This is a genomic window from Pseudomonas sp. A-B-19 (assembly GCF_019947515.1).
Taxonomy (GTDB): domain Bacteria; phylum Pseudomonadota; class Gammaproteobacteria; order Pseudomonadales; family Pseudomonadaceae; genus Aquipseudomonas.
The window spans coordinates 1-57,671 of record NZ_JAGYGN010000024.1 but is presented as its reverse complement, the minus strand read 5'-3'; the positions used below and the strand labels follow the sequence as shown (position 1 = coordinate 57,671).

The 57,671-nt window shown below is 59.4% G+C and carries 54 protein-coding genes and 1 tRNA gene (1 of these 55 running past the window's edge); 24 read left to right on the top strand and 31 right to left on the bottom strand.

The window, feature by feature from the left end:
- Positions 1-1,012, top strand: the 3' portion of a protein-coding gene (locus KGA81_RS22980) for a CoA transferase (protein ID WP_223548748.1). Its footprint begins 338 nt before the window's first position; only the last 1,012 of its 1,350 coding nucleotides appear in the window; its start codon lies off the left edge, out of view; it ends in the stop codon at positions 1,010-1,012.
- 130 nt (positions 1,013-1,142) lie between these two features.
- Here the strand turns inward: KGA81_RS22980 and KGA81_RS22975 are convergent, their stop codons facing one another.
- Positions 1,143-2,006 (bottom strand): DNA-3-methyladenine glycosylase family protein, encoded by an 864-nt coding sequence (locus KGA81_RS22975; RefSeq protein ID WP_223548746.1) that lies wholly within the window; start codon positions 2,004-2,006, stop codon positions 1,143-1,145.
- Positions 2,007-2,511: 505 nt separating this feature from the next.
- Here KGA81_RS22975 and arcD point away from each other — a divergent pair.
- The 12 genes from arcD (at position 2,512) to KGA81_RS22915 (ending at position 17,153) form a co-directional block, all read left to right on the top strand.
- Positions 2,512-3,939 (top strand): arginine-ornithine antiporter, encoded by a 1,428-nt coding sequence (arcD, locus tag KGA81_RS22970; protein ID WP_223548744.1) that lies wholly within the window; start codon positions 2,512-2,514, stop codon positions 3,937-3,939.
- Positions 3,940-3,972: 33 nt separating this feature from the next.
- Positions 3,973-5,229, top strand: a complete 1,257-nt coding sequence (gene arcA, locus KGA81_RS22965; RefSeq protein ID WP_223548742.1) for an arginine deiminase — start codon at positions 3,973-3,975, stop codon at positions 5,227-5,229.
- A 24-nt stretch (positions 5,230-5,253) separates the two neighbouring features.
- Positions 5,254-6,264 carry an ornithine carbamoyltransferase gene (locus KGA81_RS22960; protein WP_223548740.1) on the top strand — a complete coding sequence of 337 codons (1,011 nt, stop codon included), beginning with the start codon at positions 5,254-5,256 and terminating at the stop codon, positions 6,262-6,264.
- Between the two features lie 184 nt (positions 6,265-6,448).
- On the top strand, positions 6,449-7,378 hold the full coding sequence (gene arcC, locus KGA81_RS22955; protein WP_223548738.1) for a carbamate kinase: 930 nt from the start codon (positions 6,449-6,451) through the stop codon (positions 7,376-7,378).
- A gap of 64 nt (positions 7,379-7,442) precedes the next feature.
- On the top strand, positions 7,443-7,805 hold the full coding sequence (locus KGA81_RS22950; RefSeq protein WP_223548736.1) for a DUF5064 family protein: 363 nt from the start codon (positions 7,443-7,445) through the stop codon (positions 7,803-7,805).
- 232 nt (positions 7,806-8,037) lie between these two features.
- Entirely contained in the window at positions 8,038-9,546 is a 1,509-nt protein-coding gene (locus tag KGA81_RS22945; RefSeq protein WP_223548734.1) for a sigma-54-dependent transcriptional regulator, read from the top strand.
- Positions 9,547-9,965: 419 nt separating this feature from the next.
- The gene (gcvH, locus tag KGA81_RS22940) at positions 9,966-10,349 is read left to right on the top strand and encodes a glycine cleavage system protein GcvH (RefSeq protein ID WP_223548731.1); all 384 of its coding nucleotides are present in this window, start codon (positions 9,966-9,968) and stop codon (positions 10,347-10,349) included.
- A gap of 11 nt (positions 10,350-10,360) precedes the next feature.
- Positions 10,361-13,213, top strand: a complete 2,853-nt coding sequence (gene gcvP / locus KGA81_RS22935; protein ID WP_223548729.1) for an aminomethyl-transferring glycine dehydrogenase — start codon at positions 10,361-10,363, stop codon at positions 13,211-13,213.
- 201 nt (positions 13,214-13,414) lie between these two features.
- Entirely contained in the window at positions 13,415-14,791 is a 1,377-nt protein-coding gene (locus KGA81_RS22930; RefSeq protein ID WP_223548727.1) for an L-serine ammonia-lyase, read from the top strand.
- 36 nt (positions 14,792-14,827) lie between these two features.
- Positions 14,828-15,952 carry a glycine cleavage system aminomethyltransferase GcvT gene (gene gcvT / locus KGA81_RS22925; RefSeq protein ID WP_223548725.1) on the top strand — a complete coding sequence of 375 codons (1,125 nt, stop codon included), beginning with the start codon at positions 14,828-14,830 and terminating at the stop codon, positions 15,950-15,952.
- Between the two features lie 404 nt (positions 15,953-16,356).
- A complete protein-coding gene (locus tag KGA81_RS22920; protein WP_007931076.1) occupies positions 16,357-16,569 on the top strand; it encodes a cold-shock protein in 213 nt (70 codons plus the stop codon).
- 95 nt (positions 16,570-16,664) lie between these two features.
- The gene (locus tag KGA81_RS22915; RefSeq protein ID WP_223548723.1) at positions 16,665-17,153 is read left to right on the top strand and encodes an RDD family protein; all 489 of its coding nucleotides are present in this window, start codon (positions 16,665-16,667) and stop codon (positions 17,151-17,153) included.
- 136 nt (positions 17,154-17,289) lie between these two features.
- On the opposite strand, the gene nadA is transcribed toward KGA81_RS22915, so the two are convergent.
- The 18 genes from nadA to KGA81_RS22825 form a co-directional block, all read right to left on the bottom strand.
- Positions 17,290-18,348, bottom strand: coding sequence for a quinolinate synthase NadA (gene nadA, locus KGA81_RS22910; protein WP_223548721.1), 1,059 nt, complete (start codon positions 18,346-18,348; stop codon positions 17,290-17,292).
- Positions 18,349-18,618: 270 nt separating this feature from the next.
- Positions 18,619-18,694 (bottom strand) — tRNA-Lys (locus KGA81_RS22905).
- A gap of 63 nt (positions 18,695-18,757) precedes the next feature.
- Positions 18,758-19,450: a 7-cyano-7-deazaguanine synthase QueC gene (gene queC, locus KGA81_RS22900; protein WP_223548719.1), complete on the bottom strand. Its 693-nt coding sequence runs from the start codon at positions 19,448-19,450 to the stop codon at positions 18,758-18,760.
- Between the two features lies 1 nt (position 19,451).
- Positions 19,452-20,099 (bottom strand): 7-carboxy-7-deazaguanine synthase QueE, encoded by a 648-nt coding sequence (queE, locus tag KGA81_RS22895; protein WP_223548717.1) that lies wholly within the window; start codon positions 20,097-20,099, stop codon positions 19,452-19,454.
- Between the two features lie 166 nt (positions 20,100-20,265).
- Complete coding sequence (ybgF, locus tag KGA81_RS22890; RefSeq protein WP_223548715.1) at positions 20,266-21,105, bottom strand: tol-pal system protein YbgF; 840 nt, start codon at positions 21,103-21,105, stop codon at positions 20,266-20,268.
- 6 nt (positions 21,106-21,111) lie between these two features.
- Positions 21,112-21,609, bottom strand: coding sequence for a peptidoglycan-associated lipoprotein Pal (pal, locus tag KGA81_RS22885; RefSeq protein ID WP_003178634.1), 498 nt, complete (start codon positions 21,607-21,609; stop codon positions 21,112-21,114).
- Between the two features lie 52 nt (positions 21,610-21,661).
- Positions 21,662-22,942 (bottom strand): Tol-Pal system beta propeller repeat protein TolB, encoded by a 1,281-nt coding sequence (gene tolB / locus KGA81_RS22880; RefSeq protein WP_218427092.1) that lies wholly within the window; start codon positions 22,940-22,942, stop codon positions 21,662-21,664.
- 17 nt (positions 22,943-22,959) lie between these two features.
- The gene (tolA, locus tag KGA81_RS22875; RefSeq protein ID WP_223548713.1) at positions 22,960-24,039 is read right to left on the bottom strand and encodes a cell envelope integrity protein TolA; all 1,080 of its coding nucleotides are present in this window, start codon (positions 24,037-24,039) and stop codon (positions 22,960-22,962) included.
- Positions 24,039-24,491: a protein TolR gene (gene tolR / locus KGA81_RS22870; protein WP_162135951.1), complete on the bottom strand. Its 453-nt coding sequence runs from the start codon at positions 24,489-24,491 to the stop codon at positions 24,039-24,041. The genes tolA and tolR overlap by 1 nt, the downstream gene beginning before the upstream one ends.
- Before the next feature lie 23 nt (positions 24,492-24,514).
- Positions 24,515-25,210, bottom strand: a complete 696-nt coding sequence (gene tolQ, locus KGA81_RS22865) for a protein TolQ (RefSeq protein WP_008147369.1) — start codon at positions 25,208-25,210, stop codon at positions 24,515-24,517.
- Positions 25,200-25,667, bottom strand: coding sequence for a tol-pal system-associated acyl-CoA thioesterase (ybgC, locus tag KGA81_RS22860; protein ID WP_057713518.1), 468 nt, complete (start codon positions 25,665-25,667; stop codon positions 25,200-25,202). Before ybgC ends, tolQ begins: the two co-directional genes overlap by 11 nt.
- A gap of 127 nt (positions 25,668-25,794) precedes the next feature.
- Positions 25,795-26,856: a Holliday junction branch migration DNA helicase RuvB gene (ruvB, locus tag KGA81_RS22855; protein ID WP_223548711.1), complete on the bottom strand. Its 1,062-nt coding sequence runs from the start codon at positions 26,854-26,856 to the stop codon at positions 25,795-25,797.
- Positions 26,857-27,465, bottom strand: coding sequence for a Holliday junction branch migration protein RuvA (ruvA, locus tag KGA81_RS22850; protein WP_223548709.1), 609 nt, complete (start codon positions 27,463-27,465; stop codon positions 26,857-26,859).
- A gap of 114 nt (positions 27,466-27,579) precedes the next feature.
- A complete protein-coding gene (gene ruvC, locus KGA81_RS22845) occupies positions 27,580-28,104 on the bottom strand; it encodes a crossover junction endodeoxyribonuclease RuvC (protein ID WP_008015799.1) in 525 nt (174 codons plus the stop codon).
- 133 nt (positions 28,105-28,237) lie between these two features.
- Complete coding sequence (locus tag KGA81_RS22840) at positions 28,238-28,984, bottom strand: YebC/PmpR family DNA-binding transcriptional regulator (protein ID WP_223548707.1); 747 nt, start codon at positions 28,982-28,984, stop codon at positions 28,238-28,240.
- Between the two features lie 128 nt (positions 28,985-29,112).
- On the bottom strand, positions 29,113-30,888 hold the full coding sequence (gene aspS / locus KGA81_RS22835) for an aspartate--tRNA ligase (protein WP_223548705.1): 1,776 nt from the start codon (positions 30,886-30,888) through the stop codon (positions 29,113-29,115).
- Positions 30,889-31,006: 118 nt separating this feature from the next.
- Positions 31,007-31,228 (bottom strand): FmdB family zinc ribbon protein, encoded by a 222-nt coding sequence (locus tag KGA81_RS22830; protein ID WP_032829812.1) that lies wholly within the window; start codon positions 31,226-31,228, stop codon positions 31,007-31,009.
- A 136-nt stretch (positions 31,229-31,364) separates the two neighbouring features.
- Complete coding sequence (locus KGA81_RS22825) at positions 31,365-31,700, bottom strand: ribbon-helix-helix domain-containing protein (RefSeq protein WP_223548702.1); 336 nt, start codon at positions 31,698-31,700, stop codon at positions 31,365-31,367.
- A 598-nt stretch (positions 31,701-32,298) separates the two neighbouring features.
- Here KGA81_RS22825 and KGA81_RS30095 point away from each other — a divergent pair.
- Positions 32,299-32,901 carry a cold-shock protein gene (locus KGA81_RS30095; RefSeq protein ID WP_317850813.1) on the top strand — a complete coding sequence of 201 codons (603 nt, stop codon included), beginning with the start codon at positions 32,299-32,301 and terminating at the stop codon, positions 32,899-32,901.
- A gap of 64 nt (positions 32,902-32,965) precedes the next feature.
- Here KGA81_RS30095 and KGA81_RS22815 read toward each other — a convergent pair whose 3' ends face one another.
- Together KGA81_RS22815 and KGA81_RS22810 are read right to left on the bottom strand one after the other, a co-directional pair.
- Positions 32,966-33,172, bottom strand: a complete 207-nt coding sequence (locus KGA81_RS22815; RefSeq protein WP_223548700.1) for a SlyX family protein — start codon at positions 33,170-33,172, stop codon at positions 32,966-32,968.
- Between the two features lie 3 nt (positions 33,173-33,175).
- On the bottom strand, positions 33,176-33,601 hold the full coding sequence (locus KGA81_RS22810) for an HIT domain-containing protein (protein WP_223548828.1): 426 nt from the start codon (positions 33,599-33,601) through the stop codon (positions 33,176-33,178).
- A 910-nt stretch (positions 33,602-34,511) separates the two neighbouring features.
- Here KGA81_RS22810 and KGA81_RS22805 point away from each other — a divergent pair.
- Positions 34,512-35,840 carry an OprD family porin gene (locus KGA81_RS22805; protein ID WP_223548698.1) on the top strand — a complete coding sequence of 443 codons (1,329 nt, stop codon included), beginning with the start codon at positions 34,512-34,514 and terminating at the stop codon, positions 35,838-35,840.
- 142 nt (positions 35,841-35,982) lie between these two features.
- Here KGA81_RS22805 and KGA81_RS22800 read toward each other — a convergent pair whose 3' ends face one another.
- A complete protein-coding gene (locus KGA81_RS22800) occupies positions 35,983-36,822 on the bottom strand; it encodes a mechanosensitive ion channel family protein (RefSeq protein WP_223548694.1) in 840 nt (279 codons plus the stop codon).
- 137 nt (positions 36,823-36,959) lie between these two features.
- The gene (locus tag KGA81_RS22795) at positions 36,960-37,445 is read right to left on the bottom strand and encodes a YajQ family cyclic di-GMP-binding protein (RefSeq protein ID WP_007977344.1); all 486 of its coding nucleotides are present in this window, start codon (positions 37,443-37,445) and stop codon (positions 36,960-36,962) included.
- Between the two features lie 135 nt (positions 37,446-37,580).
- Here KGA81_RS22795 and KGA81_RS22790 point away from each other — a divergent pair, with 135 nt between their 5' ends.
- Genes KGA81_RS22790 through KGA81_RS22780 form a run of 3 tightly spaced genes read left to right on the top strand, consistent with a single transcriptional unit; the run spans position 37,581 to position 41,164 of the window.
- Positions 37,581-38,498 (top strand): putative 2-dehydropantoate 2-reductase, encoded by a 918-nt coding sequence (locus tag KGA81_RS22790; RefSeq protein ID WP_223548691.1) that lies wholly within the window; start codon positions 37,581-37,583, stop codon positions 38,496-38,498.
- Positions 38,499-38,543: 45 nt separating this feature from the next.
- Positions 38,544-40,580, top strand: coding sequence for a sensor histidine kinase (locus tag KGA81_RS22785; protein WP_223548688.1), 2,037 nt, complete (start codon positions 38,544-38,546; stop codon positions 40,578-40,580).
- Between the two features lie 2 nt (positions 40,581-40,582).
- Entirely contained in the window at positions 40,583-41,164 is a 582-nt protein-coding gene (locus KGA81_RS22780) for a cob(I)yrinic acid a,c-diamide adenosyltransferase (protein WP_223548686.1), read from the top strand.
- Positions 41,165-41,281: 117 nt separating this feature from the next.
- On the opposite strand, the gene KGA81_RS22775 is transcribed toward KGA81_RS22780, so the two are convergent.
- From KGA81_RS22775 to secA, 4 genes are all read right to left on the bottom strand, one after another.
- Positions 41,282-42,226, bottom strand: a complete 945-nt coding sequence (locus KGA81_RS22775) for a Nudix family hydrolase (RefSeq protein WP_223548684.1) — start codon at positions 42,224-42,226, stop codon at positions 41,282-41,284.
- On the bottom strand, positions 42,223-42,855 hold the full coding sequence (locus tag KGA81_RS22770; protein WP_223548681.1) for a glutathione S-transferase family protein: 633 nt from the start codon (positions 42,853-42,855) through the stop codon (positions 42,223-42,225). The genes KGA81_RS22775 and KGA81_RS22770 overlap by 4 nt, the downstream gene beginning before the upstream one ends.
- 137 nt (positions 42,856-42,992) lie before the next feature.
- Positions 42,993-44,210, bottom strand: coding sequence for a bifunctional glutamate N-acetyltransferase/amino-acid acetyltransferase ArgJ (gene argJ / locus KGA81_RS22765; protein ID WP_223548679.1), 1,218 nt, complete (start codon positions 44,208-44,210; stop codon positions 42,993-42,995).
- Between the two features lie 120 nt (positions 44,211-44,330).
- The gene (gene secA, locus KGA81_RS22760) at positions 44,331-47,066 is read right to left on the bottom strand and encodes a preprotein translocase subunit SecA (RefSeq protein ID WP_223548677.1); all 2,736 of its coding nucleotides are present in this window, start codon (positions 47,064-47,066) and stop codon (positions 44,331-44,333) included.
- 307 nt (positions 47,067-47,373) lie between these two features.
- On the opposite strand from secA, the gene KGA81_RS22755 reads away from it, so the two are divergent.
- Positions 47,374-47,829: a DUF721 domain-containing protein gene (locus KGA81_RS22755; RefSeq protein ID WP_223548675.1), complete on the top strand. Its 456-nt coding sequence runs from the start codon at positions 47,374-47,376 to the stop codon at positions 47,827-47,829.
- Positions 47,830-47,940: 111 nt separating this feature from the next.
- Here the strand turns inward: KGA81_RS22755 and KGA81_RS22750 are convergent, their stop codons facing one another.
- Entirely contained in the window at positions 47,941-49,419 is a 1,479-nt protein-coding gene (locus KGA81_RS22750; protein ID WP_223548673.1) for a helicase HerA-like domain-containing protein, read from the bottom strand.
- A 188-nt stretch (positions 49,420-49,607) separates the two neighbouring features.
- Here KGA81_RS22750 and KGA81_RS22745 point away from each other — a divergent pair, with 188 nt between their 5' ends.
- The 3 genes from KGA81_RS22745 (at position 49,608) to KGA81_RS22735 (ending at position 53,550) form a co-directional block, all read left to right on the top strand.
- Positions 49,608-51,497, top strand: a complete 1,890-nt coding sequence (locus tag KGA81_RS22745; RefSeq protein WP_223548671.1) for a methyl-accepting chemotaxis protein — start codon at positions 49,608-49,610, stop codon at positions 51,495-51,497.
- Positions 51,498-51,668: 171 nt separating this feature from the next.
- Positions 51,669-52,781: a glycosyltransferase family 4 protein gene (locus tag KGA81_RS22740; protein WP_223548669.1), complete on the top strand. Its 1,113-nt coding sequence runs from the start codon at positions 51,669-51,671 to the stop codon at positions 52,779-52,781.
- Entirely contained in the window at positions 52,774-53,550 is a 777-nt protein-coding gene (locus KGA81_RS22735) for a DUF2334 domain-containing protein (RefSeq protein ID WP_223548667.1), read from the top strand. The genes KGA81_RS22740 and KGA81_RS22735 overlap by 8 nt, the downstream gene beginning before the upstream one ends.
- Positions 53,551-53,611: 61 nt before the next feature.
- Here KGA81_RS22735 and KGA81_RS22730 read toward each other — a convergent pair whose 3' ends face one another.
- On the bottom strand, positions 53,612-53,788 hold the full coding sequence (locus KGA81_RS22730; protein ID WP_223548665.1) for a hypothetical protein: 177 nt from the start codon (positions 53,786-53,788) through the stop codon (positions 53,612-53,614).
- An 86-nt stretch (positions 53,789-53,874) separates the two neighbouring features.
- Entirely contained in the window at positions 53,875-54,723 is an 849-nt protein-coding gene (purU, locus tag KGA81_RS22725; protein ID WP_223548663.1) for a formyltetrahydrofolate deformylase, read from the bottom strand.
- Positions 54,724-55,059: 336 nt separating this feature from the next.
- On the opposite strand from purU, the gene mvaT reads away from it, so the two are divergent.
- On the top strand, positions 55,060-55,437 hold the full coding sequence (gene mvaT, locus KGA81_RS22720) for a histone-like nucleoid-structuring protein MvaT (protein ID WP_056852684.1): 378 nt from the start codon (positions 55,060-55,062) through the stop codon (positions 55,435-55,437).
- A 99-nt stretch (positions 55,438-55,536) separates the two neighbouring features.
- Here mvaT and sbcB read toward each other — a convergent pair whose 3' ends face one another.
- The gene (gene sbcB / locus KGA81_RS22715; RefSeq protein WP_223548661.1) at positions 55,537-56,967 is read right to left on the bottom strand and encodes an exodeoxyribonuclease I; all 1,431 of its coding nucleotides are present in this window, start codon (positions 56,965-56,967) and stop codon (positions 55,537-55,539) included.
- Between the two features lie 187 nt (positions 56,968-57,154).
- Between sbcB and KGA81_RS22710 the strand changes: the two genes are divergently transcribed.
- The coding region (locus KGA81_RS22710) for an RDD family protein (RefSeq protein ID WP_223548659.1) at positions 57,155-57,671 on the top strand (517 nt) is incomplete at its 3' end.

Here is a 57,671-nt window from a genome sequence, read left to right as displayed (position 1 = left end):
CGCCGCCGAAAGCGTGCTCGGTGCCTGCACCGACCGTGCAGCGATGGCTGGCCAAGTGGCCCGATGGGCGAAAAGCGAGCTGGAGCAGGCGGTGGTCGATGCCGGTGGCTGTGCCGCCGAAATGCGCACCCGGGATCAATGGCAGACCCATCCTCAAGGCCAGGCGGTAAATGCCGAACCCTTGATTCTGTTCGCCAACTACCCTGGCCAAAGCCGCAAACCGTGGACAGGTTCAGTGGCTCGCCCACTGGCCGGTATCAAGGTGCTGGACTTGACCCGAGTACTGGCCGGCCCCATCGCCAGCCGCTTTCTGGCCGGCCTTGGCGCCGACGTCTTGCGCATCGATCCGCCGACCTGGAACGAGCCGGGGGTGGTGCCGGAAGTCACCTTGGGAAAACGTTGCGCGCGCCTTGATCTGAACGACAGCTCCGACCGCGGCGTATTCGAATGCCTGCTCAAGGACGCCGACATTCTGCTTCACGGCTATCGTGCCGATGCACTGGAGCGACTTGGCCTGGGCATGAATGAGCGCCGGCAACTGAACCCGGGCCTGATCGATGTTTGCCTCAACGCCTATGGCTGGAGCGGCCCCTGGCAAAACCGCCGGGGCTTCGACAGCCTGGTGCAGATGAGCAGCGGCATTGCCGAAGCGGGCATGCGCTGGAAACAGGTGGACAAGCCGACTCCGTTACCGGTGCAGGCCCTCGATCACGCCACCGGGTATTTGATGGCGGCCAGTGCGATCAGGTTGTTGGCGCAGCGGTTGAACGACGGTACGGGGGGCTCGGCCCGGTTGTCGTTGGCGCGTACGGCGAGGTTGTTGATCGAGCAAGGAACCGGCCCGGACGAGCCGTTGCGCGCCGAAGATCAACACGATCAGGGAATACAGGTTGAGCAAACACCCTGGGGGCCGGCGCATCGGTTGCACGCTCCGCTGAAGATCATCGGGACGCCACTACAGTGGGCATTGCCCGCGACTGAATTGGGTTCCCATCCCGCGCAGTGGTGGTGACGGTGAGATAGCCTTCGCTGGCAAGCCAGCTCCTACAGTGGATCGTATTCGCCCATACACCGCGAACACCCGTAGGAGCTGGCTTGCCAGCGAAGGCGTCAGACCATTCAGTACAGAATCCGGATCCAGCTCAGTCCACCCGACTCAACGAAGTCCACAGCACCTGCGCCGCATACCCCCGATAAGGCCGCCAGGTTTCGGCTCGCGCTAAAAGCTGCCGCGCTGTCACCGGCCCACCCTCCAGCGCCGCCAATGCATTGATCAACCCCACGTCGCCATTGGGAAATCCATCCATCTCCCGCAACTGTCGCAACGCAATGTATTGCGCCGTCCAGTCACCAATCCCGTGCAAGGCCAATAGCCGCTCTACACCTCCCTCCCGACCGGGCTCGAACAACCACGGATCATCGAGTAATGCCTGGGCCACCCCCGACAGCGTCCGGCCTCGGCTTTTCGGCATGCCCAGTGCGGCCAGATCTGCGCCAGCCAAAACGCCGGCCTCGGGAAACACATGGGTCAACCCCGGCAACCGTGAATGGAATGGCGTGCCGTACTGCGCTACCAGTTTGCCCGCCAGTTTGATCGCCGCCGCCACCGTAATCTGCTGCCCCAGCACCGCGCGGATCGCCAACTCCAGGCCATCCCACGCCCCCGGCACACGCAGCCCGGGGTGCTCGGCAATCAGCCGCGCCAGCAGCGGATCAACTGCCAGGTGCCGGTGAATGGTGGACAGGTCGGCGTCCAGATCAAACATCCGCCGCACACTTGCGACGATTGCAGGGACAGCGCCCGGATCAGGAAAATCCAGGGTCAACTCAAGGGCATCCGAGGTGCCAGGCTGGATCGAGAACATACCGCAAGTACCGTTCAAACCGATGCTGCGCGAATACACACCATCGACCACCGTTTCCAACCCGACAATCGCCCGCGCCGACAAAAATCCGAACAGCGCCGGCCAGTCATAGGGTGGCTGGTACGCCAGCAACAGCTTCACAGACCCACCACCCACGCGATCAATGCGCTCAGGCGAGGCTTGTTCGGTGATTGCGACATCGTTGCATCTCCATTTTTTGAGGTGGAGGGGGGGCGGCAACTGCCGCGAGAACGTCACATAGCACACGTCAATTAAACTGATGAAGAGTAATAACGTTTATTGGATAACGCCAACAACCATCTTTTAACTTGCACAAAACGGCTAAAGATTCGTCGATATAATCATTTGCTATATACGTTTTAATAAATAAATTCAGTACAAAAAATGCATGAATAAAATTTCAGATTTTGAAAAACCAACTAGCGTCATGATTCGAAACAAATGCTAAAAAGTCCTTTAATAATCTGCAAAAGCCTCTAGAACAGGCATTACAGACCGCTACCCTGTAAATGACGGCACTCCACCCACCCACTGGGAACGCTCTCATTTAGTGATCCAAGTCAGCTGACCGGATAGCCAACGGAATTAGTCTGTTGCCTCTCTTCTCCTGCATTGGAGTCATGCAATGTCTGAAACTCCCGGAAAATTGAAACTCGGCGCGCTGGTTGCATTAGTCGTCGGTTCGATGATTGGTGGCGGGATCTTTTCCTTGCCACAAAACATGGCCGCCAGTGCCGATGTCGGCGCCATTCTGATCGGTTGGGCGATCACCGCCGTCGGCATGCTCACCCTGGCGTTCGTGTTCCAGACCCTGGCCAACCGCAAACCCGACCTTGATGGCGGGGTTTACGCCTACGCCAAGGCCGGTTTCGGCGACTACATGGGCTTCTCGTCCGCCTGGGGGTACTGGATCAGTGCCTGGCTGGGCAACGTCGGTTACTTCGTCTTGCTGTTCAGCACGCTCGGCTACTTCTTTCCGCTATTTGGGGAGGGCAATACCCCGGCTGCCGTGATCGGCGCCTCGGTGCTGCTCTGGGCCGTACATTTCCTCGTACTGCGAGGAATAAAGGAAGCAGCGTTCATCAACCTGGTGACCACCGTCGCCAAGATCGTGCCGCTGCTGTTGTTCATGTTGATTGCGTTGTTCGCCTTCAAACTGGACATCTTCACCGCCGACATCTGGGGCCTGAAGAACCCGGACCTGGGCAGCGTGATGGATCAGGTGCGCAAGATGATGCTGGTCACCGTGTGGGTGTTCATCGGCATCGAAGGCGCGAGCATCTTTTCGGCCCGGGCGCAAAAACGCAGCGATGTGGGTAAGGCCACCGTGATCGGCTTCGTCACCGTGCTGCTGTTTTTGGTGCTGGTCAATGTGCTGTCGCTGGGGATCATGACCCAACCGGAACTGGCCAAACTGCAGAACCCGTCAATGGCCGCCGTGCTGGAACACGTGGTGGGTCACTGGGGCGCGGTGCTGATCAGCGTCGGTTTGATCATCTCGTTGCTGGGGGCGTTGCTGTCGTGGGTGCTGCTGTGCGCGGAGATCATGTTCGCCGCCGCCAGGGACCACACCATGCCGGCGTTTTTGCGCAAGGAAAACGCCAACCATGTACCGGTCAACGCCCTGTGGCTGACCAACGCCATGGTGCAGGTTTTCCTGATCATCACGCTGTTCTCCGCCAGTACTTACCTGTCGCTGATCTACCTCGCCACCTCGATGATCCTGGTGCCGTACCTGTGGTCGGCGGCCTACGCGTTGCTGTTGGCGGTGCGTGGCGAAACCTACGAAGGCGCGCTGGCCGCACGCAAGAAAGACCTGCTTATCGGCGCCGTGGCCCTGATCTATGCGATCTGGCTGATTTACGCCGGCGGCATGAAATACCTGCTGCTCTCGGCCCTGCTCTACGCCCCCGGCGTGATCCTGTTCGCCAAGGCCAAGCTGGAAATCGGCAAACCGGTTTTCACCAACGTCGAGAAGCTGATTTTCGCTGCGGTGGTCGTGGGCGCCGTGGTGGCGGCCTACGGTCTCTATGACGGCTTCCTGACTCTTTAACTCCCTTGTTTTGTCATCTGGAGGATCATTGTAATGACCACGGAAAAAGTTAAGTACGGCGTCCATTCCGAAGCCGGCAAACTGCGCAAAGTCATGGTTTGCTCTCCAGGCCTGGCCCATCAGCGGCTGACCCCGAACAACTGCGATGAACTGCTGTTCGATGACGTGTTGTGGGTGGCCCAGGCCAAACGCGACCACTTCGACTTCGTCACCAAGATGCGCGAACGCAACATCGATGTGCTGGAAATGCACAACCTGCTGACCGACATCGTCGCCATCCCCGAAGCCCTGGACTGGATCCTGGAACGCAAGGTCACCGCCAACTCGGTGGGCCTGGGCCTGATCAACGAAACGGCCTCGTGGCTGCGCAGCCTGGAGCCGCGCAAGATCGCCGAGTTCCTGATCGGTGGTGTCTCGGGCGACGATTTGCCGACCAATTTCGGTGGCAAGGCCATCGAAATGTTCCGCGACTTCCTCGGCCACTCCAGCTTCATCCTGCCGCCACTGCCCAACACCCAGTTCACCCGCGATACCACCTGCTGGATCTACGGTGGCGTCACCCTCAACCCGATGTACTGGCCGGCGCGCCGTCAGGAAACCCTGCTGACCACCGCCATCTACAAATTCCACCCCGCGTTCACCAACGCCGACTTCCAGATCTGGTACGGCGACCCTGACAAGGACCACGGCAACTCCACCCTTGAGGGCGGTGATGTGATGCCGATCGGCAACGGCGTGGTGTTGATCGGCATGGGGGAACGCTCGTCGCGCCAGGCCATTGCGCAACTGGCGGTGAACCTGTTCAAAAACAAAGCCGTCGAGAAAGTCATCGTCGCCGGCCTGCCGAAATCCCGCGCCGCGATGCACCTGGACACCGTGTTCAGCTTCTGCGATCGCGACCTCGTCACGATCTTCCCGGAAGTGGTGAACCAGATTGTCGCCTTCACCCTGCGCCCCGATGAAAGCAAGGCCGGCGGCATCGACATCCGTCGCGAAGAAACCAGCTTCCTCGACACCGTGGCCCAGGCCCTCAATCTCAAGGCCCTGCGCGTGGTGGAGACCGGCGGCAACAGCTTCGCCGCCGAACGCGAGCAATGGGACGACGGCAACAACGTGGTGGCCGTGGAGCCAGGCGTGGTCATCGGCTACGACCGCAATACCTACACCAACACCCTGCTGCGCAAGGCCGGGGTGGAGGTCATCACCATCAGCGCCGGCGAACTCGGTCGCGGCCGGGGCGGCGGCCATTGCATGACCTGCCCGATCATCCGCGATCCGATTGACTACTAACCTGTTCACCTTGGGAGATCCAAAATGGCGTTCAATATCCACAACCGCAATCTGCTGAGCCTGGAACACCACACCCCTCGCGAATTGCGCTACCTGCTCGACCTGTCCCGCGACCTCAAGCGTGCCAAGTACACCGGCACCGAACAGCAGCATCTCAAGGGCAACAACATCGCGCTGATCTTCGAAAAGACTTCGACCCGCACCCGCTGCGCGTTCGAAGTTGCAGCCTATGATCAGGGCGCCAACGTCACCTACATCGACCCGAACTCCTCGCAGATCGGCCACAAGGAAAGCATGAAGGACACCGCCCGTGTGCTCGGGCGCATGTACGATGCCATCGAGTACCGTGGCTTCAAGCAGGAAATCGTCGAGGAACTGGCGAAGTTCGCCGGTGTGCCGGTGTTCAATGGCCTGACCGACGAATACCACCCAACGCAAATGATCGCCGACGTGCTGACCATGCGTGAGCACGCCGACAAGCCGATCCACGAAATCAGCTACGCCTACCTGGGCGATGCGCGCAACAACATGGGCAACTCGCTGCTGCTGATCGGCGCCAAGCTCGGCATGGACGTGCGCATCTGCTCGCCGAAAGCCCTGTGGCCGGCGGACGACCTGGTGGCCCGCTGCAAGCAATACGCAGAAGAAAGCGGCGCGCGCATCACCCTCACCGAAGACCCGAAAGCGGCGGTCAAGGGCGTGGACTTCATCCATACCGATGTGTGGGTGTCGATGGGCGAACCGGTCGAAGCCTGGGCCGAGCGCATCCAGCAACTGCTGCCCTATCAGGTCAACGCCGAACTGATGAAAGCCACCGGCAACCCGCGCACCAAGTTCATGCACTGCCTGCCGGCGTTCCACAACTGCGACACCAAGATCGGCAAGCAGATTGCCGAGCAGTACCCGCACCTGAGCAATGGCATCGAAGTGACCGATGACGTGTTCGAGTCGCCGGCCTGCATCGCCTTCGAGCAAGCGGAAAACCGCATGCACACCATCAAGGCGATTCTGGTGTCGACGCTGGCTGACCTCTAACGGCTTACTCGGCACCCACTGACGGAACACGGTCAATGTGGGAGCTGGCTTGCCTGCGATGGCAGCGCCGCGGTGCATCAGACAGACCGCGGCGATCCCATCGCGAGCAAGCTCGCTCCCACAGGATCGGGTTCCATCGACAGACCGAGTCGCCCGTTTACTTCTCTTTAAGAAGGACTGCACCATGCGTATTGTCGTAGCTCTGGGCGGTAATGCCCTGCTCCGCCGGGGCGAACCGATGACCGCTGACAACCAGCGCGCCAACATCCGGATCGCCACCGAACAGATCGCCAGGATCCATCCCGGTAACCAACTGGTCATCGCCCACGGCAATGGCCCGCAGGTCGGCCTGCTGTCTTTGCAGGCGGCGGCCTATACCTCGGTTTCGCCCTATCCGCTGGACGTGCTCGGTGCTGAAACCGAAGGCATGATCGGCTACATCATCGAACAGGAACTGGGCAACCTGCTGGACTTCGAAGTGCCCTTCGCGACCCTGCTGACCCAGGTCGAAGTCGATGCCAATGACCCGGCGTTCAAGAACCCGACCAAACCCATCGGCCCGGTCTACAGCAAGGCCGATGCGGAAAAACTGGCTGCCGAAAAAGGCTGGGCCATTGCCCCGGACGGCGACAAATACCGCCGCGTGGTCGCCAGCCCGAAACCGAAACGCATCTTCGAAATCCGTCCGATCAAATGGCTGCTGGAAAAAGGCAGCATCGTGATCTGCGCCGGTGGCGGCGGCATTCCGACCCTGTATACCTCGCCCGGCAAACTCGAAGGCGTCGAAGCGGTGATCGACAAAGACCTGTGCTCGGCACTGCTGGCCGAGCAACTTGAAGCCGATCTGCTGGTGATCGCCACCGACGTCAACGCCGCCTTCATCGACTTTGGCAAACCCACGCAGAAAGCCATCGCCCAGGCCCACCCCGACGAAATGGACAAACTCGGCTTCGCCGCCGGCTCCATGGGACCGAAGGTGCAGGCAGCCTGCGAATTCGCACGCCATACTGGAAAAGTCGCAGTGATCGGCTCGCTCGCGGACATCGAAGCGATTGTCCAGGGCACCGCCGGTACACGCATCAGTACGGCAACACCGGGCATCAGCTATCAATAAACGAAACTCCGCAGGCAGGCCTGGGGTCTGCCCTGATTCAAGACCTTTTGAAGGAGAGTCAACAATGGCAACGTTCGAGCCGGGTCACCTGCACATCGAGCGACACGCGCTGAGCAAGGGCGACGTCAGCTACAACATCCATATCGACTATGAAGTCAGCCAGGATCCCAAGGAAGGCAAAGGGATGCTGTTCAAAATGCACGGCAGCATTCAGAACAAGGACATGAGCGAGTCGTTCTTCCTGCCCAAGGACATGGCCTACAACTTCGCCAGCAACGTCACCAAGATTGCCGAGAAGCATGGCATCCCGAAAACCCATAGCAACATCGGCTCGATCCACAAGCATTACGACGCGATGTTCGAGGACGTGCGGGCGCAGTTGAACATGAAATCGGGCGACCCGGTCAAACCCGAGCACCTGGAGTAACCCCGGATTCTGTGAACACCACCGATCACTGTGGGAGCGAGCTTGCTCCGGGCGGCGTTCCGACGATAGCGGCCTGTCATCCAACATTGATGTTGACTGACACACTGCCATTGCGAGCAAGCTCGCTCCCACAGGGGATAATGTCGTCCTGAATATCGGCGGCACATTTCACCATTAGCCCGCCCCAAGGCATACTTGCCACCCTTCGTACTGCAGAACCCAAGACCGCCCCATGCGTATCCACGTCAGCTTCATCGACCGCGTCGGTATCACCCAGGAAGTCCTGGCCTTGCTCGGTGGGCGCAATCTGAACCTGGATGCGGTGGAAATGGTCCCGCCCAACGTTTATATCGACGCCCCGACCCTGAGCCCGCAAGTGCTCGAGGAATTGCGCGATGCCCTGTTCAGCGTGCGTGGCGTGCAAGCGGTAACGGTGGTCGACATCCTGCCCGGCCAGCGCCGACACTTGCAGCTCGACGCGTTGCTGGCGGCCATGACCGACCCGGTGCTGGCGCTGGACAGCGACGGCAAGGTGCTGCTGGCCAACCCGGCCCTGATCGCCCTGTACGGCCGCGAACCGAACGGTGAAAGCGTGGCCGAGCTGTTTAACGACCCGGCCTTGCTCGACGCCCTGCTCGAACACGGCTTTCGCCTGCCGCTGCGGGAAATCACCGTCAACGGCCAGACCCTGTTGCTCGACGCCACACCGATCACCGACGCCGGCGCCCTGCTGACCCTGTATCAACCGAACCGCATCGGCGAACGCCTTTCCGCACTGCACCATGACCACGCCGAAGGTTTTGACGCACTGCTCGGCGAGTCCCCGGTGATCCGCACCCTCAAGGCGCGCGCCCAGCGGGTGGCGGCCCTCGATGCACCGCTGTTGATCCAGGGTGAAACCGGCACCGGCAAGGAACTGGTGGCCCGGGCCTGCCACGCCATCAGCGCCCGGTACAGCTCACCGTTTCTGGCGTTGAACTGCGCGGCATTGCCGGAGAACCTCGCCGAAAGCGAACTGTTCGGCTACGCCCCCGGCGCCTTCACCGGCGCGCAACGAGGCGGTAAGCCGGGGCTCATGGAACTGGCCAACCAGGGCACGGTGTTTCTCGATGAAATCGGCGAGATGTCGCCGTATTTGCAGGCAAAATTGCTGCGTTTCCTCAACGACGGCAGCTTTCGCCGGGTCGGCGGAGACCGTGAGGTCAAGGTCAACGTACGGATCCTCAGCGCGACCCACCGCGACCTGGAGAAGATGGTCAGCGAAGGCCTGTTCCGCGAAGACCTGTTCTATCGCCTCAATGTCCTCAATGTTGAAGTCCCGCCGTTGCGTGAGCGCGGTCAGGACATTCTGCTGCTGGCCCGCTACTTCATGCAGCAGGCCTGTGCGCAGATCCAGCGCCCGATCTGTCGCCTGGCGCCGGGCACTTACCCGGCGCTGCTGGGCAACCGCTGGCCGGGCAACGTACGGCAATTGCAGAACGTGATCTTCCGTGCCGCGGCGATCTGCGAAAGCAGCCTGGTGGACATCGGCGACCTCGACATCGCCGGCACCTCGGTGGCCCGCCAGGGCGACCATGACGTCGACAGCCTGGAACAGGCCATGGACGAATTCGAGAAAACCCTGCTGGAAAAACTCTACGTCAGCTATCCCTCGACCCGGCAACTGGCGACCCGCCTGCAAACCTCCCACACCGCAATTGCCCATCGGTTGCGCAAGTACGGCATACCCAACAGGTCCTGACACTGCACACACCTGTAGGAGCTGGCTTGCCAGCGAAGGCGATTTTTGCCCCCCCCTCAAACTGATGTGGTGCGGGGTGGCCCATTCGCTGGCAAGCCAGCTCCTACAGAAATGCAGCGGCATTCAAAAACGACCTCTACCTGTACTGAAAGCGCTACAGCGGAACGATATCGCTACACCCCTCTCCGATCACGGCTGTGCAAGGCTTTGATCCACCTCGGCTTTTATCCTGGACATCTACCGTATCGATTTCGCTACAACGATTGATTTTCAGCCTTTATCGAAACCAACTAACCAATTGATAAATAACAATAAAAACAACATTGGCCGCATTCTTGCTAAGTAGTCCTCCATAACCCGGGCATCGCCCAAGCATTCAATCACGTCCACCAGACGAGTCTGGCCCCTTAGGAGTTTCCATGAGCGAGTTGCGTTTTACTGAAGATCACGAATGGCTGCGCACCGAAGCTGACGGCAGCGTCACGGTCGGCATCACCGCTTTCGCACAGAACGCCCTGGGCGACGTGGTTTTCGTTCAACTGCCTGAGCTGCAGGCCTACGACAAAGGCGCCGAAGCCGCCACCGTGGAATCGGTAAAGGCTGCCAGCGGCGTGTACATGCCACTGGACGGCGAAGTGCTGGAAGTGAACCCGGCGCTGGACAGCAGCCCGGAACTGGTCAACGAAGATCCGCTGGGCGAAGGCTGGTTCTTCCGCTTCCAGCCAAGCGACGCCTCGGCTGTCGCCCAACTGCTGGATCAGGACGCCTACGACCGCCTGATCAAAGCCCAAGCCGAAGCCTGAGGAGCGCTGACATGACCCAAGTCAATCTGACCACCGCCAACGAATTCATCGCCCGTCACATCGGCCCGCGCGCCGGTGACGAGCAAGCCATGCTCAACAGCCTTGGCTTCGACTCCCTGCAAGCCCTGAGCGCCAGCGTGATTCCCGACAGCATCAAGGGCACCAGCGTCCTCGGCCTGGAAGACGGCCTGAGCGAAGCCGATGCCCTGGCTTCGATCAAGGCTATCGCCGGCAAGAACCAGCTGTTCAAGACCTACATCGGCCAAGGCTACTACGGCACCCACACGCCGTCGCCGATCCTGCGCAACCTGCTGGAAAACCCGGCCTGGTACACCGCCTACACCCCGTACCAGCCAGAAATCTCCCAAGGCCGTCTCGAAGCGCTGCTGAACTTCCAGACCCTGATCAGCGACCTCACCGGCCTGCCGATCGCCAACGCCTCCTTGCTCGACGAAGCCACCGCCGCTGCCGAAGCCATGACCTTCTGCAAACGCCTGAGCAAGAACAAGGGCAGCCACCAATTCTTCGCCTCCGTGCATTGCCACCCGCAGACCCTCGACGTCCTGCGCACCCGTGCCGAGCCTTTGGGCATCGAAGTGGTGGTGGGCGATGAACGCGAACTGACCGACGTGACGCCGTTCTTCGGCGCCCTGCTGCAATACCCGGCAAGCAACGGTGACCTGTTCGATTACCGCGAGCTGACCGAACGCTTGCACGCCGCCAACGCCCTCGTTGCCGTGGCTGCCGACCTGCTGGCCCTGACCGTGCTGACCGCACCGGGCGAATTCGGCGCCGACGTGGCCATCGGCAGTGCACAGCGCTTCGGCGTGCCGCTGGGCTTCGGTGGCCCGCACGCGGCGTACTTCTCCACCAAGGACGCGTTCAAGCGTGACATGCCGGGCCGCCTGGTCGGTGTTTCCGTAGACCGTTTCGGCAACCCGGCCCTGCGCCTGGCCATGCAGACCCGCGAGCAACACATCCGTCGCGAGAAAGCCACCAGCAACATCTGCACCGCGCAAGTACTGCTGGCCAACATCGCCAGCATGTACGCCGTGTACCACGGTCCGAAAGGCCTGACGCAGATCGCCAATCGCATCCATCACCTGACTGCAATCCTGGCCAAAGGCTTGAGCGCATTGGGTCTGAACGTCGAGCAAGCGAGCTTCTTCGACACCCTGACCGTGAAGACCGGCGCGCAAACCGCCGCCCTGCACGACAAGGCACACGCCCAGCGCATCAACCTGCGCGTGGTCGATGGCGAGCGCCTGGGCCTGTCCCTGGACGAAACCACCACTCAGGCCGACGTTGAGGCCCTGTGGAGCCTGCTGTCCGACGGCAAGGCGCTGCCAGACTTCGCCGCCCTCGCCGCCTCGGTGCAAAGCGCCATCCCGGCAGCGCTGGTGCGTCAGTCGCCAATCCTCAGCCACCCGGTGTTCAACCGCTATCACTCGGAAACCGAGCTGATGCGCTACCTGCGCAAACTGGCGGACAAGGACCTGGCACTGGACCGCACCATGATCCCGCTGGGTTCGTGCACCATGAAACTCAACGCCGCCAGCGAAATGATCCCGGTGACCTGGGCCGAGTTCGGCGCCCTGCACCCATTCGCCCCCGCCGAGCAGAGTGCCGGCTATCAGCAACTGACCGACGAACTGGAAGCGATGCTCTGCGCCGCCACCGGTTATGACTCGGTGTCCCTGCAACCGAACGCCGGTTCCCAGGGTGAATACGCAGGTCTGCTGGCGATCCGTGCCTACCACCAGAGCCGTGGCGAAGACCGTCGCGACATCTGCCTGATCCCGTCGTCGGCCCATGGCACCAACCCGGCCACCGCCAACATGGCCGGCATGCGCGTGGTCGTCACCGCTTGCGATGCCCGCGGCAACGTCGACATCGAAGACCTGCGCGCCAAGGCCATCGAGCACCGCGAACACCTCGCCGCGCTGATGATCACCTACCCGTCGACCCACGGCGTGTTCGAAGAAGGCATCCGCGAAATCTGCGGCATCGTTCACGACAACGGCGGCCAGGTGTACATCGACGGCGCCAACATGAACGCCATGGTCGGCCTCTGCGCGCCGGGCAAGTTCGGCGGCGACGTGTCGCACCTGAACCTGCACAAGACCTTCTGCATTCCACACGGCGGTGGCGGCCCGGGCGTCGGCCCGATCGGCGTGAAATCGCACTTGGCACCATTCCTGCCAGGCCACGCGCAGATGGAACGCAAGGAAGGCGCCGTTTGCGCGGCACCGTTCGGCAGCGCGAGCATTCTGCCGATCACCTGGATGTACATTCGCATGATGGGTGGCGCGGGTCTCAAGCGTGCATCGCAGCTGGCGATCCTCAATGCCAACTACATCTCCCGTCGCCTCGAAGAGCACTACCCGGTTCTGTACACCGGCAGCAATGGCCTGGTGGCGCACGAGTGCATCCTCGACCTGCGTCCGCTCAAAGACAGCAGCGGCATCAGCGTCGATGACGTCGCCAAGCGCCTGATCGACTTCGGCTTCCACGCACCGACCATGTCGTTCCCGGTGGCCGGCACGCTGATGATCGAACCGACCGAAAGCGAATCCAAAGAAGAACTGGATCGCTTCTGCGACGCCATGATCCGCATCCGCGAAGAAATCCGCGCGGTGGAAAACGGCACCCTGGACAAGGACGACAACCCGCTGAAAAACGCGCCGCACACCGCCAAGGAGCTGGTCGGCGAGTGGTCGCACCCGTACAGCCGCGAGCAAGCGGTGTACCCGGTTGCGTCGCTGATCGAAGGCAAGTACTGGCCGCCGGTCGGTCGTGTCGACAACGTGTTTGGCGACCGCAACCTGGTCTGCGCCTGCCCGTCGATCGAAAGCTACGCTTAAACCAATGAGGGGGCGGGTTGCCCGCCCCTCTCAAGAACACCGCAACCCCTTGTAGGAGCTGGCTTGCCAGCGAAAACGGCGCATCAGCCGACACAAATGTTGCCTGACACAATGCTTTCGCTGGCAAGCCAGCTCCTACAGGCCCCGGTCTTCCCACAGATTTTTCCGCCTGTTCCTATAACAAGAAACCGGAGAACCACCATGTCGTTAAGCGTGTTCGACCTGTTCAAGATTGGCATCGGCCCCTCCAGTTCCCACACCGTCGGCCCGATGCGCGCCGCGGCGCGTTTCGTCGAAGGTCTGCGCCGTGAAGGGCTGCTGCCGGCCACCACCTGCGTCAAAGTCGAGCTGTACGGCTCGCTCGGCGCCACCGGTAAAGGCCACGGCAGTGACAAGGCGGTACTGCTGGGCCTGGAAGGCGAACACCCGGACACCGTGGATACGGAAACCGTCGCCGCGCGCCTGCAAGAAATCCGCAGCAACGCACGCTTGAACCTGCTCGGTGAACACAGCATTGCGTTCAACGAGAAAGAACACCTGGCGATGATTCGCAAACCGTTGCCCTATCACCCCAACGGCATGATTTTTCGTGCCTTCGACGCGGCGGGCCTGCAGATCCGCAGTCGCGAGTACTACTCGGTCGGCGGCGGTTTTGTGGTCGATGAGGACGCCGCCGGCGCCGACCGCATCGTCGAAGATGCCACCCCCCTGACCTTTCCGTTCAAAAGCGCCAAGGATCTTCTCGGTCATTGCGTCAAATACGGGCTGTCGATCAGCCAGGTGATGCTGACCAACGAAAGCGCCTGGCGTCCGGAAGCGGAAACCCGCGCTGGCCTGCTGAAAATCTGGCAGGTGATGCAGGACTGCGTCGCCGCCGGATGCCGCAACGAAGGCATCCTGCCTGGCGGGCTGAAGGTCAAACGCCGAGCCGCCGCGCTGCATCGGCAATTGTGCAAGAACCCTGAATCGTCTTTGCGCGACCCGTTGTCGGTGCTCGACTGGGTCAATCTCTACGCACTGGCGGTCAACGAGGAGAACGCCAACGGCGGGCGCGTCGTGACCGCACCCACCAACGGTGCAGCGGGGATCATTCCAGCGGTGTTGCACTACTACATGCGCTTTATCCCGGGCGCCAATGACGACGGCGTGGTGCGATTCCTGCTGACCGCCGCGGCCATCGGCATTCTGTACAAGGAAAACGCCTCGATCTCCGGCGCCGAAGTCGGCTGCCAGGGCGAAGTCGGCGTCGCCTGCTCGATGGCCGCCGGTGCCTTGTGTGAAGTGCTTGGCGGCACCGTGCAACAAGTGGAGAACGCCGCGGAAATCGGCATGGAACACAACCTCGGGCTGACCTGCGACCCGATTGGCGGGCTGGTGCAAGTGCCTTGCATCGAGCGCAACGCCATGGGCTCGGTCAAGGCCATCAATGCCGTGCGCATGGCCATGCGCGGCGACGGACAACACTTCGTCTCCCTCGACAAGGTCATCCGCACCATGCGCCAGACCGGCGCCGACATGAAAAGCAAATACAAGGAAACCGCCCGTGGCGGTTTGGCGGTCAACATTATCGAGTGCTGATGCGCGCTCATCTGCACCCTTCTTCAGGAGCTGAATATGTCCACCGAACAACTGTTGAAAACCCCGTTGCACGCACTGCACATCGAACTCGGCGCGCGCATGGTGCCGTTCGCCGGCTACGACATGCCCGTGCAATACCCGCTGGGCGTGATGAAAGAACACCAGCACACCCGCGACCAGGCCGGGCTGTTCGATGTCTCGCACATGGGCCAGATCCGCCTGACCGGCGCCAATGCCGCCAAGGCCCTGGAAACCCTGGTGCCGGTGGACATCATCGACCTGCCGGTGGGCATGCAGCGCTACGCCATGTTCACCAACGCGACCGGCGGCATCCTCGACGACCTGATGGTCGCCAACCTGGGTAACGACGAACTGTTCCTGGTGGTCAACGCCGCGTGCAAGGATCAGGACCTCGCACACCTGCGCCAGCACATTGGCGACCAGTGCACGATCGAGCCGTTGTTCGAAGAGCGCGCCCTGCTCGCCCTGCAAGGCCCTGTCGCCGTCACCGTACTGGCACGTCTCGCGCCTACCGTTGCGAAGATGACCTTCATGCAGTTCGCCCGCGTGAAACTGCTGGGCGTGGACTGCTTTGTCAGCCGCTCGGGCTACACCGGTGAAGACGGTTTCGAAATTTCCGTACCCGCCGCCGACGCCGAAGCCTTGGCTCGCGCTCTGCTGGCCGAACCGGAAGTGGCCGCCATCGGTCTTGGCGCCCGCGACTCCCTGCGCCTGGAAGCCGGCCTGTGCCTGTACGGCCACGACATGAACGCCGACACCACCCCGATCGAAGCAAGCCTGCTGTGGGCGATCTCCAAGCCACGTCGCGCCGATGGTGCGCGGGCCGGTGGTTTCCCTGGCGCCGAAACCGTATTCACTCAGCAACAGACAGGCGTGAACCGCAAACGTGTAGGCCTGCTACCCCAGGAACGTACACCCGTGCGTGAAGGTGCCGAGATCGTCAACGAAGCCGGCGACATCATCGGCAGCGTCTGCAGCGGCGGTTTCGGACCGACCCTGGGTGGGCCGCTGGCCATGGGTTATGTCGACAGCGCTTATATCGCACTGGACACACCCGTTTGGGCGATCGTTCGTGGGAAAAAGGTGCCTTTGCTTGTAAGCAAAATGCCATTTGTTCCACAACGCTACTATCGCGGCTGATTAAATGTTCCTATAAGTAACGCGGTTGCGTTAACTGCGCACTAATGTGTAACGCAACCGCCATAAAATAGTGCATTGTTTGGCTCTAAGCTTCGATTATGAACTTTGCTTATAACGATCGAAAGCAATTGAATAACGCTGGCGTATAAGGCCCCACTAGTGGACTGACTAAATGCCATCAACCTGAGGAAATACGGGCCTTCACGGGGCTTGTTTTTTCTCCCGTAGTTGGCGTAGAGTTTGTTCACTGTGTTTGCATGGGTCGCTTGGAATCGTGACCTGGGCAGTAGCCTACAAGTTAGCTACATCCCGTTCGACGTCTTCTTACTCTCCTGCAACCAGCCCCAGTACTCTTTCACAAGAAGGAGACTGTCATCAATTTTTTGCGTCAAAGGAAATAAGAAATGTCCCAACGTCAGAGCGGTACCGTCAAGTGGTTTAACGACGAGAAAGGTTTTGGTTTTATCACTCCTGAAAGCGGTCCGGATCTGTTCGTACATTTCCGCGCCATCCAGGGCAACGGCTTCAAGAGCCTGAAAGAAGGCCAGAAAGTGACTTTCATCGCCGTGCAGGGCCAGAAAGGCATGCAGGCCGACGAAGTACAAGCGGAAGGTTAATCTTCTGTAACGAAAAAGCCTCTGGTGCTGACATCGGGGGCTTTTTTGTGCGCGCAAATCCGTAAAATGGCTTCTTTTTCCGCCGAGAGCCTGCCATGTCGAAACACCTGCTTACCCCCCAGGGCGACTTTCCTGCCGCTGGCCTGGGTCGTCGCCTGGCAGCCATGTTCTATGATTTCCTGCTGTGTACCGCCCTCCTGATCGTCACCAGCGGCATCTACAAGATGATCCAGATGGCGATCATCGGCGAAGAAAGAATGCGCACCCTGACCGAAGCGGGCGCGCTGGACGGCGATCCCCTGCTCTCCACAGTGCTGCTGTTCGTATTGTTCGGCTTCTTCGCCAAATTCTGGACCTGGTCTGGCCAGACCCTGGGCATGCAAGTCTGGTGCATCCGCCTGCAGAACGCCGATGGCTCGTCCATCAGCCTGTGGCAGGCGCTGCTGCGCTTTGTGGTGTCGATTGCCTCGCTGCTTTGCGTTGGCCTGGGATTCTTCTGGTCGCTGTTCGACAAGCACAAACGCAGCTGGCATGACATGTACTCCAATACCCAGCTCGTACGTATTCCAAAGAAGACCAAGTAATTTTCCGACACAGAAACCACTGTGGGAGCGAGCTTGCTCGCGATGGCGTAGTGTCAGTCAATTTCAATGGTGACTGATACACCGCTATCGCGAGCAAGCTCGCTCCCACAGTTTTTTTGGGCCTGGTTGAAAGATCTCAGGCGTTACCGGCCAGCTTCATCCGCGCCGCCTGGGTGAAATCGAGCATGCGCTTGAGCGGCCGGATCGCCTGCGGGATCAGCGCCGGGTCGACAAAGATCTCGTTCGACCCTTCCTTCAACGCCTTGAGCGTGCGCTCAAGGGTGTTCATGGCCATCCACGGGCAATGCGCACAACTGCGGCACGTCGCGCCGTTACCTGCCGTTGGGGCCTCGATAAAGACCTTGTCGGGGCACAGCTGCTGCATCTTGTAGAAGATGCCGCGGTCGGTCGCCACGATCAGCGTCTTGTTCGGCAGGCTCTGGGCCGCCGCGATCAACTGACTGGTCGAACCCACGGCGTCCGCCAGTTCGATCACTGAGGTCGGTGACTCCGGGTGCACCAGGATCGCAGCATCCGGGTACAGCACCTTCATGTCTTCAAGCTGCTTGGACTTGAACTCTTCGTGAACGATACAGGCACCGTCCCACAGCAGCATGTCGGCACCGGTCTGGCGCTGGATGTAGGTCCCCAGGTGCTTGTCCGGGCCCCAGATGATGGTCTCGCCGTTGTCCATCAGGCTTTCGACGATCTCCAGCGCACAGCTTGAAGTCACCACCCAATCCGCTCGGGCCTTTACCGCAGCCGACGTGTTGGCGTACACCACCACCGTGCGCTCCGGGTGTTGATCGCAGAACGCGGAAAATTCGTCCACAGGGCAACCCAGGTCAAGCGAACAGGTCGCTTCGAGCGTCGGCATCAGCACGCGCTTTTCCGGGTTGAGGATCTTGGCGGTCTCACCCATGAACTTCACACCGGCGACGACCACGGTCTTGGCCGGATGGGCGTTGCCGAAACGAGCCATCTCCAGCGAGTCGGAGACACAACCGCCCGTCTCTTCGGCCAGCGCCTGAATCACAGGGTCACAATAGAAGTGGGCCACCAGCACCGCGTCCTGAGCCTTGAGCTCGGCAGCGATGGCGGCACGGTAATAAGCCTCTTCATCGGCGGTCAGCGGCTTGGGCTGCTTGGCGTCGAGGTGGGCTTGAACCAGAAGGCGTTCGGAAATTTGCGTCATGTTCGCAAGACCTGCAAGCGCATTTGCGCGAAAGTCGAGTATACACCCGGCTCCAGACCCATCGGGGTACCGCCGGGAAAGTGAGTATTGATCAGGCACGGACAGCGTTGAAGCTGCGCAAGGCTACAGAATATCCGACGGATGCAAAAGATGATTCTGACCTGCGTCATGCGCAGCACCCCGCAGCGAAGCGGACTTGAATCGCGGGCAAAAAAAAACCCGGAAATCCTCACTTGCGTGGGCCTTCCGGATTTTCTAAACCGCCAAAAATGGTGGGTCGTGTGGGATTCGAACCTACGACCAATTGGTTAAAAGCCAACTGCTCTACCAACTGAGCTAACGACCCGCTGTGTGGTGGCGCGTATAATACTGATTTTTAAGGACTATTCAACACCTATTTTGAAATAAATCAAAAATAAGGGGTTGGATCGCTGATTCCGGCCGCCGCAAAGCCTTCTGCACGCAGTCGGCAGCTGTCGCACTTGCCGCACGCACGGCCATCATCGTCTGCCTGATAGCAGGAAACGGTCAGCCCATAGTTCACGCCAAGCTTCACGCCCGCCTGGACGATCTGCGCCTTGCTGAGGTTTTGCAGCGGTGCCTGAATGCGGAAGCCATTGCCTTCCACGCCAGCTTTGGTCGCCAGGTTGGCCATGCGCTCGAACGACTCGATGAACTCGGGACGGCAGTCCGGGTAACCGGAGTAATCCACCGCATTGACGCCGATGAAGATGTCCCGCGCGCCGAGCACTTCAGCCCAACCCAGGGCCAGGGACAGGAACACCGTGTTGCGCGCCGGCACGTAAGTCACCGGAATGCCTTCACCGGGCTCCTCGGGAATCTCGATGCTGCTATCGGTCAACGCCGAGCCGCCCATGCCGTTCAGGTTCAGACCGATCACCTTGTGCTCGACCACCCCCAGGTCCCGTGCCACACGCTCGGCGGCGTACAGTTCGGCGTGAGAGCGCTGACCGTAGTCGAAGCTCATGGTGTAGCAGCTATAGCCTTCGGCGCGCGCCATGGCCACGACGGTCGCAGAGTCCAGGCCGCCGGACAGCAGGATGACCGCACGTTTTTCAGCAGTATTGAGTTGTTCAGTCATTTCAGCGCCCCGGCTCGTCATTCCATAGATATTTATGCAGCTGCAATTGCAAACGCACTGGCAGGTTGTCCGCCACCACCCAGTCCGCCAGATCCCGGGCATTGAGATCATGGTGACTTGGCGAGAACAGGACTTCGCCGGCACGCCGGTCAAGACCGTACTGGATCAGCTTGGAAACGGACCAGTCATAGTCCTCCCGCGAGCAGATGACAAACTTCACCTGATCGTTGGGCGTGAGCTGCTCAATGTTTTCGTAGCGGTTACGGTGCGCTTCCTTCGAACCCGGGGTTTTCAGGTCGACAACGCGACTGACCCGGGAATCTACCGCCGAGATATCAATAGAACCACTGGTTTCCAGCGACACTTCGTAACCGGCGTCACACAGGCGCTTGAGCAAGGGAATGGCGTTGGGTTGCGCCAGGGGCTCGCCGCCCGTGACACAGACATATCGCGGACGAAAACCGGCGACCTGCTCGAGGATATCGTCGAGGGTGCGGATGGTCCCACCGGTGAACGCGTAGGCGCTGTCGCAGTATTGGCAACGTAACGGACAACCGGTCAGGCGCACAAAAACAGTGGGCAGCCCCGCAGTCCGAGTTTCACCCTGCAACGAGTAGAAAACTTCGGTGATTCTCAATGTGTCTTGCATAGTCGCCACGGGCGTAACAGCTAAACAGGCTGTCCGCCTCCGTCAGGCACTTCAAGGAACCCCGGCAATGCGCAGATCCCAAAAAGCGTATTTCATAAAATGGGCGTGAATTCTAACGAAAAAACCCGCGACAAGCGCGGGTTTCTTCAAAGCCGGTCAAGCAGGCTTACATTTTCTGCAGATCGCGTTGGGCCAACTGAGCGGCGGAAGTGCCCGGATATTGGGACACCACCTGCTGCAAAATGCCTTTGACCCGGTCGGTATGACCCAGGCGGCGCTCCACATCAGCAAGCTTGTATAGCGAATCAGGCACTTTGGCGTGTTTCGGATACAGCTGCGAAACCTTGGCAAAGGCCTGACCTGCACCTTGCAGATCGCCTTTGGCCAGATTCACTTCGCCCAACCAGTACTGGGCATTGCCCGCGTACTGGCTATTGGGGTATTTGCGCAGGAATGCGGCGAAAGCCTGGCTGGCCTTGTCGAAATCCTTGGCCTTGATCAGGTCGAAGGCAGCATCGTAATACAGCTTTTCCTTCGCTGGATCTGCCGGCTCGCTACCCGCGGCAGGTGCTTGAGCAGCGGCTGCGCCAGCTGCCGCACCCGCGGCTGCACCGGGGGCGTTCAATCCGCCACCGGTGGAAGAATTTTCAGGAGTCGCGGCTGGTGCAACACCGGTTCCTATGCGCCGATCAAGATCCTGGTATCGCTCCAGGTTTTCCTGCTTCATGCGCGCTACATCGTTTTGCAGTTCTTCGATCACACCCTGTTGGCGCGAGATCTGCTCCTGCATTTGTTGCAGTTGGTTGAACAGCTGACCCTGTGCCGAGACAGGAGTCGAAACCCCTCCCCCGGCATAGGCGCCGTTCGTACCGTAACCCGCAGGCGGATAACTGCTCCCGCTATTGTTATAGCCGGAGTTGTCCTCGACCACAGGAACCGCAGCCCACACCGCAAGCGGTGCGAGGCTGAGAGCCAAAACAGTTACAGCACGACGGCACGTTCGCATGACGAATTACTTACGCAGTTCGACGCGACGGTTTTGAGCCCAGGACTGCTCGTCGTTGCCGGTAGCAACTGGACGCTCTTCGCCGTAGGAAACCAGTTCCAGCTGAGCTGGGGAAACGCCTTGCAGTACCAGGTAGCGCTGAACGGCTTTCGCACGACGCTCGCCCAGTGCCATGTTGTACTCACGAGTACCACGTTCGTCGGTGTTGCCTTCCAGAACAACGCGAGCGCCGTTTGCTTTCAGGTCTTTGGCGTGAACGTCCAGAGCGCGCATGGCTTCTGGCTTCAGGTCCGAGCTATCGTATTCGAAGTAGAAAGTGGTGATAGCGCGCAGGGCAGCTTCTTCGCTCAGGGAGCCGTCAACTGCACCAGTGTTTGCGCCGTAACCAGCGTTTGGATCTACCGCGCCTTCACCGGCATTGTCGCCGCCTTTGGACGAGCAACCTACAGCTACAGCCATGGCCAGTGCCAGCGCAGCAAATTTACCAAACTTCAGCATTTCCATCGTGAAACTCCTAATGAACCCCAGTGTGTTAAGTAAAACGTATAGCGCCGCGTCAGTTCAGGAAAGGGGACCAGGAAGGTTCTCTGACTTCGCCTTGTGCGGTAGGAAGCGGGAGCCTTACGCGTCCATTGATGGACACGAGCATCAAGACTCCCCGGCCCTGCTGGCGGGTGGCGTAGATTACCATGGTGCCGTTGGGCGCGACAGTGGGCGACTCGTCCAGAGTGCTATCAGTGAGGATCTTTACACTACCGCGTTGCAAATCCTGGGCCGCCACCTTGAAATTGGTGAAGCCATCCTGACGGTGAATCATGACAAGCGTCTTTTCATCAGCCGACAGTTTAGGGTTGGCGTTGTAGTTACCGACGAACGTCACACGCTCGGCACCGCCACCCCCCGCGCTGGTCTTGTAGATCTGCGGCTTGCCGCCACGGTCTGAGGTGAAGTAGATGGTTGAGCCATCCTTGCCCCAGAACGGTTCGGTGTTGATGCCAGGACCATTGGTGACGCGGGTGATCTGACGCGAACCCAGGTTCATCACATAGATGTCCGGGTTGCCGTCTTTGGACAGCACGAACGCCAGGCGATTGCCATCCGGCGACCAGGCTGGCGCACCGTTCAGGCCTTCGAAGTTGGTGATCTGCTCACGGCGACCGGTGTCGATGTTCTGCATGAAGATGCGTGGACGCTTCTGCTCGAAGGAGACATAAGCGATGCGCTTGCCATCCGGTGCGAAACGCGGCGACAGGATCGGCTCGCGCGATTGCAGCAGGGTCACGGCGCGGGCACCGTCGTAGTCCGAACGCTGCAGGGTGTAGCGAGTGTTGTTCTCGGAGAAACGCTCGGCTGTTACGTACAGCAGGCGAGTCGAGAAGGCCCCCTTGATACCCGTGAGTTTTTCGAACGACTGGTCGGAGATGTAGTGCGCCATGTCGCGCAACTGATCGACGCCGCCCGATACGCTGCCGGTCAGCACTTGCTGCTCGGTGGCCACGTTGAACAGTGCGTATTGCACCTGCAGGCGACCGCCCGCCGGCACGATGCTGCCGACCATGACGTACTGGGCACCCAGCGCCTTGAAGTCACGGAAGATGATTTCGCTGGCCTGGCTCGGCTGGCTGATCATGTTCTGCTTTGGAAGCGGCGAGTAGTAACCCGAGTTGCGCAGGTCGTTACCGATGATTTCCGCCATATCGTCCGGCAGCACGCTACCACCCTGGAAGCCGAACGGCACAACGGCGATCGGGGTCGCCCGATCGCTGCCGCTGGTAACCAGAATGTTTTTCTCATCTGCCATCGCCATCCCTGCCATGCAGCAGATAACGACCAGCATTCCTCGTAGAAGGTTTCTCACAAGGCTAGATCCTCAGGTGTGAATGTCATCTTGAATGAACGATACGGAGCGAAATCACTCGGCTTCATTCCCTGCATTTCTGTCAAACGTCCAATATTCTTCACCGCTGCAACAGCCGAGGCGTCAAACGGACCGTCGCCACTGGACCTGGACACACTGACCGAAGTCACCGTACCGTCCGGCAACATGCCGATTTGCAACACGACCGTCATGCCTTTGCGTGCCGAAGGAGGACGAGCCCAGCCTTCCGCTGCACGCGCACGAATCAGGTCATCGAAGCTGCCGGCGACTTCGTCGCCCTGCTCATCGGCCAAGGCCTGCTGACGCTGCGGCGTGTCGGAAAGCAAATCTGCCAGGGCCTGGGCCTTTTTGTCTTCGGCGGATTTACGTGCCGCGTCCTGCGATTTCTTCTTCGCAGCATCGGCAGTAGCTTTCTTCTTCGCTTCCTCGGCGACTTTCTTCTTCGCCTCCTCAGCTTCAGCTTTCTTCTTGGCGTCTTCCGCGGCTTTCTTCTTCGCGTCTTCGACGATCTTCTTCTTGGCTTCTTCAGCGGCCGCTTTCTTGGCCTCTTCTTCCGCCGCTTTCTTGGCTTCTTCTTCGGCTTTCTTCTTGGCTATATCAGCCAATTGTTTCTCTTCTGCCTTCTTCGCTTCCGCGGTTTTCTTCGCAGCGTCGGCTTTCTTGGCTTCATCAGCCTTTTTCGCCTCGTCCGCTTTCTTCGCCTCGTCAGCCTTCTTGGCTTCTTCGGCCTTTTGAGCCGCCTCTTCTTTCTTTTGTTCCGCAGCCTTCACCGCTTCCTGCTCGACCTTTTTCTGTTCCATCTGCTCGACTTCGGTCTGACGCGCAGCAGATTTCTGCGCTTCACCGGCAATCTTCTGATTGGTCTGGGTGGTCGCCCGACTTTTCGATTTCAGCTGGTACAAGGTCGCCTGGACAATCGGCTTGGCCGGCGGCAGTTCCGGGGTAAAGGCAAAACTGACGAACAGCATGCCGAACACCAGCACGTGCAAGCCAATCGCCCAGACACTAGGCCAGAAGTAGCTTTCCGAGGCGGACGGCTCTCGCTGTTGCTGCATCAGGGGGCCTCGGTAATCAAGCCAACATTACCGACCCCGGCTTTCTGCAACCCGCCCATGGCGCCCATGACGGAGCCGTAATCGACACTCTTGTCGCCGCGAATGAAGACCTGGGTACGCTTGCCGCCTTCGTTGCCGACGCGAATGATCTTGGTCACCGCGTCAGTCATCTGCGGCAGCGTCATGGCCCGATCCTGCTGCTTTTCGGTGTCGACTTCGCTGCCAAGGTTCCAGTAGTAGGTCTTGTCGGATTTGATGGAAATGGTCAGGACCTGAGTGTTGTTGTCCTGCGGCAAGGCTTCGCTGGAAACCTTGGGCAGATCAACTTTCACGCCCTGATTGAGCATCGGCGCGGTCACCATGAAGATGACCAGCAGCACCAACATCACGTCGATGTAAGGCACCACGTTCATCTCGGCGACCGGCTTGCGCTTTTTGCGAGCTCGAGCGATTAAAGCCATTGGAAATTACCTGCTTATTCTTCGCTGGTGTGCACTTTGCGGTGCAGGATCGCCTGGAACTCGTCGGCGAAGGTGTAGTAGCGGCCCAGCAGGGTTTCGCTGCGAGCAGCAAAACGGTTGTAGGCGATAACGGCTGGAATGGCAGCGAACAGACCGATCGCCGTGGCGATCAGTGCTTCGGCGATACCCGGGGCCACAGTGGCCAGGGTCGCTTGCTGGGCAGTCGCCAGACCACGGAAGGAGTTCATGATCCCCCAAACGGTACCGAACAGACCGATATACGGGCTGACGGAACCGACGGTGGCCAGGAAGGGCAGGCTCTGCTCGAGCTTTTCTTCTTCGCGGGAAATGGCGACGCGCATGGCACGGGCCACGCCTTCCATGACTGCTTCCGGGTCAACGCCTGGCTGCTGGCGCAGACGGGAAAATTCCTTGAAACCGGCACGGAAGATTTGCTCGACACCCGAATCAGGGTCCGGGTTGCTGCCGGCCTGACGGTACAGCTTGGACAGGTCGATACCCGACCAGAAGCGCTCTTCAAAGCTCTCCAGGGCACGTCGACCGGCGCGCAGCAGGTTGCTGCGCTGAAAGATCATGATCCACGAGGTCACCGATGCGGCTACCAGGATCAGCATTACCAGTTGCACCACGATACTGGCATTGCTGACCAGGCTCCACATGGAGGAATGGTCGACGACGTTAGCTTCCACGCTTTATCTCCTGCTTTGAGTGTGTACCCGCGCCGCTCACGTCGGCAAAGGCCGCTCGTAGAGCTTCGGGAATGGCCCGGGGTTTCAAACTTTCAGTGCGCACACAGGCCACCAGAAACTGCCCTTCGCAGAGCAGTGCATTATCCGTTGCCCGCCTGACCTGCTGCTTGAAGCGCAGGCTGGCACGGTTCAATTCGATTACTTCAGCGCTTACCAGCAGCTCGTCGTCCAGTCGCGCCGGCGCGTGGTAGCGCGCTTCGCTGGAATGCACGACGAACAACAGGTCCTCCCCGGCAAGCTGCGACTGGGCAAAGCCCAGATCTCGTAGCCGCTCGGTTCGAGCCCGTTCCATAAACTTGAGGTAATTAACGTAATACACGATGCCCCCCGCATCGGTGTCCTCGTAATAAACGCGACAGCGATGTGCGAAAGGCTCAAGCCCGTTTTGCGCGCGCATACTCTAGTGCTTACTCCTCAGGTTGCCAATCCGGCATGGCAACTGTTTTTCATTGTTCTGCGGCTTTCACGTAAAAGTACGGTCCTGGGACCCTACATTGCCCGAAAAAATCAGCACGCAATGTTAATTAATCGTCAGCGGCATCGAGAAAATCGTCTACCACGGGCATTTCGCCCAATCGTGACGGAATGTTTAAACCGAAATGCAGGTAGGCATGCCGCGTCACCACCCGCCCCCGTGGCGTACGCATGATGTAGCCCTGCTGGATCAGATAGGGCTCCAGTACGTCTTCAATGGTGTGACGCTCTTCGCTGATGGCAGCGGCCAGGCTGTCGACCCCGACTGGTCCGCCGTCGAACTTCTCGATCATGGTCAACAACAGACGCCGGTCCTGGTGATCGAAGCCACGTTCGTCGACGTCCAGCAGGTTCAGCGCCAGGTCGGCAATCGGCTTGGTGATATGCCCCTTGGCGCGAACTTCGGCGAAATCACGCACCCGGCGCAGCAGCCTGTTGGCGATCCGCGGGGTGCCACGGGCACGGCGGGCGATTTCGAAAGCGCCTTCCGGGTCCAGCGGCAAACCAAGGATGCTTGCCGAGCGACTGACAATCGTCGACAGATCGGCGGTGTTGTAGAACTCCAGGCGCTGGACAATCCCGAAACGGTCTCGCAACGGATTGGTCAGCATCCCTGCCCGCGTCGTTGCGCCGACCAGGGTGAACGGCGGCAGATCCAGCTTGATCGAACGCGCGGCCGGGCCTTCGCCGATCATGATATCGAGCTGGAAATCTTCCATGGCCGGGTACAGTACTTCTTCGACAATCGGCGACAACCGATGGATCTCGTCGATAAACAGTACGTCGTGAGGCTCCAGGTTGGTCAGCAGCGCCGCCAGGTCACCGGGGCGTTCCAGCACCGGCCCCGAGGTGCTCTTGATCGACACGCCCATTTCCTGGGCGATGATGTTGGCGAGAGTGGTCTTGCCCAGGCCGGGCGGCCCGAAGATCAGCGTGTGGTCCAGGGACTCGTTCCGACCGCGAGCGGCTTGAATGAACAACTCCATCTGCTCGCGAACGGTCGGCTGGCCAATGTATTCGGCCAGGCTGACCGGGCGAATCGCCCGGTCCTGGACTTCTTCGCGCTCACGCGGACTGTGCGTGGCAGTAATCAGACGATCAGCTTCAATCACTTAGATCATTCCCTTCAAGGCGCGGCGGATCATGTCTTCGCTGCTCAAACCTTTCTCTTTGATTGCAGAAACCGCCTTGCTGGCCTCCTGGGGCTTGTAGCCCAGGGAAATCAAGGCGCTGACGGCATCAGTCTCGGCAGTGTTCACCGGGGCTGGCCCATCCGGCTGGTTCGGCACCAGAGCGAACATGGCCGGTACGGTTTCCCAGGCCTTGAAGCGATCCTTGAGTTCCACCAGCAAGCGTTCGGCGGTTTTCTTGCCGACGCCCGGGACCTTGGTCAGCGCCGACGTGTCCTGGGACTGTACGCAACGAACCAGCTCGTCGACCTCCAGGCTCGACATCAAGGCCAGCGCCAGCTTCGGCCCGACACCATTGAGGCGGATCAACTCGCGAAAAAAGTCGCGTTCACGCCTGCCGACAAAACCATAGAGCAAATGTGCGTCTTCGCGCACGACCAAATGGGTGTGCAAGGTCAGCGGTTCACCGACCGACGGCAAGCGGTAAAGGGTCGTCATGGGCACTTCAAGTTCATAGCCCAGGCCATTTACATCCAGAATCAGATGCGGAGGCTGCTTCTCAGCCAGGGTGCCGCGCAAACGTCCAATCACGTTACAAATCCTTGAGCGTTGGCCAGCTCTGGGCCAGCGACTGATAGGGCGAGGGAATGCCGCCGACAACCCGGGCGAAACGCTCCCACTCCATAAAAATGATTGCTGATGCTATCAGAGACGCAGGCGCCCGCCACGACTGCGTGCTGCGCCCAGACCATGGGGCAACAGGCTGGAGCGGGTGTGAGCATGGCAGATGGCAATGGCCAGGGCGTCCGAAGCATCGATCTGCGGTTTGCTGGTGAGCTTGAGCATGTGCATGACCATCATCTGCACCTGCTCCTTATTGGCCGCGCCGGTACCGACGACCGCCTGCTTGACCTGGGTTGCGGTGTATTCGGCAATTTCCAGGCTTTCCTCGGCACCTGCCACGATCGCGGCGCCACGGGCCTGGCCCAGTTTCAGGGCGGAGTCGGCGTTACGGGCCATGAACACCTTTTCGATGCCCATGGTCACCGGATGGTAAGTCTGAATGATCTCCCGCACCCCGCGATAGACAATCTGCAGTCGCTCATGCAGCTCGCCGGCACCGGTGCGGATGCAACCGGAGGCGACGTACTCACAGCCACGGCCGGTATCACGAACCACACCATAACCGGTGATGCGCGAACCGGGGTCGATACCAAGAATCAAAGTCATAACGCCTGCAAAGCTGATGCGAATGTCCGAGGGAACTGTAGGAGCTGGCTTGCCAGCGAAGAGGCCCTTTGAACTTGTGCAAGTCTTGAGGCCGCATTCGCTGGCAAGCCAGCTCCTACAATGGCAATGGCGATCAGCCTAGTTGTTGGGCGACCGATTCCGGAATCTCCGCGTTGGAATAGACGTTTTGCACGTCGTCCAGGTCTTCGAGCATGTCGATCAGCTTGAGGACTTTCTCGGCGCCTTCCAGATCGAGCTCGGCGCTGGTGGTCGGCAACATGACGATTTCCGCGTCGTCACCTTTGAAACCCGCCGCTTCCAGTGCGTTACGCACGGAATAGAACCCGGCAAACGAGGTAAAAACGTCGATGGAACCGTCTTCGTTGGTCACCACGTCATCCGCGTCGGCCTCCATGGCCGCTTCCATCAGCGCATCTTCGTCAACGCCGGCCGCGAAGGATATCTGCCCCTTGCGTTCGAACAGATAGGCCACCGAACCGTCAGTCCCCAGGTTGCCGCCGCACTTGCTGAACGCGTGACGAACGGCAGCTGCGGTGCGATTGCGGTTGTCGGTCATGCATTCGACCATCACCGCGACGCCACCGGGGCCGTAGCCTTCGTAGGTCAGTTCGACCATGTCGTCGGTATCGGCGGCACCGGCACCACGAGCGACCGCCCGATCAATGATGTCACGACTCATGTTCGCGCCAAGGGCCTTGTCCAATGCCAGGCGCAGACGCGGGTTGGAACCTGGATCACCGCCGCCCTGACGAGCCGCGACGGTCAGTTCACGAATCCACTTGGTGAAAATCTTGCCTTTTTTGGCATCCTGACGTTCTTTGCGGTGCTTGATGTTCGCCCACTTGGAATGACCTGCCATAACTCGCTCCGAATTCTCTTTGAAACATTGCCCGCTGCGCTGCATTGCGCCGGCCGACAAACAAAAATCTTGAACCGCTCTGCCTATAAAGAAAAGGCGCATCCGCAGATGCGCCCTTCAGATCAGCCTTACTCGGCCTTAGGCGTTTCGCGCAGGCGAATGTGCAGCTCGCGCAATGCCTTGGCATCCACCTGACCCGGTGCCTGAGTCATGACGTCCGCCGCGCTCTGGGTTTTCGGGAAGGCGATCACTTCACGGATCGACTGGGCGCCGGTCATCAGCATCACCAGACGGTCCAGACCGAAGGCCAGGCCACCGTGCGGCGGCGCACCGTATTTCAAGGCGTCGAGCAGGAAGCCGAACTTCTCTTCCTGTTCCGCTTCGTTGATGCCCAGCAGACGGAACACCGACTGCTGCATCTCTTTGCGGTGGATACGGATCGAACCGCCACCCAGTTCGGTGCCGTTCAACACCATGTCGTAGGCACGGGACAGAGCGCCAGCCGGGTTGGCTTCCAGCTCTTGCGGGGTGCACTTCGGTGCGGTGAACGGGTGGTGCAAGGCGGTGAAGCTGCCGTCGTCGTTTTCTTCGAACATCGGGAAGTCGACGACCCACATTGGCGCCCACTTGCAGGTCAGCAGGTCCAGGTCGTGGCCGAGCTTGATCCGCAGCGCGCCCAGGGCTTCGCTGACAATCTTCGCCTTGTCGGCGCCGAAGAACACGATGTCGCCATCGACCGCACCCACGCGATCAAGGATCACGTTCAGGTTGGCCTCAGGGATGTTTTTCACGATCGGCGATTGCAGACCTTCAACACCGGCAGCGCGCTCGTTGACCTTGATGTACGCCAGGCCCTTGGCACCGTAGATACCGACAAACTTGGTGTAATCGTCGATCTGCTTGCGCGGCATGCTTGCCCCACCTGGAACGCGCAAGGCAGCGATGCGGCATTTCGGGTCGTTGGCCGGGCCGCTGAACACCTTGAAGTCGACTTCTTTCAGTTGATCGGCAACGTCAACCAGTTCCAGCGGGTTACGCAGGTCCGGCTTGTCGGAACCGTAACGGCGCATGGCTTCTTCGAAGGTCATGTGCGGGAAATCACCGAATTCCAGATCCAGCACTTCCTTGAACAGGTTGCGGATCATGGCTTCGGTCAGGCCCATGATGTCTTTTTCATCGAGGAAGCTGGTCTCGATATCGATCTGGGTGAATTCCGGCTGACGGTCGGCACGCAGGTCTTCATCACGGAAGCACTTGGCGATCTGGTAGTAACGGTCGAAGCCGGCCACCATCAGCAGTTGCTTGAACAGCTGCGGCGATTGCGGCAAGGCGAAGAACGAACCGGCATGGGTACGGCTCGGTACCAGGTAGTCGCGCGCGCCTTCCGGGGTGGCACGGGTCAGGATCGGCGTCTCGACGTCGAGGAAGCCGTTCTCGTCCAGGAAGCGGCGGATGCTGGTGGTCATGCGCGAACGCAGACGCAGCTTCTCGGCCATTTCCGGGCGACGCAGGTCGAGGAAGCGATAGCGCAGGCGGGTTTCTTCGCCGACGTCGGAGAACTCGTTCAACGGGAACGGCGGGGTTTCCGATTCGTTCAGCACTTCCAGCTCATAACCGAGGACTTCGATCATGCCCGACGCCATGTTGGCGTTGGTCGCACCAGCCGGACGCAGGCGAACCTTGCCGGTGATCTTCACGACGTATTCGCTGCGCACGCGATCGGCGGCGGCGAAGGTTTCAGCGCGGTCCGGATCGAACACGACCTGAGCCAGACCATCACGATCACGGATATCGAGGAAAATCACCCCACCGTGGTCACGGCGACGATGGACCCATCCGCAAAGGGTAATTTCCTGGCCGTCCAGGCTTTCGTTCAGTTGGCCGCAATAATGGCTGCGCATCATGGTCGTGGTTTCACTTCTCGTAATTCGAAATTCGGTGGAGATCCTGCAACAGCCCCGCCTTTAAAAAGTCGCCGGGCGATGCAAGAGCACGCGTGTCGTTCAACTCAGGTTCCAGACCTTAGTCAGCTTTGTCGCCGCCGGCCAGGTTCTTCTTGGATCCGGTCTTGAAATCGGTTTCGTACCAACCCGTGCCGCTGAGGCGGAAGCCCGGCATGGACAGCAACTTTTTAAGCTCTGGCGCCTGACAGGCAGGGCAGTCGACCAGCGGTGCATCGCTGATCTTTTGAATGGCTTCCAACTGATGACCACAGGAAGCACATTGATAATCGTACATCGGCATGGAGGTTGTCTCGGCGATCAGATTGCTACCGCACACACAGGGTTTTGCGGCAAAGGGCGGGATTATATCCATTAAATGCGGCCTGTGCAGCCGTAAGACTGCACAGGCCGACACTCTGCTGTTTTCGCCGCCCAGACTAGGCCATGACGTCGCCCCTCCCTTCCTTGAGGCTGTGCACGACGCAGACAACCCGTACCAACCCGCTGAAGTTCCTTACCCCGCCGTGACGCAAGTGAACTTCGCGATCCACGTGAGATAACAGACTACTGACCGAGCAACCGTTGGCCCGGGCCATCCCCCCCAAAATATCCCAATAAACCTGTTCAAGCCGCAAACAGGTGGCGAAGCCATTCAATCGTACGGAGCGGGACAAGGGCTGAGCCAGCCCCATATCGAACTCGCGAACAAACGGATCGACCCTTACATCCCTGTGCGAACCGTATCGCCCCTCTTCTTGCCGTTCATAAACCATAACGCTGACACTCCTTTGCCATCCTGGTTTCGTTAAAAGCAACTGCCTGTCGACATATGAAAACTCAGGTGCAAAGGTATATCCAGACGACTTCCTGACCTTCGACGTAGGACAAGCCAACAACTCTTGGCAGATCCTGGAGAACGTCCTACTCCGGACAATTTCCCACGCAGTGAAGTGACACCCCCTTCAGAAGCACAGGATTGAATGACGTAGGAAAGTAGAGCGCGCGCACTAAGAAACACCCACTGAAGGTTTTTCCAATCGGCTGCATCGACCGATTGCCCCTCTTAAAAGCCCATGAGCTTCACCCAACAAGCAACAGGCGCCCAACCTCTCTAACCAGCCTGCCGCCGTATCGCCGCCGCTGAACTTCGACCAAACTGCGCCAAATCGCCTCAAACGAGCCGCCGGACGCCCTGATTTGAGTAGCCTGCGGCTTTGCTGTTAAATAGGCAGCGTGTCGCCAGTGCCTATTTTTCCGGTCACGGCGCATAGGCTGATACCGGGTACGTGTCCAACGCCTCTTTATTATCTTGAAGCGAACCGTGCGCCATCAGCTCTTCCTTGTGAGCTGTCTTAACGTGAGTTAATCAAAATGTTGAAAATCGTCCATCTACTGATAGGCGCAGCGGCCTTGCTGCTGTCCTTCATCCCTAGCCTGCAAACCGAAGCCTTACCTTACCTGCAACAACCCGATGCGCTGTACCTGGCCTTTTTCGGCCTGCTCAACCTCACACTTGCACCTGTCATCCCTTACTGGAACAAAGGTCCGCGCCACCAACTGCAAAACCTGGTCAGCGCCCTGCTCGTTCTGGCGGTAGTTCTGCAAACCCTGACGCTGATCGCACCGATGCCTGTCATCGCCGGTCAACCCGCCGTTCTGTTCAGTCTGGTCGCAACCTTCATCGCTGTTGTCCTGCACCTGGGCATCAGCTTCTACAAATCGTCACCGGCAGCCACCTCGCCAAGCTACGACATGAGCAACCGCGATACCGGCACCGTCAAATGGTTCAACACATCCAAAGGCTTCGGCTTCATTTCCCGCGACTCCGGCGACGACATCTTCGTCCACTTCCGGGCCATTCGCGGTGAAGGTCACCGTGTCCTGGTAGAAGGCCAGCGCGTGGAGTTCTCTGTCATGAATCGTGACAAGGGCCTGCAAGCCGAAGATGTGATCGCCGCGCTGCCGCGCCGCTGATTCAAGGCTAAAAAAAACCGCGCACAGCCGAGCTGTCCGCGGTTTTTTCATGCCTGCAATTTATTTAATAGTGGGGTGGCGGCGCTTCTTCTTCAAATGACTCGAATTGGCCGACCATCTCCTCCTGCCGCTTGAGCAGCGCAGCCATTTGCAACTGTAGATGCTCGACCACCCGCTGCTGCGCCACCAGCACATCGTTCAATGCCTGAATGGTGTCATCCTGAAAGGCCAGACGGCTTTCAAGCTCGGTAACGCGTTCTTCCAGGCTCATGGTTCAGCCCTCCAGAAACGTAAAGTCATCGGTCAGGATCAGGCGCAAACGTTCGCCAATGGCGGCGATCTGCTCCGGATTATAGGGTTTTGCCGGGTGTTTACCCCAAACCGGCGCAGGCCAGGCGGCATCCTCGCGCTTGCGCACAATCACATGCATATGCAACTGGCTTACAACGTTGCCCAACGCCGCAACATTCAATTTGTCCGCATCGAACGAGTCCTTGAGCACTTGCGAAAGCACAGTTGTTTCCTGCCAAAGCTGTTGCTGATCTGCGACATCCAACTGAAATATCTCACTGATAGCCTCGCGACGAGGTACCAGGATGAACCAGGGATAGTTCGAATCGTTGGACAGCAGTAACCGGCAGAGCGGAAAGTCCCCGATCGGTAACGTATCTTGTTGAAGTCGTGGATCTAAAGCGAACACTGTGCACACTCCCGCCGGACCATCATTTTTCAGCTTAGCGCTCATCCTGACGGGACGGCGCGCCAAACGACCGGACGGCAGCATACCTGCGAACGGCGCATGCTTCACGACGAACCTTGCACAGAGGTCACTGGCGCCTGCAAAAAGCTGACACTCCGCCCCCGAATGAGACATTTTTCGCTTCTGCGCACCACTACAGAACCGATCAGCCGACAAAAAACGCCGAAATGACTGATTAATAACGAAGAGTTCGCGCCACACACGCGACCAACAGGAATGAATCCAGTACCAGGCTAAAATTTTTTGCACCAAAACCGCACAGTGGGTCTACGCTGTGTGCTTCTACATCCGCCATTTACTCACTGGCGGGGTGAACCGGTAACATTTTTGTTTGTAAGGCAGTCGCCCAGAAGGGTAAAACATGATGTCAGGCAAGGCGTCAAGCCCAGACTAAACGCGCTTGCCCCCCCGGTTTTATGAGGTGTTTACAGCATCGGATTGTCATTTGAAAAAAATTGCAACAAAACTCGAATTTGTGCACGCTTGTTGCAGTCATACCCAACATCACCTGATGTGACACCCGCTGGAAGCGGAAGTCTTCAGGCAAAAAAAGACAGTGGCAAGGTAGCCCGATGGAGATTCAAACGTTTTACCAGGACTCTTTTTACCGGCGCCAGGCTCGAAAAACAGCATTAAAGTTGTCAGCCCGGTTGCGCTGGAGCTGGAAATTTGCGACATCTACCTCGCTGTTTGCGACAGGGTCGTAAAGAAGGCGAAAGGTTAGATACGCAAGTATCGCCAACATTGTCGGCGTGATATAAGTTTGCGCCGACACAAAAAGAAAGAGCCGCCCAGATAAAAAAACAGGTGGGACGGCAGTACTCTTCTAAAACCAAAGGAGCAAATCACGATGCGCGTGATGAAGTGGAGCATGATCGCACTGGCAGTTGCAGCAGCAGCCAGTACTCAGTTGGCAGTAGCCGCACCTTTCGTAAGCGACCAGGCCGAAGCCAAAGGTTTCGTTGAAGACAGCAAACTCGACCTGCTGGTTCGCAACTACTACTACAACCGTAACAAGAAAGACGGCGCAGTCGATGACAAAGACTGGACCCAGGGCATTCAGGGCATGTACAGCTCTGGCTACACCCAAGGTCTGATCGGCGTTGGCGTTGAAGCTTGGGGCCAACTGGCCATCAAGCTGGACGGTTCCGACAAATATGCAGGTTCCGGCAACATGTCCGTGGACGGTGATGGCGAAGTCAACAACAGCCAGGGCAAAGCCGGCGCTGCCGCCAAGTTCCGCATCTCCAAGACCGAGCTGAAAGTCGGCGACATGCAGCCAAGCACCTCTCCAGTGTTCGCTGTAGGCGGTTCCCGTATCCTTCACCAAACTGCCAGCGGTCTCCAACTGCAGAGCAGCGAAGTTACTGACCTCGACCTCGAAGCCGGTCACTTCTACTCGGCAACCAGCCAAGACAGCAACGCCCGTGACGGCGACCTGTGGGCTACTTACGCTGGCGTGCAAGCCAACTCCATCGACTACTTCGGCGGCAAGTATGGCATTACCCCAGACCTGAGTGTTTCGCTCTACGGTGCCAAGCTCGAAGACGTCTGGAACCAGTACTACGCCAACGCGAACTACACCCTCGCACTGGGCGGTGACAACTCGATCAACTTCGACGGTAACATCTACAACACCCAGGATACCGGTAACGCTAAAGCAGGCGAAATCAGCAACACCGCCTACTCCCTGGCTGCTGCTTACTCGTTCCTGAAAGCACACACCGTGACCCTGGGCTTCCAGAAGGTCAACGGCGATACCCCGTTCGACTACGTCGGTGTGGGTAAAAACAACCGCGGTGGCGACTCGATCTTCCTCGCCAACTCCATTCAGTACTCTGACTTCAACGCTCCAGGCGAGAAGTCGGTACAAGCCCGTTACGACCTGAAAATGGCCGAGTACGGCGTACCTGGCCTGAGCTTCATGGTCCGTTACGTGAATGGTTGGAACATCGACGGTACCAACACTCCAGCGAACAGCCCCTACGCTGGTCTGTACGGTGCAGACGGCAAACACCACGAAACCAACGTGGAAGCCAAGTACGTCGTTCAATCCGGCCCAGCCAAAGATCTGTCGTTCCGCATCCGTCAAGCATGGCACTCTGCCAACACTGACGAAGGCGAAGGCGATATCTCTGAGTTCCGCCTGATCACCGACTACCCACTCAACATTCTGTAATCGCAGAAAGTCAGTTCGCGGTAATCAAAAAAAGGCCCATCTTCGGATGGGCCTTTTTCGTTGCTGCTGTACAACATTTAACCAAACAGACTCTGCAGCATATGCCTGACCAAGAAGTCAGGCACTAACCGCGCACTCCTTACTACACTGCCGACTCCCGAACCATGCGAATAACCCGCTGCGGAAATGGAATATCAATGCCCGCCCCTCTCAGACGATCACGGGACAGTTCGTTGAACATGAACATCACATCCCAATAATCCGCCGTATTCACCCAGACCCGCAGGGAAACAGTGATAGAACTGTCACCCAATGTCGAAATCACTGCCTGAGGTGCCGGGTCAGTCAATACACGCGGATCCTTGGCCAACTCCAGCAACACTTCTCGGGCTTTCTGCAAGTCAGCTTCGTAATCGACGCCTACATCAAACACTACCTTGCGGGTTGGCTGACGATTGGTGTTGGTGATGATGCCGTTCGACAGATTGCCGTTAGGCAAGATGATGGTCTTGTTGTCGCCAGTACGTAGCACGGTGTGGAAAATCTGAATGCTGTCGACGGTGCCAGCAACACCTTGTGCTTCAATCCAGTCACCGATACGAAATGGACGGAACAACAGAATCAGCACGCCGCCCGCGAAGTTCGCCAGGCTACCCTGCAACGCCAGACCAATGGCCAGACCCGCCGCACCAATTGCCGCAACGAACGACGTGGTTTCCACCCCGATCATCGAGGCCACGCTGACGATCAACAAGATCTTGAGGATGATGTTCGCCAGGCTGCTGATGAAGCCCTGCAGCGCCAGGTCGGCATTACGCAGTGCAATCAGGCCGCCGAGCTTTTTCGTGACCTTGTTGATCAGCCACCAGCCAATGGCCAGGGTAATGACCGCCAGCAGTACACGGCTGCCGTATTCCATGATCATCGGGATCCAGGTTTGGGATACCTTGACCAGATTGTCTACCTCGGCATTCAAGTCCATCTACTCTCTCCTGTTTTCCGGCTACCCGGCATGCGTAAAAAAAGCGGCAGAAAGATCGAACCACGACGGGCTAAATCGTTTCTGCCGTTGCTTGGATCTGCGACGTCGCAAACGCCAAGAGGTTCCCGCGTTCAGGGTCAGTCGCGGAAGTTGTTGAACTGCAGCGGCATACCGAATTCCTTGGCCCGCAGCACCGCAATGGCTTCTTGCAGGTCATCACGCTTCTTGCCGGTAATACGGACCTGCTCGCCTTGAATGGCCGCCTGGACCTTGAGCTTGGCATCTTTGACGTGAGCGACGATTTTCTTCGCCAGTTCCTTGTCGATGCCTTCCTTGAGGACGGCTTCCTGCTTCATCAGCTTGCCCGATGCGAACGCGTCCTTGACTTCAAGGCACTGAACGTCGATTTTACGTTTGACCAGAGCCAGCTTGAGGATCTCGATCATCGCTTCGAGCTGGAAATCCGCTTCCGCGGTCAGGTTGACGGTCAGGTCTTTTTCCTTGAACTCGAAGCTGCCTTTGCCTTTCAGGTCATAACGACGATCGAGTTCCTTGACGGCGTTCTCGACCGCGTTGGTGACTTCGTGTTTGTCCAGTTCGGATACCACGTCGAACGACGGCATGTAATCTCTCCAAATTTAAAGGCGCACTGATGGAGCACGCCTGGCTTGCGGTTAAAATCCGCGCTGATTATAACGGTTCTTTCCCATCATTCACTGTGAGCTGCCGATGCACGCCTTAAACAGAGCAAAAAGCTGATGTCCACCACCTGGCATGTTCTGGGCGCCGGCAGCCTCGGCACTTTATGGGCGACACGTCTGGCACGGGCAGGAGTACCGGTCAGGCTGATCCTGCGGGACACGGCGAGGCTGCAGGCCTATGAGGCGGCCGGTGGATTGACACTGGTAGAACACGGCGAGGCGCAACGCTATGCCGTACCCGCCGAGACAGCCGACAGCACCCAGCCGATCAACCGCCTGCTGGTGGCATGCAAGGCCTACGATACCGAAAGCGCGGTGGCCCGACTGGCGCCACGCCTGGCCCCGGGTGCCGAACTGATCCTGCTGCAAAATGGCCTGGGCAGTCAGGACGCGGTGGCCGCACAGGTGCCCCAGGCACGCTGCATCTATGCGTCGAGCACCGAAGGCGCCTACCGCGATGGTGATTGGCGCGTGGTGTTTGCCGGGCATGGCTTCACCTGGCTGGGGGATGCGAGCCAACCGATAGCGCCGATCTGGCTGGATGACCTGAGCACTGCCGGCATCCCCCACGAGTGGAGCACCGAAATCCTGACCAGGTTGTGGCGCAAACTCGCCCTTAACTGTGCGATCAATCCACTGACGGTGCTGCACGATTGCCGCAACGGCGGTTTGCAGCAACATCACTGCGAAGTCGCTACTCTGTGCGGCGAACTGGTGGAGTTGCTCGAGCGTTGTGGTCAACCGGCAGCGGCCGAAAACCTGCAGCAGGAAGTCGAACGGGTGATTCACGCCACCGCAGCCAACTACTCCTCGATGCATCAGGACGTCACAAGCCAGCGCCGCACAGAAATCAGCTACCTGCTGGGCTACGCCTGCAAAGTGGCCGGGCGCCATCAATTGAACCTGCCTCACCTCAATCAGCTTGAGTCAAGGTTGATCGCTCGCCTGCAAAGCCTTGGATTGCCCAGCGACTGAGCAGCGGCTACGCTGGCCACTTGTACCTTTTCAGCGATAAACCCGATGCCATTGCGCCAGCGCCTTGAAAACCTGCCCGTCGGCCAGAAACTGCTGGCCGCCCTGCTAGTCCTTTTGACCACCGTCCTGTTGGTCGCCAACCTGACCTTCATCAGCGCCGCGTACTACATCTCCCAGGAAAGCATGGCGCCCCAGGCCCTGCAGACCATCGGCCGGCTGGTATCCAACCCGAGCCTGACCTCCGAAGCCCTCGATTCGCCGCAAAGCGCCGAGCGCCTGCTAAACGAACTCAATAGCTATTCGCCGTTACGCGCGGCAGTCCTGTATGACGGAAAAGGCGAGCAATTGGCGCAATTGCAACATGGCGACAAACTGGACTTGCCGAAACGGTTCCGGCATATCGAAGACTGGCAGGTTACCGAGTTTCGCAGCAACCAGGTCATTACCCTGCCCCGCCCCGGAGCTGCACCGGGGCATTTGCTGTTGGTCGCCAGCAGTGAACTGCCAGTGGCGTTCTATACCGGGACCCTGACGGCCAGTCTGGGGATTCTGATTTTCAGTGTGCTGCTCTGGCTGGTCATCGCCCGTCAAATCAAGCGCCTGATTACCAGGCCGATCCACGAACTCGAAGAGCTGTCCCGGCAGGTAACCCGTGAAGAAAATTACGCACTGCGTGCTTCACGAGGAAACCACGATGAAATCGGCAGCCTCGCCGAGGCATTCAACACCATGCTTTCGCGGATCGAGGCCAGGGAGCAGCAACTCAAGCGGGCCCGGGACGACTCCCAGGCAGCCTACGACCAGGCCCAGGGGCTGGCCGAAGAAACCCGGCACACCAACCGCAAACTGGAGCTTGAAGTCCAGGTGCGCAGCAAGATCGAAAAGAAGCTCACCGGCTTCCAGAACTACCTCAACAGCATCATCGACTCCATGCCGTCGGCGCTGATCGCCCTCGACGAACAGCTCTACGTGACGCAGTGGAACCAGGAAGCCAGCGCACTTTCCGGCACACGCCTGGACGAAGCCCTGAACCAGCCCATCTTCCTCGCCTTCGAACCGCTCAAGCCGTTCTTGCCACAACTCAAGCAAACGGTCGAGCAGCATACGGTGGCCAAAATCGAACGCGTCACCTGGCTCAAGGATGACGAGCCTCGCCACTATGCCCTGACCTTTTATCCATTGATGGGCGGCGCCGGGCGTGGCGTGGTGATCCGGATCGACGACATCACCCAGCGCCTGTCCCTGGAAGAGATGATGGTGCAGTCGGAGAAAATGCTTTCTGTAGGTGGTCTTGCCGCCGGCATGGCCCACGAAATCAACAACCCGCTCGGTGCGATCCTGCACAACGTGCAAAACATTCGCCGACGCCTGTCCCCCGATCTGCCGAAGAACCTTGAAGTGGCCGAACAGGCCGGCATCGAACTGACGGCGGTCAATCAGTATCTGCAACTGCGCGAAGTGCCGAAGTTGCTCGACGGCATCCAGCAGGCCGGTGCCCGGGCCGCCAAAATCGTCACCCACATGCTCAGTTTCAGCCGTCGCAGCACCCGCCAGATGGCTCCGTGCGATCTGCCCGCCCTGATCGACCAAGCGGTGGAGATCGCCAGCAACGACTTCGACCTGGCGATCGGCTTCGATTTCAAGGGCCAGGCCATCATTCGCCAGTTCGATCCGGCGCTGGGCCCGGTCCCCGGCACCGCCAACGAACTGGAGCAGGTACTGCTCAATCTGTTGAAAAACGCCGCGCAAGCCATTCACCAGCGTGAAGACGGCAGCGAGCCGGGACGGATCATTCTGCGCACCAGGCTGAATCCGCCGTGGGCGGAAATTCAGGTCGAGGACAATGGCATCGGCATGAGCGAAAGCGTGCGCAAACGGACCTTCGAACCCTTCTTCACCACCAAGGAGATCGGCCAGGGCACCGGACTTGGGCTGTCGGTGTCGTACTTCATCATCACCAACAACCACAAGGGGCAGATGGAAGTGCAATCGACCCCGGGCCAAGGCACGTGCTTCACCTTGCGCCTGCCCTTGGCGAGCACGCCACCTGTCTCGCAACAACTCAATCTGCTATCGAGGTAACCATGGGCTTTCGTTTGTCGAAGATTTACACCCGCACTGGCGACAAAGGCGAGACCGGGCTGGGCGATGGTCGTCGCGTCCCCAAGGATCACCCGCGGATCGAGGCCATTGGCGAAGTCGATACGCTGAACAGTCAGGTGGGCGTGTTGCTGGCGGGATTGGCGGCGCAAACTGCTCAGTTTCCAGACTTGAACGAAGTGATCGAAGTATTGGCCCCCTGCCAGCATCGATTATTTGATCTGGGTGGCGAACTGGCGATGCCGGTGTATCAGGCGTTGAATGCAGCGGAAATCGAACGCCTGGAAGCTGCGATCGATGTGTGGAATGAAGAGTTGGGACCGCTGGAAAATTTCATCTTGCCCGGCGGCTCGGCGCTGATTGCCCAGGCCCATGTCTGCCGCAGCCTGGCGCGCAGCGCGGAGCGGCGATGTCAGCAACTCAATGCGATCGAGCCGTTGGCCGGGGTTGGCCTGGCGTATATCAATCGGTTGTCGGATCTGTTGTTTGTGATGGCGCGGCTGATTGCCAAGCGTCAGGGAGTGGCGGAGATTCTTTGGCAGCCTGCGGCGAAACCTGAGGTTTAGCCGGCGCCTCTCAGGGCCCCTTCGCGGGCAAGCCCGCTCCTACAGTGGATTTGTGACGCACACAAAACCTGTAGGAGCGGGCTTGCCCGCGAAGGGGCCAGAAGGTTCGCTAGAGAATCAAGCCTCAGGCCAAAACGCCCGAATCCCCGCCACACCCTGCGCTCCCGCAGCCCAGGCTTTCTCGACCTCAGCCGGACCAACGCCACCCAGCAGGAACACCGGCTTGCTGAACCCGTCGATCAGGCTCGACGCCTGCTCCCAGCCCAACGGCTCGGCGCCAGGATGAGTCAGGGTAGGTTGAACCGGCGACAGGGTCACAAAGTCCACCCCCATCTGTTCGGCCAGCGCCAGCTCTTCAGCGTTATGGCACGAGGCCGCCAGCCAGCGCGATGCCGATAGCGGTCGGCCAGCCGCTGCGTATTTGCGCAGCTGCGCCGAGGTAATGTGCCAGCCCGCAGACGGGAAGTCGCCCAGCCATTCGAACGGCCCCTTGATCATCAACTGCGCCTTGCCGGCACACAGCCCTGCCGCATCGACAGCCAGGTCGCGGTATTTCGGGTCGTAACCGTTCGGTGCGCGCAACTGGATCAGCTTGATGCCGCCGGCAATGGCCTTCTGAATACCACGCAGCAAAGCCGGGGTTTCCAGATCTTCCGGGGTAATCAGGTACTGAGCGGGTAATTTCGCGGCCGCGACGATTGACCGATTGGCCGCCGGGAACTCGTAATTCGACATATCACGAGCTGCAACCCAGGCCAGCGGTTGTCCCTCGGCACCGTGGGGCTCGCCGGCAAACGCCGAAACTTCCCAGACATCCAGCAATACCTGCTTGTCCGGGTAATCGTGCCGAATCCTGATCAGCGGGCGCGCCGCGCCGACCACGATGCCCAGCTCTTCATGGAGTTCGCGGGCCAGTGCGGTTTCGACCGACTCGTCGGCCTCGACCTTGCCCCCTGGAAACTCCCACAGGCCGCCCTGGTGCTGTGAATCGGCACGACGGGCGATGAGGACTTTGCCACTGCCATCGCGGATGACGGCGGCGGCGACATGGACTCGTTTCACTTTTGCAATTCCTCCAGTCCAGCCTTCTGCCAGGCCTTGAACGCCGGCCATTGGTAGAGGGTTTCAACGTAGGCCTCGTCTATGGCGGACAGCTTCACCTGATAGGTGCGCAGACGCACGGCAATCGGTGCAAAGAACACGTCAGCCAGACTGATATGACCAAACAGGTACGGCCCGGTTTCTGTCGCGGCGGCACGGCACTCGGCCCACAGCGCCGACATGCGCTCGATGTCGCCCTGAACGTCAGCCGGAACCGGCGCCAAAGGAGCGTCATGGCTCAGGTCAAACGGCATATTGCCGCGCATGGCGAAGAACCCGCTGTGCATCTGCGCACACGCCGAGCGCGCCTGGGCGCGGGCGGCGATGTCTTTCGGCCAGAGGCCGGCCGCCGGGAACTGTTCTGCCAGGTATTCGGCAATCGCCAGGGAGTCGGCGATGGTGCCGTGTTCGGTTTTCAGCAGCGGGACCTTGCCGGTCGGCGAATGCTTGAGCAGACGCTCGCGGGTGTCCGGCTGGTTCAGCTTGATCAGTTCTTCGGTGTAGGTGGCGCCGGTCAGGTCGAGGGCCAAGGCGCCTCGCAGGGACCAGGAAGAAAGCAGTTTGTCGCCGATGATCAGGTGCAGGCTCATGTTCAAGCATCCTCAAGCAGGAAAGATCACAACTCTGTAGGAGCCAGCTTGCCAGCGAAGGCGATATCAGCCTCGATAAATCCATCGCGGCGGATGACGCCTTCGCCAGCAAGCTGGCTCCTACAGGACATGCGCTATTACGTGCGGTACTCGGCGTTGATCTTCACGTACTCGTGGGACAGGTCGGTGGTCCAGATGGTTTCGCTGCAATCGCCACGACCCAGCTCGATGCGGATGGTGATTTCTTCCTGCTGCATCACCGCCGCGCCTTGGGCTTCGGTGTAGGTCGCCGCGCGCGCGCCACGGCTGGCAATGCACACTTGGCCAAGGAATACGTCGATCTTGCTCACATCCAGGTTCGGAACGCCGGCACGGCCGACAGCGGCCAGGATACGTCCCCAGTTCGGGTCGGACGCAAACAATGCGGTCTTGATCAGCGGCGAGTGGGCCACGGTGTAGCCAACGTCCAGGCACTCCTGGTGATTGCCGCCGCCATTGACTTCAACGGTCACGAACTTGGTCGCGCCTTCGCCGTCACGCACGATGGCCTGGGCCACGTCCATGCACACTTCGAATACCGCCTGCTTCAACTTGGCGAACAACTCGCCTTCGGCGCGGGTGATTTCCGGCAGCGCCGCCTGACCCGTGGCGATCAGCATGCAGCAGTCGTTGGTCGACGTATCACCATCGATGGTGATGCGGTTGAACGACTTGTTGGCGCCATCGAGCATCAGGTTTTGCAACACGTCGCGGGAAACCCTGGCGTCAGTGGCGATGTAGCCGAGCATGGTCGCCATGTTCGGGCGAATCATGCCGGCGCCTTTGCTGATGCCGGTAACGGTGACGGTCACACCGTCGTGCTGGAACTGACGGCTGGCACCTTTTGGCAGGGTGTCGGTGGTCATGATGCCGGTGGCGGCAGCTTCCCAGTTGTGGATCGACAGATCATCGAGGGCCGCTTGCAGCGCGCCTTCGATTTTCTCCACTGGCAGCGGCTCGCCGATCACGCCGGTGGAGTACGGCAGCACCTGGCTGGCATCGACACCGGTCAGTTCCGCCAACCTGGCGCAGGTGCGCTCGGCGGCGGCCAGACCAGGTTCGCCGGTGCCGGCATTGGCATTGCCTGTGTTGGTCAGCAGGTAACGCACAGGGCCTTGTACGCGTTGTTTGGCCAGGATCACCGGCGCGGCGCAAAAGGCGTTCAAGGTGAACACGCCGGCAACCGTGGAACCTTCAACACAGCGCATGACCACAACATCCTTGCGCCCCGGGCGCTTGATGCCGGCCGAGGCGATACCGAGTTCAAAACCGGCAACCGGGTGCAACGTTGGCAAAGGACCAAGACCAACAGCCATGAATGCGCTCCTTTATAAATGATGTCAGCACCGTTCCAGCAGAACGGTGGTTCGAATGGTAAAACGCCGCGACGGCAGAAGCCGGTCGCGGCGTGGGTATTTCAGCGATTGAAACGGGTTTTACTGAATCTGCCCGTGGCAATGCTTGAACTTCTTGCCCGAACCGCAGTAGCACAGCTCATTGCGACCCAGCTTCTGCTCGTTGCGAACCGGCGCGGCAGCGAGGGCAACATCGACCTCTTCACCCAACGCTTCCGGTTGCTCAAGGCCCGGAACTTCTTCATGCAGGAACTGCATGCGAGCGGCCAATGCCTCGGCTTCCTGGCGCAGGCGCTGCTCCTCTTCGATCGGGTCTTCACGACGAACCTGAACGTGGGACAGCACACGGATCGAATCGCGCTTGATCGAATCCAGCAACTCGGAGAACAGGGTAAACGACTCGCGCTTGTATTCCTGCTTCGGGTTCTTCTGGGCATAACCACGCAGGTGGATGCCGTGACGCAGGTGGTCCATGGTCGACAGATGGTCTTTCCACAGGTCGTCCAGAACGCGCAGAACGATTTGCTTCTCGAAGGAGCGCAACGCTTCGGCGCCTGCCTGGTCTTCTTTCTCGTTGTACGCCGCGACGAGCTCGTTCATGAGCTTCTCGCGCAGGGTTTCTTCGTACAGGTGATCGTCTTCGTCGAGCCATTGCTGGATCGGCAGCGTTACACCGAAATCGCTCTGCAACGCAGCTTCCAGACCCGCCACGTCCCACTGTTCAGGCAGCGATTGCGGAGGAATGTGTGCGCTGACGGTGGCGTTGAGCACGTCCTGACGGAAGTCAGCGATGGTCTCACCGATGTTGTCGGCGGCCAGCAACGTGTTACGCATGTGATAGATCACTTTACGCTGTTCGTTGTTGACGTCGTCGAACTCGAGCAGTTGTTTACGAATGTCGAAGTTACGACCTTCAACCTTGCGCTGGGCCTTCTCGATGGCGTTGGTCACCATACGGTGTTCGATCGCTTCGCCAGGCTGCATGCCCAGGGCCTTCATGAAGTTCTTCACCCGGTCAGAGGCGAAGATGCGCATCAGGCTGTCTTCCAGCGACAGGTAGAAACGGCTGGAACCGGCGTCGCCCTGACGACCGGCACGACCACGCAGCTGGTTGTCGATACGGCGCGATTCGTGACGCTCGGACGCAATCACCTGCAAACCGCCCGATTCGAGCACTTGCTGGTGACGCTTCTGCCAGTCGGCCTTGATCTGGGCAATCTGCTCAGGGGTCGGGTTTTCCAGGGAAGCCACTTCCACTTCCCAGTTACCGCCCAAGAGGATGTCGGTACCACGACCGGCCATGTTGGTGGCGATGGTCAGTGCGCCCGGGCGACCGGCCTGGGCAATGATCTCGGCTTCCTTTTCGTGGAACTTGGCGTTCAGAACCTTGTGTTCGATGCCTTCCTTCACGAGCAGGCTGGACATGTGCTCCGAGGTTTCAATGGTGGCAGTACCGACCAGAACCGGACGGCCCGCGGCCATGCTTTCCTTGATATCGGCCACGATTGCCGCGTATTTCTCGTCGGCGGTCAGGAACACCAGGTCGTTGTAGTCTTTACGGGCCAGCGGCTTGTTCGGTGGAATCACCATGACTTGCAGGCCATAGATCTGGTGGAACTCGAACGCTTCGGTGTCGGCCGTACCGGTCATGCCGGACAGTTTGTTGTACAGACGGAAGTAGTTCTGGAAGGTGGTCGACGCCAGCGTCTGGCTTTCGGCCTGGATGTTCAGGTTTTCCTTGGCTTCGATGGCCTGGTGCAGGCCTTCGGACAAGCGGCGACCCGGCATGGTACGGCCGGTGTGCTCGTCGACCAGTACGACCTGACCGTCCTGCACGATGTATTCGACGTTGCGATGGAACAGCTTGTGCGCGCGCAGGCCGGCGTAAACGTGAGTCAGCAGGCTCAGGTTATGCGCCGAGTACAGGCTCTCGCCTTCAGCCAGCAGGCCGATGCGGGTCAGCATTTCTTCGACGTACTGGTGACCGGCTTCGTTGAGTTCGACCTGACGGGACTTCTCGTCGATGGTGTAGTGACCGGCCTGGGTCACTTCGCCTTCGACTTCTTCAATGTGCAGCTTGAGCTGCGGGATCAGCTTGTTGACCTCGATGTACAGCCTGGAGCTGTCCTCGGCCTGACCGGAGATGATCAGCGGCGTACGGGCTTCGTCGATGAGGATGGAGTCGACTTCGTCGATCACGGCAAAATTGAGTTCACGCTGGAATTTTTCTTCCATGCTGAACGCCATGTTGTCGCGCAGATAATCGAAACCGAATTCGTTGTTGGTGCCGTAGGTGATGTCGGCGGCGTAGGCAGCACGCTTCTCTTCCGGCGGCTGGAACGGCGTGACCACGCCGACCGTCAGGCCGAGGAACTCATACAGCGGACGCATCCAGTTGGCGTCACGGCGGGCCAGGTAGTCGTTCACCGTCACAACGTGCACGCCGTTGCCGGACAGCGCATTGAGGTAAACGGCCAGTGTCGCCACCAGGGTCTTGCCTTCACCGGTACGCATTTCAGCGATCTTGCCTTCATGCAAGGTCATGCCGCCGATCAGCTGGACATCGAAGTGACGCATGCCCATGACGCGCTTGCCGGCTTCGCGGGCGACCGCAAAGGCTTCTGGCAGCAGTTGGTCGAGGGTTTCCCCTTTGGCGAGGCGGGCCTTGAACTCGCTGGTCTTGGCACGCAATTGATCGTCCGAAAGGGCCACCATTTGCTCTTCGAAGGCATTGACGAGTTGCACCGTCTTGAGCATGCGTTTGACTTCACGCTCGTTCTTGCTTCCAAAAAGTTTCTTTAACAAAGGCGCAAACATATCGGCAGGATCTTCCACACTAAAGGGATGGAGGGCGGCCCCGTGAGTCGCCCGAGCAGCCCTCATGGCCGCATGCGAACGAGCATTCTACCCGGAAACGATGGAGAGGAAAGTGGGGATATTCCACGATGCTGGCACAGCGCTTTGACGGGGCTCACTTAAAATAAGGGCGTTTTGCTCAACTTCAAGCCGTTCAAGGCAGAAGTTAGTTGTTGATTTAATGGGTAAAGCACCTACAAAAGCAATGGGCGGGCGCATCCGGTGCTTTCTGCTACCATGGCGCCTCTGTTACTTCAGGTGTCTGATCATGGCATTTCGCCCACTTACGGCCAAAGTACCTGCCGTTCTACTACGCGAAGCCAAGCCGCTGAAAGCCATTCTCGGCCACGCTCAACGCCTGGGTCATCTGCAGCGTTTACTCGAAAGCCAATTGCAACCCGCCGCTCGCGAGCATTGCCACGTGGCCTCCTGGCGCGAAGGCAGTTTGTTGCTGATTGTCACCGACGGTCATTGGGCAACACGCCTGCGCTACCAGCAGAAACGCCTGCAACGGCAACTGCAACTGTTCGACGAGTTCGCCAGTCTGACCCGGATCCTGTTCAAAGTTCAACCGCCGACCGTTCAGCAAGGTGCGGCCGGGCATACCATGGATTTGTCCAACGACGCGGCAGCGACCATCCAGGCCACGGCCGATGGCATCAGCGACCCGAGTTTGCGGGCCGCGCTGGAGCGGTTGGCGGCGCACGCCAAATCCAAATCCTGACACCTGCAGGAGCGGCGGTGCGGCGATCCGACTTGCCCGCGAAAGCGGTACATCCGTCACATCAATGTTGAATGTGCTGACGCCTTCGCGAGCAAGCTCGCTCCTACAAGGTTATCGGCGTTTGCTGCCCCCCAGCAACGAGCCCATCAAGCCGCGCACCAATTGTCGGCCAATCTGGTTCGCCGCCTGTCGCATCGCTGATTTCAAGGCCTGACCCGCCGCGGTTCCAAGAAACTCTCCCGCCTGTTCGGTGAGACTCGGTTCCTGTTTGCCCTGCTCCGCTTCGGGTTCGGGCGCCAGGCCTTTGCGCCCCATCAACACCTCATAGGCCGACTCACGGTCAATCGGCTTGTCATAACGCCCCTGCAACGGCGACCCGGCAATCAGCGTCGTACGCTCGGCGTCGGTCAAAGGCCCGATCCGCGATTGCGGCGGCGCTACCAGTACCCGCTGGACCATTTCCGGCGTGCCTTTTTCCTGCAAGGTGCCGACCAGAGCCTCGCCGATCCCGAGTTCGGTCAACACCGACAACGTGTCGAACGCCGGATTCGGCCGGAAACCTTCGGCCACCGCGCGCAGGGATTTCTGCTCCTTGGCGGTGAACGCACGCAGACCGTGCTGGATGCGCAAGCCCAACTGCGCCAGCACATCATCCGGCAGGTCACCCGGCGACTGGGTGACGAAATACACGCCCACGCCCTTCGAACGAATCAGCCTCACGACTTGCTCCAGACGATCACGCAATGCCTGGGGCGTACCGTTGAACAACAAGTGGGCCTCGTCGAAGAACAGCGCCAGCAACGGTTTGTCGGCATCGCCACGCTCCGGCAGTTGCTCGAACAGCTCGGCCAGCAGCCACAGCAGGAACGTCGCGTAGACCTTGGGCGCTTCATGCACCAGGCGGCTGGCATCGAGCAAATGAATGCGCCCCCGGCCATCCGCAGTGGGCTGGAGGATGTCTTCGAGTTGCAGCGCCGGCTCGCCGAACAGAGCTTCGGCGCCCTGTTGCTCCAGGGTCGCCAGTCGTCGCAGCAGCGCCTGACTGGAGCCGGTGGTCATCAATGCCGCATCGTCACCCAGCAACCGGGGGTTGTCCCGCAGGTGATTGAGTAACGCCTTCAGATCCTTGAGATCGAGCAACAACAGGCCTTCGCGGTCCGCCACCTTGAACGCGGCGTACAGCGCTGACTGCTGACTGTCGGTCAATTCCAGCAGGCTGCCCAGCAACAGCGGCCCCATTTCACTCAAGGTTGTGCGCAAAGGATGACCGGACTGACCGTGTATGTCCCACAACGTCACCGGATAAGCCTGAGGTTTGTGGTTGAGCCAGGGCATCCCGGCAATCCGCTCGGCGATCTTGCCCTGGGGGGTGCCGGCGGCACCAAGGCCACACAGGTCTCCCTTGATGTCGGCGGCGAACACCGCCACGCCGGCATCGCTGAAGGCTTCGGCCAATCGTTGCAAAGTGACGGTCTTGCCGGTGCCGGTCGCACCTGCGATCAAACCGTGGCGGTTCGCCAGACGCATGGCCTGGGCAATTGGTTGCCCGTTGAGATCGGCGCCGATAACGAGTTGCAATGAGTCAGGCATTTGGTCACCCATGATTAATCTTTGGTCCTACACGGCCGATAGAGATAACGACAAAGCAGTCAGACACGATCTGGTCGGAAATTTCCCTAAGGAGAGTCGGAAAATTCACTTGCTTTCAACCTTGCCCGTCGTGCGTCCCTTTATAAAAGCACGCGCTGGACATCAAGACTTTAGCGGACCCCCAAGCCATGAACAAAAATCTGCGTTTCAGCCATAAAATCCTGCTTGCCGCCGCCCTCATTGTCATTGCCGCCTTCGCCTCATTCACGCTGTACAACGACTATTTGCAGCGCAACGCCATCCGCGAAGACCTGGAAAATTATTTGCAGCAAATGGGCGCAGTGACCGCCAACAATATCCAGACATGGTTGAACGGGCGCAGTCTGCTGATTGAAAACCTGTCACAAACTGTCGCGCTCAACCCCGATGCCGACAACGTTTCCCGGCTGCTTGTACAAAAAGCCGTGACCTCGACCTTCATGGGCGCCTACCTCGGCAGCAAGGATGGCTCTTTCATCATTCGCCCGGACAGCAAGATGCCCGATGGCTATGACCCGCGTGCACGCCCTTGGTACAAGAGTGCGCAAGGCAGCAGCGGTTCGGCATTGACCGAGCCTTATATGGACCTGGCCTCCGGCCAACTGGTGATTTCCATTGTCGACAGCGTTATCAAGGACGGCCAGAACATTGGCGTGGTCGGTGGCGACCTGAGCTTGCAGGTGATCGCCGACAGCCTTGGCACGCTGGATTTCGACGGTATGGGGTATGCCTTTCTGGTCAGTTCCGACGGCAAGATCCTGGTACATCCCGACAAAACGTTGGCGATGAAGACGCTCAAGGATGTCTACCCGCAAGACACGCCGGCCATCAGCAGCACAATGAGCGAAATCCAGGTCGACGGCAAAACCCGCATCGTGACCTTCACCCCGATCAAAGGCTTGTCATCGGTCAACTGGTACATCGGTGTGTCGGTCGACAAGGAAAAAGCCTACTCGATGCTCAGCGAATTCCGCACCTCGGCTGTCGTCGCGACCATCATCGCCGTGGCCATCATCATCGCCCTGCTGGGCATGCTGATTCGCATCCTGATCCAGCCATTGCACGTCATGACCCGTGCCATGGCCGACATTGCTGACGGCGAAGGCGACCTGACCAAACGCCTGACCATCCAGAACAATGACGAATTCGGCACCCTCGGCACCGCATTCAACCGTTTCGTCGAACGCATTCACGGTTCGATCCGCGAAGTGTCCTCGGCCACCGGGCAAGTCAATGAAGTAGCGTTGCGCGTGGTTGCGGCTTCCAATTCGTCGATGTTGAACTCCGACCAGCAAGCCTCGCGCACCAGCAGCGTAGCAGCCGCCATCAACCAGCTCGGCGCCGCTGCTCAGGAAATTGCCCGCAACGCCGCTCAGGCGTCGAGCCAGGCCAGCGATGCCCGCAACCTGGCTGAAGACGGCCAGCAAGTGGTGGACCGCAGCATCGTGGCGATGAATCAACTGTCGAGCATGCTCAGCGCATCGAGCTCCAACATCGAATCGCTGAACAGCAAAACGGTGAACATCGGGCAGATTCTCGAAGTGATCACCAGCATTTCCCAGCAAACCAACTTGCTGGCACTCAACGCCGCGATTGAAGCAGCCCGCGCCGGTGAGGCCGGTCGCGGTTTTGCGGTGGTGGCGGACGAAGTGCGCAACCTGGCACATCGCACGCAGGAATCGGCACAACAGGTGCAAACCATGATCGAGGAGCTGCAGGTCGGCGCCCGGGAATCGGTCAGCACCATGAGCGATAGTCAACGCCACAGCCAGGACAGCGTGGAGATCGCCAACCTCGCGGGCGAACGCCTGAACAGCGTGACGCTGCGTATCGGTGAAATCGACGGCATGAACCAGTCGGTGGCTACCGCGACCGAGGAACAGACCGCCGTGGTGGAGTCGATCAACGTCGACATCACCGAGATCAACACGCTGAATCAGGAAGGCGTGGAAAACCTGCAATCTACATTGCGCGCCTGCTCGGACCTTGAGCAGCAGGCGGCGCGGTTGAAGCAACTGGTAGGCAGTTTCCGTATCTAGTGCCTGGACCGGCCTCTTCGCTGGCAAGCCAGCTCCTACAGGGTTTAGCGTGAAATCTGTAGGAGCTGGCTTGCCAGCGAAGGCCTCGCCTCCACCCGCACAACCCCAACCGAACATCTATCCTTCATATAGGTCAACCAAGGGAGTACCGGGACTGGAGGAGCGTTCATCGTGCATATCGCTGACATCACCATGTTCTACGCCCCTGCCAGCGGTGGCGTGCGCACTTATCTGGATGCGAAGCACCGTCGTTTGGGCATCAAACCGGGCATTCGCCACAGTTTGCTGATTCCCGGCTCTTCTTTTAGCGAACAGGATGGTATTTACACCGTTCCGGCCCCTGCCCTGCCCTTCGGCAAGGGCTATCGCTTCCCTCTGCGCCTCGCGCCCTGGCGCAATGTCTTGCAGGATTTGCAGCCCGACCTGATCGAAGTCGGCGATCCTTACCTCACGGCCTGGGCGGCGCTGGATGCGCGGCGCCAACTCGATGTGCCGGTCATCGGCTTTTATCACTCGGACCTGCCCCTGCTGGTCAGCAACCGCATGGGCCATTGGCTGACCAACAACGTCGAGGCCTATGTCAGCAAGCTCTACGGCAACTTTGACCGCGTACTGGCGCCCAGTCAGGTCATGGCCGACAAGCTCACCGGGCTGAGAGTCAAGAATGTGTTTGTGCAACCGCTCGGCGTCGACCTGCAAACCTTCAATCCCGATGCCAGAGACCCCGGGCTGCGAGCCAAGTTGGGACTGGACGAAAATACCCGGCTGCTGATCTTCGCCGGGCGCGGATCCAAGGAAAAAAACCTGCCGGTGCTGCTCGACTGCATGAAACGCCTGGGCCGACGCTATCACCTGCTGCTGGTTGGCTCGTCGATGCCCACGGCCGTGCCGTCCAACGTGACGGTGATCGACGAGTTTTGCCCGGCGACGCAGGTGGCCCGCCTGATGGCCAGCGCCGATGCACTGTTGCACGCCGGCGATCAGGAAACCTTCGGTCTGGTCATTCTGGAGGCCATGGCCAGCGGTATTCCGGTGGTGGTCGTGGCGGCCGGGGCCTTCGAGGAAATCGTCACCGAGGACTGCGGCCGGCTCTGTGCGCCGAACAATCCCGCCGCGATGGCCACCGCCGTTCGAGAATTGTTCGGGTCGGGCAACACAACGCTGGGCAGACAGGCGCGATTGCACGTCGAACGGCATTACGCCTGGGACACCGTGGTCAACAGCCTGTTGCGCCACTACCACGCCGTGCTCGGCAGCCAATGGCCGCTGACAGCCAATGGTTGAGTCCATGAACAGTCCCGCTTTACTGTTGGTACTGCACGACGTGGCACCGCCAACCTGGGCCGATTACCAGCCGTTCGTCAAAGCCGTCGACGCGTTGGATGGCGTGCCGATCACCTGGCTGGTGGTACCGGACTTCCACAAACACAACAACCTGGACGCCCATCCGCAATTTTGTCGTCTGCTCAGTAACCGGCTCGCCCGGGGCGACGAACTGGCGCTGCATGGCTACTTCCACTACGACGACGGGCCGATGACCAGCAATCCCCGAGACTGGTTCATGCGTCGGCTGTACACCCACGAAGGCGAGTTTTACCGTTTGTCGCAGGAAGCCGCCCTCGCCCTTCTGCGTTCGGGCATCGAGATGTTCCGCCGTCATGACTGGCCGCTGGAGGGGTTCGTCGCCCCTGCCTGGCTGATGAGCCAAGGTACTCGCCAGGCATTGCGCCAATTGCCGTTGAGTTACACCAGCGACTCGCAGCACTTGTACCGGCTGCCGGATTTCACTGCGCTCGAGGCGCCAGGACTGGTCTGGAGTGCGCGCGGTACTTGGCGCAGGGTTGTATCGAAGCTCGTCAGCGACTGCCGTGTACAACGCTGGCAGCAGGCCCCGGTGATTCGCCTGGGCCTGCACCCGGTGGACATGCGCCATGAGTTTTCGCGCCGATACTGGCTACAAACCCTCGAGCGCCTGCTCGACAACGGACGTGTTCCGATGACCAAGGCCCAGTGGCTGGCGCTGCAAAACGACCGTGTAGGTCGTGCGGCATGAGTCGCGCACTGCTGTTGCTCGTTAGCCTGGGCGCGGGCGGTGCCGGTAAAGTCGATGAAACTCAGGCAGGCTTGGGTTTGTCCTCGGACTCTTGCTGCAACCGCTCCCACAACTGCGCGGCATCAGGAAACTCCGTACCCGTTTCCGGCCCCATGTCATCCGGGTCGTAGCGGCTCAGGCAACCCTCGCCCAGCGTGGCGGGAGCCCTGGAGGTGGCTTTGTCCAGTGGATCGGCCATGGTCATGTCCTCGGTGCAGAAACGGCGAAGGGCCTGAAGCGATTGAACGCCCAGGCCCTTCGAATTTCAACTGTGCCGCGGGTCTGTCAGAAGACGACGGTTTTGTTGCCGTGCACCAGCACCCGGTCTTCCAGGTGATAACGCAGGCCACGGGCCAGCACCATCTTCTCGACATCGCGGCCGAAACGCACCATGTCTTCGATGCTGTCGCTGTGGCTGACGCGCACCACGTCCTGCTCGATGATCGGGCCGGCATCCAGCTCTTCGGTCACATAGTGGCAGGTCGCGCCGATCAGCTTCACGCCACGCAGGGAGGCCTGGTGATACGGTTTGGCACCGACGAACGACGGCAGGAAGCTGTGGTGAATGTTGATGACCTTGTGCGCGTATTCGCGGCACAACTGCGGCGGCAGGATTTGCATGTAACGGGCAAGCACCACCACTTCGGCATCGTGCTGTTTGACCAGGCGCGATACCTCGGCGAAGGCCGGCTGCTTGTCCTGCGCATTGACCGGGACGTGGTAGTACGGAATACCGTGCCACTCCACCATGCTGCGCAAGTCATCATGGTTGGAAATCACACAGGAAATTTCGCAATCCAGTTCATCGCTGTGCCAGCGGTGCAGCAGGTCGGCCAGGCAGTGCGACTCGCGGCTGGCCATCAGGACCACGCGTTTCTTCTGTTCGGTATCGGTGATGCGCCAGTCCATCGAGAACTCTTCGGCGATCGGGGCAAAGGCTTCGCGAAACGCTTCGATACCAAAGGGCAGGGAGTCGGCACGGATCTCGTGACGCATGAAGAACCAGCCACTGAGGTTGTCCGAGTGATGGCTCGCTTCAGTGATCCAGCCGTTGTGTGATGCCAGAAAGTTACTGACTTTGGCAACGATGCCAACACGGTCCGGGCAAGAAATCACCAGACGAAAAGTGCGCATGAGGGGGAAACTCCAGAACTTCGCAAAGGCCGCCATTCTAGCGATTGCGCAGCAAAACTGCAGTATTGTTGACGTTTCGCCCTGCCCGAAGGTCGGAGCGGCAGGACGGGCAGCGCCCGTGCCGGGTCGCCCGGATGCTCTAGTGGTGCCGCTAAATTGTTAATTTATGTATATCTGACAGACCTGGACCACACTAATACATGCATTACCGATGTGTGCCAAAGACACAGCAACTAAATCAAATAAAGTTGGCTTAAATGTTTACTTGATGAAACACCGTGACTATTATTGCCGCACTGTCACCTGCCATCCAGCGCACAACATAAGGTAGTCCACATGTCCTTGATCAACGAATATCGCGCCACCGAAGAAGCTATCAAAGAGCTGCAAGCCCGTTTGAAGAACCTGTCCCAAGACGACAAACTGCAAACCGAGCTGGAATTCGAAGGCAAACTGCGCACCCTGATGGGTGAATACTCGAAATCCCTGCGCGACATCATCGCGCTGTTGGATCCAGAATCCAAAACCAAGGCACCACGCGGCGGTGTAGTGAAAACTACCGGCACCAAGCGCGCTCGCAAAGTTAAACAATACAAAAACCCGCACAATGGTGAAGTCATCGAAACCAAAGGTGGCAACCACAAGACTCTGAAAGAGTGGAAAGCCAAGTGGGGCGGTGACGTGGTGGAAGGCTGGGCTACCCTGCTGGGCTAAGCTTCAGAGCTTGTCGCAGACGGATCCGTGACAAAAAATAACGCCAGCAAATGCTGGCGTTTTTTATGCCTGGTGTTTTAAGCCCTGGCATGTTCGATTTCAAAGACGCAAACGCTGACGCAACCCCTGGACATAATCCTGCCACTCACTGAGCACCCCCTGCTGAAACGGAGTAGCACTAACGCTCAATTGGGCCGCGGCTTCTACAAAACTTTCAAGGGTATTTGGTGCCCCCCACTCGGGTTCTGACAAACGTTTCTGACAGAATATTCGCCAGCGTTCTTGCTCCTCGGAATTCAACGTGTCGGAAAAGTTACGTGCGCGATATCGAAACAGCAATTCAGGCAAACGTTCGTCATCGAAAGGCCACTGCTGTTGTGCCAACTGCACCGGGTCAACGGTTCTGACTTGCTCACACAATCGCCGATCCCGATCACCGATAAATCCATCATATAACTGTTGCTCCGGATCCTGGCTCTGGGAAAAATCTTCGCGAGCATAGATCGCCAGGATTTTATCCAGCCAAACTTTCTTGGCGTCATTGAGCTGCAACACCCGCTGCTGATACAGCGCCATATCCAGCCCCAGACGCTGCTGATCTTCCTGGCGAAGTACCGACAACGGTGCCACCACCGGGCACTTGTTGATGTGAATCAGCTTCAACGGCACCGGCAACTCGCCTTCGGCCAGCTCGTCACGGCGGGTATACAAGCGCTGACGCAAGCTTTCGGCATCCAGATCGAGCAGGCCCCGGGGATCGAGGTGCAGGTCACAGACAATCAGGGCGTTCTTGTTGCGCGGGTGCCAGGCCAACGGCAACACCACCCCCACATAGCTGCGCGCGGCCGAAAAACGCCCGGAAACATGCACCAGCGGTTGCAGCAGGCGAATCTGGTCCATGACTTTTTGCTTACTGCGCAGTTGAAACAGCCAGTCGTACAGTTTTGGCTGCTTTTCCCGTATCAGGCGCGCCAGGGCGATCGTCGCGCGCACGTCCGACAGCGCTTCGTGGGCATTGCCATGGTCGATGCCGTTGGCAGCGGTCAGGCGTTCGAGCCTGAGCGTGACCCGCCCCTCGTCATCGGTCGGCCAGACCAGGCCATCGGGGCGCAAGGCATAGGCGGCGCGCACCACGTCGATCAGGTCCCAACGACTGTTGCCGCCCTGCCATTCCCGGGCATAGGGGTCGAAGAAGTTTCGGTACAGGCTGTAGCGGGTCATCTCGTCGTCGAAACGCAAGGTGTTATACCCCGCGCCACAGGTACCGGGCGCGGCCAGTTGCGCATGCACCCGGGTCATGAAGTCGGCTTCGCTCAAGCCTTGCGCCTGCAGTTGCCCGGGGGTGATTCCGGTGATGGTGCAGGCGGCCGGATGCGGCAGGATGTCATCACTGGGCTGGCAGTAAAGGTTGACCGGCGCGTCGATTTCATTGAGATCGAAGTCGGTGCGCAGGCCGGCCATTTGCAACGGACGGTCGCAACGGGGATTAATGCCAGTGGTTTCGTAGTCGTACCAGAAGATAGAGGTCACGGGCGATTCCTGAACTGAAGATCGGCAAAGTCTAGGCGTTCACCTCCCGCCCCGGCCAGTAGTCTTGTCATTCAAGCACCTTGCGCGACTCGCCATGCACTACATAGTTATGTCGTTTCCCTCCGTATAGGCTGCTAGCATCGGATGGACAAAGAATCCCGATCCAGGCCACATCGTCAGGTTGCCCATGCTCGAGACCACAGCACTGCCAGGGAACGCGCCGCTGTCACCGCCACTGGATACGCGGTATCACGTCGAAACGCCGGAAGGTTTCGATCTGCCGCTGCGCCCGGCCGGCTTGATGGTCCGTGCGTTGGCATTTTCCATCGATCTTGGAGTACGCGGCCTGGTCCTGGGCGTGCTGTTCATTGTGCTGGCGATGCTCGGCAAACTGGGGGCCGGTCTTGGCTCGATCCTGCTATTCGTAGTGAGTTGGTGGTACATGGTGCTCTTCGAGGTGCTTAACTACGGCCGCTCGCCAGGCAAGCAATGGATGGGACTGCGGGTGGTGCACGACGATGGCACCCCGGTCGGCTGGTCCGCTTCGCTGCTGCGCAACCTGTTGCGCGTTGTTGACCTGTTGCCCTTCGGTTACTTCCTCGGGGCCGTCAGTTGCCTGCAACATCCCCACTTCAAGCGCCTCGGCGATATCGCCGCCGGGACCCTGGTGATCTACCGCGAACAATCGCACACCCGCCCCGCCC

Bases quoted from the DNA above. Each gene is read 5' to 3' on its own strand.
- KGA81_RS22830 (WP_032829812.1), bottom strand. From the start codon at position 31,228: ATGCCGATGTACGATTATCAATGTGCTTCCTGTGGTCATCAGTTGGAA.
- argJ (WP_223548679.1), bottom strand. From the start codon at position 44,210: ATGGCTGTTGGTCTTGGTCCTTTGCCAACGTTGCACCCGGTTGCCGGT.
- gcvH (WP_223548731.1), top strand. From the start codon at position 9,966: ATGAGCGAGTTGCGTTTTACTGAAGATCACGAATGGCTGCGCACCGAA.
- KGA81_RS22755 (WP_223548675.1), top strand. From the start codon at position 47,374: ATGGCATTTCGCCCACTTACGGCCAAAGTACCTGCCGTTCTACTACGC.
- gcvP (WP_223548729.1), top strand. From the start codon at position 10,361: ATGACCCAAGTCAATCTGACCACCGCCAACGAATTCATCGCCCGTCAC.
- tolA (WP_223548713.1), bottom strand. From the start codon at position 24,039: ATGCAGCAACAGCGAGAGCCGTCCGCCTCGGAAAGCTACTTCTGGCCT.
- KGA81_RS22840 (WP_223548707.1), bottom strand. From the start codon at position 28,984: ATGGCAGGTCATTCCAAGTGGGCGAACATCAAGCACCGCAAAGAACGT.
- KGA81_RS22960 (WP_223548740.1), top strand. From the start codon at position 5,254: ATGGCGTTCAATATCCACAACCGCAATCTGCTGAGCCTGGAACACCAC.
- KGA81_RS22745 (WP_223548671.1), top strand. From the start codon at position 49,608: ATGAACAAAAATCTGCGTTTCAGCCATAAAATCCTGCTTGCCGCCGCC.
- KGA81_RS22750 (WP_223548673.1), bottom strand. From the start codon at position 49,419: ATGCCTGACTCATTGCAACTCGTTATCGGCGCCGATCTCAACGGGCAA.
- KGA81_RS22785 (WP_223548688.1), top strand. From the start codon at position 38,544: ATGCCATTGCGCCAGCGCCTTGAAAACCTGCCCGTCGGCCAGAAACTG.
- purU (WP_223548663.1), bottom strand. From the start codon at position 54,723: ATGCGCACTTTTCGTCTGGTGATTTCTTGCCCGGACCGTGTTGGCATC.
- KGA81_RS30095 (WP_317850813.1), top strand. From the start codon at position 32,299: ATGTTGAAAATCGTCCATCTACTGATAGGCGCAGCGGCCTTGCTGCTG.
- nadA (WP_223548721.1), bottom strand. From the start codon at position 18,348: ATGACGCAAATTTCCGAACGCCTTCTGGTTCAAGCCCACCTCGACGCC.
- KGA81_RS22805 (WP_223548698.1), top strand. From the start codon at position 34,512: ATGCGCGTGATGAAGTGGAGCATGATCGCACTGGCAGTTGCAGCAGCA.
- KGA81_RS22920 (WP_007931076.1), top strand. From the start codon at position 16,357: ATGTCCCAACGTCAGAGCGGTACCGTCAAGTGGTTTAACGACGAGAAA.
- arcC (WP_223548738.1), top strand. From the start codon at position 6,449: ATGCGTATTGTCGTAGCTCTGGGCGGTAATGCCCTGCTCCGCCGGGGC.
- pal (WP_003178634.1), bottom strand. From the start codon at position 21,609: ATGGAAATGCTGAAGTTTGGTAAATTTGCTGCGCTGGCACTGGCCATG.
- arcA (WP_223548742.1), top strand. From the start codon at position 3,973: ATGACCACGGAAAAAGTTAAGTACGGCGTCCATTCCGAAGCCGGCAAA.
- secA (WP_223548677.1), bottom strand. From the start codon at position 47,066: ATGTTTGCGCCTTTGTTAAAGAAACTTTTTGGAAGCAAGAACGAGCGT.
- KGA81_RS22795 (WP_007977344.1), bottom strand. From the start codon at position 37,445: ATGCCGTCGTTCGACGTGGTATCCGAACTGGACAAACACGAAGTCACC.
- ybgF (WP_223548715.1), bottom strand. From the start codon at position 21,105: ATGCGAACGTGCCGTCGTGCTGTAACTGTTTTGGCTCTCAGCCTCGCA.
- tolB (WP_218427092.1), bottom strand. From the start codon at position 22,942: ATGCTGGTCGTTATCTGCTGCATGGCAGGGATGGCGATGGCAGATGAG.
- KGA81_RS22945 (WP_223548734.1), top strand. From the start codon at position 8,038: ATGCGTATCCACGTCAGCTTCATCGACCGCGTCGGTATCACCCAGGAA.
- ruvC (WP_008015799.1), bottom strand. From the start codon at position 28,104: ATGACTTTGATTCTTGGTATCGACCCCGGTTCGCGCATCACCGGTTAT.
- queC (WP_223548719.1), bottom strand. From the start codon at position 19,450: ATGACTGAACAACTCAATACTGCTGAAAAACGTGCGGTCATCCTGCTG.
- queE (WP_223548717.1), bottom strand. From the start codon at position 20,099: ATGCAAGACACATTGAGAATCACCGAAGTTTTCTACTCGTTGCAGGGT.
- mvaT (WP_056852684.1), top strand. From the start codon at position 55,060: ATGTCCTTGATCAACGAATATCGCGCCACCGAAGAAGCTATCAAAGAG.
- KGA81_RS22930 (WP_223548727.1), top strand. From the start codon at position 13,415: ATGTCGTTAAGCGTGTTCGACCTGTTCAAGATTGGCATCGGCCCCTCC.
- KGA81_RS22730 (WP_223548665.1), bottom strand. From the start codon at position 53,788: ATGGCCGATCCACTGGACAAAGCCACCTCCAGGGCTCCCGCCACGCTG.
- KGA81_RS22915 (WP_223548723.1), top strand. From the start codon at position 16,665: ATGTCGAAACACCTGCTTACCCCCCAGGGCGACTTTCCTGCCGCTGGC.
- aspS (WP_223548705.1), bottom strand. From the start codon at position 30,888: ATGATGCGCAGCCATTATTGCGGCCAACTGAACGAAAGCCTGGACGGC.
- KGA81_RS22735 (WP_223548667.1), top strand. From the start codon at position 52,774: ATGGTTGAGTCCATGAACAGTCCCGCTTTACTGTTGGTACTGCACGAC.
- gcvT (WP_223548725.1), top strand. From the start codon at position 14,828: ATGTCCACCGAACAACTGTTGAAAACCCCGTTGCACGCACTGCACATC.
- KGA81_RS22790 (WP_223548691.1), top strand. From the start codon at position 37,581: ATGTCCACCACCTGGCATGTTCTGGGCGCCGGCAGCCTCGGCACTTTA.
- arcD (WP_223548744.1), top strand. From the start codon at position 2,512: ATGTCTGAAACTCCCGGAAAATTGAAACTCGGCGCGCTGGTTGCATTA.
- KGA81_RS22780 (WP_223548686.1), top strand. From the start codon at position 40,583: ATGGGCTTTCGTTTGTCGAAGATTTACACCCGCACTGGCGACAAAGGC.
- ybgC (WP_057713518.1), bottom strand. From the start codon at position 25,667: ATGCGCGCGCAAAACGGGCTTGAGCCTTTCGCACATCGCTGTCGCGTT.
- KGA81_RS22950 (WP_223548736.1), top strand. From the start codon at position 7,443: ATGGCAACGTTCGAGCCGGGTCACCTGCACATCGAGCGACACGCGCTG.
- KGA81_RS22770 (WP_223548681.1), bottom strand. From the start codon at position 42,855: ATGAGCCTGCACCTGATCATCGGCGACAAACTGCTTTCTTCCTGGTCC.
- KGA81_RS22815 (WP_223548700.1), bottom strand. From the start codon at position 33,172: ATGAGCCTGGAAGAACGCGTTACCGAGCTTGAAAGCCGTCTGGCCTTT.
- KGA81_RS22825 (WP_223548702.1), bottom strand. From the start codon at position 31,700: ATGGTTTATGAACGGCAAGAAGAGGGGCGATACGGTTCGCACAGGGAT.
- KGA81_RS22800 (WP_223548694.1), bottom strand. From the start codon at position 36,822: ATGGACTTGAATGCCGAGGTAGACAATCTGGTCAAGGTATCCCAAACC.